Annotated in this window: 74 protein-coding genes and 2 pseudogenes (2 of these 76 cut by a window edge); 49 read left to right on the forward strand and 27 right to left on the reverse strand. The window is 59.6% G+C overall.

What is annotated here, in order from left to right; all coding sequences use genetic code 11:
• On the reverse strand, positions 1-457 hold the 5' portion of the coding sequence (locus B0G74_RS38865) for a LysR substrate-binding domain-containing protein (RefSeq protein WP_132382255.1). It extends 452 nt beyond the left edge of the window; the window shows 457 of its 909 coding nt (coding positions 1-457); the start codon lies at positions 455-457; its stop codon lies off the left edge, out of view.
• Between the two features lie 134 nt (positions 458-591).
• On the opposite strand from B0G74_RS38865, the pseudogene B0G74_RS38870 reads away from it, so the two are divergent.
• Positions 592-1,617 (forward strand): annotated as a pseudogene (locus tag B0G74_RS38870) (amidohydrolase); the annotation flags it as partial.
• Between the two features lie 60 nt (positions 1,618-1,677).
• Here B0G74_RS38870 and B0G74_RS38875 read toward each other — a convergent pair.
• The 21 genes from B0G74_RS38875 to B0G74_RS38970 form a co-directional block, all read right to left on the reverse strand.
• Positions 1,678-2,739 (reverse strand): tyrosine-type recombinase/integrase, encoded by a 1,062-nt coding sequence (locus B0G74_RS38875; RefSeq protein ID WP_132382257.1) that lies wholly within the window; start codon positions 2,737-2,739, stop codon positions 1,678-1,680.
• Positions 2,736-2,966 (reverse strand): DUF4224 domain-containing protein, encoded by a 231-nt coding sequence (locus B0G74_RS38880; protein ID WP_243658526.1) that lies wholly within the window; start codon positions 2,964-2,966, stop codon positions 2,736-2,738. Before B0G74_RS38880 ends, B0G74_RS38875 begins: the two co-directional genes overlap by 4 nt.
• A 67-nt stretch (positions 2,967-3,033) precedes the next feature.
• Positions 3,034-3,393 (reverse strand): hypothetical protein, encoded by a 360-nt coding sequence (locus B0G74_RS38885; RefSeq protein WP_132382260.1) that lies wholly within the window; start codon positions 3,391-3,393, stop codon positions 3,034-3,036.
• 1 nt (position 3,394) lies between these two features.
• Positions 3,395-3,610, reverse strand: a complete 216-nt coding sequence (locus tag B0G74_RS38890) for a helix-turn-helix transcriptional regulator (RefSeq protein WP_132382262.1) — start codon at positions 3,608-3,610, stop codon at positions 3,395-3,397.
• Positions 3,611-3,862, reverse strand: coding sequence for a hypothetical protein (locus B0G74_RS38895; protein WP_132382264.1), 252 nt, complete (start codon positions 3,860-3,862; stop codon positions 3,611-3,613). It abuts the gene before it with no gap.
• Positions 3,862-4,446 (reverse strand): Lar family restriction alleviation protein, encoded by a 585-nt coding sequence (locus B0G74_RS38900; protein WP_132382266.1) that lies wholly within the window; start codon positions 4,444-4,446, stop codon positions 3,862-3,864. Before B0G74_RS38900 ends, B0G74_RS38895 begins: the two co-directional genes overlap by 1 nt.
• 2 nt (positions 4,447-4,448) lie before the next feature.
• The gene (locus B0G74_RS38905; RefSeq protein ID WP_165924015.1) at positions 4,449-4,694 is read right to left on the reverse strand and encodes a helix-turn-helix transcriptional regulator; all 246 of its coding nucleotides are present in this window, start codon (positions 4,692-4,694) and stop codon (positions 4,449-4,451) included.
• The gene (locus B0G74_RS38910; RefSeq protein ID WP_132382269.1) at positions 4,682-5,437 is read right to left on the reverse strand and encodes a DUF4168 domain-containing protein; all 756 of its coding nucleotides are present in this window, start codon (positions 5,435-5,437) and stop codon (positions 4,682-4,684) included. Before B0G74_RS38910 ends, B0G74_RS38905 begins: the two co-directional genes overlap by 13 nt.
• A complete protein-coding gene (locus B0G74_RS38915) occupies positions 5,434-6,168 on the reverse strand; it encodes a hypothetical protein (protein WP_132382271.1) in 735 nt (244 codons plus the stop codon). The genes B0G74_RS38910 and B0G74_RS38915 overlap by 4 nt, the downstream gene beginning before the upstream one ends.
• A 20-nt stretch (positions 6,169-6,188) precedes the next feature.
• Positions 6,189-6,641: a hypothetical protein gene (locus tag B0G74_RS38920; RefSeq protein ID WP_207915782.1), complete on the reverse strand. Its 453-nt coding sequence runs from the start codon at positions 6,639-6,641 to the stop codon at positions 6,189-6,191.
• Between the two features lie 24 nt (positions 6,642-6,665).
• A complete protein-coding gene (locus tag B0G74_RS38925; protein ID WP_132382272.1) occupies positions 6,666-7,067 on the reverse strand; it encodes a recombination protein NinB in 402 nt (133 codons plus the stop codon).
• Positions 7,067-7,657, reverse strand: a complete 591-nt coding sequence (locus B0G74_RS38930; protein ID WP_243658527.1) for a hypothetical protein — start codon at positions 7,655-7,657, stop codon at positions 7,067-7,069. Before B0G74_RS38930 ends, B0G74_RS38925 begins: the two co-directional genes overlap by 1 nt.
• A 35-nt stretch (positions 7,658-7,692) precedes the next feature.
• The gene (locus B0G74_RS38935; protein ID WP_132382276.1) at positions 7,693-8,184 is read right to left on the reverse strand and encodes a hypothetical protein; all 492 of its coding nucleotides are present in this window, start codon (positions 8,182-8,184) and stop codon (positions 7,693-7,695) included.
• 191 nt (positions 8,185-8,375) lie between these two features.
• Positions 8,376-8,549, reverse strand: coding sequence for a hypothetical protein (locus B0G74_RS46045; RefSeq protein ID WP_165924016.1), 174 nt, complete (start codon positions 8,547-8,549; stop codon positions 8,376-8,378).
• Between the two features lies 1 nt (position 8,550).
• On the reverse strand, positions 8,551-8,748 hold the full coding sequence (locus tag B0G74_RS38940) for a hypothetical protein (protein WP_132382277.1): 198 nt from the start codon (positions 8,746-8,748) through the stop codon (positions 8,551-8,553).
• A gap of 1 nt (position 8,749) precedes the next feature.
• Positions 8,750-8,932, reverse strand: coding sequence for a hypothetical protein (locus tag B0G74_RS38945; protein WP_132382279.1), 183 nt, complete (start codon positions 8,930-8,932; stop codon positions 8,750-8,752).
• Positions 8,929-9,117: a hypothetical protein gene (locus B0G74_RS38950; protein ID WP_132382281.1), complete on the reverse strand. Its 189-nt coding sequence runs from the start codon at positions 9,115-9,117 to the stop codon at positions 8,929-8,931. The genes B0G74_RS38945 and B0G74_RS38950 overlap by 4 nt, the downstream gene beginning before the upstream one ends.
• Position 9,118: 1 nt before the next feature.
• Positions 9,119-9,400 carry a hypothetical protein gene (locus B0G74_RS38955; protein ID WP_132382282.1) on the reverse strand — a complete coding sequence of 94 codons (282 nt, stop codon included), beginning with the start codon at positions 9,398-9,400 and terminating at the stop codon, positions 9,119-9,121.
• Position 9,401: 1 nt separating this feature from the next.
• A complete protein-coding gene (locus B0G74_RS38960; protein WP_132382284.1) occupies positions 9,402-9,671 on the reverse strand; it encodes a hypothetical protein in 270 nt (89 codons plus the stop codon).
• A gap of 433 nt (positions 9,672-10,104) precedes the next feature.
• Positions 10,105-10,308, reverse strand: a complete 204-nt coding sequence (locus B0G74_RS38965; protein ID WP_132382286.1) for a hypothetical protein — start codon at positions 10,306-10,308, stop codon at positions 10,105-10,107.
• 436 nt (positions 10,309-10,744) lie between these two features.
• Complete coding sequence (locus B0G74_RS38970) at positions 10,745-11,122, reverse strand: helix-turn-helix domain-containing protein (RefSeq protein WP_132382288.1); 378 nt, start codon at positions 11,120-11,122, stop codon at positions 10,745-10,747.
• A gap of 556 nt (positions 11,123-11,678) precedes the next feature.
• Here B0G74_RS38970 and B0G74_RS38985 point away from each other — a divergent pair.
• The 28 genes from B0G74_RS38985 (at position 11,679) to B0G74_RS39105 (ending at position 31,834) form a co-directional block, all read left to right on the forward strand.
• Complete coding sequence (locus tag B0G74_RS38985) at positions 11,679-11,873, forward strand: hypothetical protein (RefSeq protein ID WP_132382293.1); 195 nt, start codon at positions 11,679-11,681, stop codon at positions 11,871-11,873.
• Positions 11,874-11,947: 74 nt separating this feature from the next.
• The gene (locus B0G74_RS38990; RefSeq protein WP_165924017.1) at positions 11,948-12,460 is read left to right on the forward strand and encodes a YdaU family protein; all 513 of its coding nucleotides are present in this window, start codon (positions 11,948-11,950) and stop codon (positions 12,458-12,460) included.
• On the forward strand, positions 12,457-13,953 hold the full coding sequence (locus B0G74_RS38995) for a DEAD/DEAH box helicase (RefSeq protein ID WP_132382296.1): 1,497 nt from the start codon (positions 12,457-12,459) through the stop codon (positions 13,951-13,953). The genes B0G74_RS38990 and B0G74_RS38995 overlap by 4 nt, the downstream gene beginning before the upstream one ends.
• Entirely contained in the window at positions 13,943-14,860 is a 918-nt protein-coding gene (locus B0G74_RS39000; RefSeq protein ID WP_132382298.1) for a toprim domain-containing protein, read from the forward strand. Before B0G74_RS38995 ends, B0G74_RS39000 begins: the two co-directional genes overlap by 11 nt.
• Positions 14,857-15,138 (forward strand): Ref family recombination enhancement nuclease, encoded by a 282-nt coding sequence (locus B0G74_RS39005; protein ID WP_132382300.1) that lies wholly within the window; start codon positions 14,857-14,859, stop codon positions 15,136-15,138. The genes B0G74_RS39000 and B0G74_RS39005 overlap by 4 nt, the downstream gene beginning before the upstream one ends.
• The gene (locus tag B0G74_RS39010; protein ID WP_132382302.1) at positions 15,135-15,347 is read left to right on the forward strand and encodes a hypothetical protein; all 213 of its coding nucleotides are present in this window, start codon (positions 15,135-15,137) and stop codon (positions 15,345-15,347) included. The genes B0G74_RS39005 and B0G74_RS39010 overlap by 4 nt, the downstream gene beginning before the upstream one ends.
• Positions 15,344-15,517, forward strand: a complete 174-nt coding sequence (locus B0G74_RS46050) for a hypothetical protein (protein WP_165924018.1) — start codon at positions 15,344-15,346, stop codon at positions 15,515-15,517. The genes B0G74_RS39010 and B0G74_RS46050 overlap by 4 nt, the downstream gene beginning before the upstream one ends.
• Positions 15,514-15,807 (forward strand): VRR-NUC domain-containing protein, encoded by a 294-nt coding sequence (locus B0G74_RS39015; RefSeq protein ID WP_132382304.1) that lies wholly within the window; start codon positions 15,514-15,516, stop codon positions 15,805-15,807. The genes B0G74_RS46050 and B0G74_RS39015 overlap by 4 nt, the downstream gene beginning before the upstream one ends.
• 407 nt (positions 15,808-16,214) lie before the next feature.
• Positions 16,215-16,481 (forward strand): hypothetical protein, encoded by a 267-nt coding sequence (locus B0G74_RS39020; RefSeq protein WP_132382306.1) that lies wholly within the window; start codon positions 16,215-16,217, stop codon positions 16,479-16,481.
• A gap of 130 nt (positions 16,482-16,611) precedes the next feature.
• Entirely contained in the window at positions 16,612-16,845 is a 234-nt protein-coding gene (locus tag B0G74_RS39025; RefSeq protein WP_132382308.1) for a hypothetical protein, read from the forward strand.
• Entirely contained in the window at positions 16,842-17,219 is a 378-nt protein-coding gene (locus tag B0G74_RS39030) for a hypothetical protein (RefSeq protein WP_132382310.1), read from the forward strand. The genes B0G74_RS39025 and B0G74_RS39030 overlap by 4 nt, the downstream gene beginning before the upstream one ends.
• 43 nt (positions 17,220-17,262) lie before the next feature.
• Complete coding sequence (locus tag B0G74_RS39035) at positions 17,263-17,484, forward strand: hypothetical protein (RefSeq protein WP_207915783.1); 222 nt, start codon at positions 17,263-17,265, stop codon at positions 17,482-17,484.
• Positions 17,485-17,508: 24 nt separating this feature from the next.
• Positions 17,509-17,991, forward strand: a complete 483-nt coding sequence (locus tag B0G74_RS39040) for a hypothetical protein (protein WP_132382314.1) — start codon at positions 17,509-17,511, stop codon at positions 17,989-17,991.
• Positions 17,988-18,143, forward strand: a complete 156-nt coding sequence (locus B0G74_RS46055; protein ID WP_165924019.1) for a hypothetical protein — start codon at positions 17,988-17,990, stop codon at positions 18,141-18,143. Before B0G74_RS39040 ends, B0G74_RS46055 begins: the two co-directional genes overlap by 4 nt.
• The gene (locus tag B0G74_RS39045) at positions 18,140-18,661 is read left to right on the forward strand and encodes a hypothetical protein (protein WP_132382316.1); all 522 of its coding nucleotides are present in this window, start codon (positions 18,140-18,142) and stop codon (positions 18,659-18,661) included. The genes B0G74_RS46055 and B0G74_RS39045 overlap by 4 nt, the downstream gene beginning before the upstream one ends.
• 2 nt (positions 18,662-18,663) lie before the next feature.
• On the forward strand, positions 18,664-19,167 hold the full coding sequence (locus B0G74_RS39050) for an HNH endonuclease (RefSeq protein WP_132382318.1): 504 nt from the start codon (positions 18,664-18,666) through the stop codon (positions 19,165-19,167).
• A 1-nt stretch (position 19,168) separates the two neighbouring features.
• Positions 19,169-19,381, forward strand: a complete 213-nt coding sequence (locus B0G74_RS39055) for a hypothetical protein (protein WP_132382320.1) — start codon at positions 19,169-19,171, stop codon at positions 19,379-19,381.
• Positions 19,382-19,389: 8 nt separating this feature from the next.
• Positions 19,390-19,620: a hypothetical protein gene (locus tag B0G74_RS39060; RefSeq protein WP_132382322.1), complete on the forward strand. Its 231-nt coding sequence runs from the start codon at positions 19,390-19,392 to the stop codon at positions 19,618-19,620.
• On the forward strand, positions 19,617-19,985 hold the full coding sequence (locus B0G74_RS39065) for a hypothetical protein (RefSeq protein ID WP_132382324.1): 369 nt from the start codon (positions 19,617-19,619) through the stop codon (positions 19,983-19,985). The genes B0G74_RS39060 and B0G74_RS39065 overlap by 4 nt, the downstream gene beginning before the upstream one ends.
• 2 nt (positions 19,986-19,987) lie before the next feature.
• A complete protein-coding gene (locus tag B0G74_RS46060) occupies positions 19,988-20,158 on the forward strand; it encodes a hypothetical protein (protein WP_165924020.1) in 171 nt (56 codons plus the stop codon).
• A complete protein-coding gene (locus tag B0G74_RS39070; protein WP_132382326.1) occupies positions 20,159-21,868 on the forward strand; it encodes a packaged DNA stabilization protein in 1,710 nt (569 codons plus the stop codon).
• A 2-nt stretch (positions 21,869-21,870) separates the two neighbouring features.
• Complete coding sequence (locus tag B0G74_RS39075; protein WP_132382328.1) at positions 21,871-22,284, forward strand: hypothetical protein; 414 nt, start codon at positions 21,871-21,873, stop codon at positions 22,282-22,284.
• Positions 22,285-22,287: 3 nt separating this feature from the next.
• On the forward strand, positions 22,288-22,914 hold the full coding sequence (locus B0G74_RS39080; protein WP_132382330.1) for a hypothetical protein: 627 nt from the start codon (positions 22,288-22,290) through the stop codon (positions 22,912-22,914).
• The gene (locus tag B0G74_RS39085; RefSeq protein ID WP_132382332.1) at positions 22,914-24,266 is read left to right on the forward strand and encodes a hypothetical protein; all 1,353 of its coding nucleotides are present in this window, start codon (positions 22,914-22,916) and stop codon (positions 24,264-24,266) included. The genes B0G74_RS39080 and B0G74_RS39085 overlap by 1 nt, the downstream gene beginning before the upstream one ends.
• Entirely contained in the window at positions 24,263-27,793 is a 3,531-nt protein-coding gene (locus B0G74_RS39090; RefSeq protein ID WP_132382334.1) for a hypothetical protein, read from the forward strand. Before B0G74_RS39085 ends, B0G74_RS39090 begins: the two co-directional genes overlap by 4 nt.
• Positions 27,794-27,801: 8 nt before the next feature.
• Positions 27,802-28,260 (forward strand): GNAT family N-acetyltransferase, encoded by a 459-nt coding sequence (locus B0G74_RS39095; RefSeq protein WP_132382336.1) that lies wholly within the window; start codon positions 27,802-27,804, stop codon positions 28,258-28,260.
• Positions 28,251-30,557 carry a portal protein gene (locus B0G74_RS39100; RefSeq protein ID WP_132382338.1) on the forward strand — a complete coding sequence of 769 codons (2,307 nt, stop codon included), beginning with the start codon at positions 28,251-28,253 and terminating at the stop codon, positions 30,555-30,557. Before B0G74_RS39095 ends, B0G74_RS39100 begins: the two co-directional genes overlap by 10 nt.
• Positions 30,554-31,834 carry a PBSX family phage terminase large subunit gene (locus B0G74_RS39105; protein WP_132382340.1) on the forward strand — a complete coding sequence of 427 codons (1,281 nt, stop codon included), beginning with the start codon at positions 30,554-30,556 and terminating at the stop codon, positions 31,832-31,834. The genes B0G74_RS39100 and B0G74_RS39105 overlap by 4 nt, the downstream gene beginning before the upstream one ends.
• On the opposite strand, the gene B0G74_RS39110 is transcribed toward B0G74_RS39105, so the two are convergent.
• Together B0G74_RS39110 and B0G74_RS39115 are read right to left on the reverse strand one after the other, a co-directional pair.
• A complete protein-coding gene (locus B0G74_RS39110; RefSeq protein ID WP_243658528.1) occupies positions 31,794-32,381 on the reverse strand; it encodes an aspartyl/asparaginyl beta-hydroxylase domain-containing protein in 588 nt (195 codons plus the stop codon). The two genes, B0G74_RS39105 and B0G74_RS39110, sit on opposite strands and share 41 nt — an antisense overlap.
• Before the next feature lie 31 nt (positions 32,382-32,412).
• Positions 32,413-32,682, reverse strand: coding sequence for a hypothetical protein (locus tag B0G74_RS39115; RefSeq protein WP_132382342.1), 270 nt, complete (start codon positions 32,680-32,682; stop codon positions 32,413-32,415).
• Between the two features lie 107 nt (positions 32,683-32,789).
• Here B0G74_RS39115 and B0G74_RS39120 point away from each other — a divergent pair, with 107 nt between their 5' ends.
• Positions 32,790-33,641, forward strand: a complete 852-nt coding sequence (locus B0G74_RS39120; protein WP_132382344.1) for a hypothetical protein — start codon at positions 32,790-32,792, stop codon at positions 33,639-33,641.
• A gap of 218 nt (positions 33,642-33,859) precedes the next feature.
• Positions 33,860-35,176, forward strand: a complete 1,317-nt coding sequence (locus tag B0G74_RS39125) for a P22 phage major capsid protein family protein (protein ID WP_132382346.1) — start codon at positions 33,860-33,862, stop codon at positions 35,174-35,176.
• On the opposite strand, the gene B0G74_RS46065 is transcribed toward B0G74_RS39125, so the two are convergent.
• Positions 35,177-35,503 (reverse strand): HNH endonuclease signature motif containing protein, encoded by a 327-nt coding sequence (locus tag B0G74_RS46065; protein WP_165924021.1) that lies wholly within the window; start codon positions 35,501-35,503, stop codon positions 35,177-35,179.
• Between the two features lie 299 nt (positions 35,504-35,802).
• On the opposite strand from B0G74_RS46065, the gene B0G74_RS39135 reads away from it, so the two are divergent.
• The 10 genes and pseudogenes from B0G74_RS39135 (at position 35,803) to B0G74_RS39180 (ending at position 43,312) form a co-directional block, all read left to right on the forward strand.
• Entirely contained in the window at positions 35,803-36,840 is a 1,038-nt protein-coding gene (locus B0G74_RS39135) for a hypothetical protein (RefSeq protein WP_132382351.1), read from the forward strand.
• Positions 36,837-37,037, forward strand: a complete 201-nt coding sequence (locus B0G74_RS39140; RefSeq protein WP_132382353.1) for a hypothetical protein — start codon at positions 36,837-36,839, stop codon at positions 37,035-37,037. Before B0G74_RS39135 ends, B0G74_RS39140 begins: the two co-directional genes overlap by 4 nt.
• Complete coding sequence (locus B0G74_RS39145) at positions 37,034-38,947, forward strand: glycosyl hydrolase family 28-related protein (RefSeq protein WP_207915785.1); 1,914 nt, start codon at positions 37,034-37,036, stop codon at positions 38,945-38,947. The genes B0G74_RS39140 and B0G74_RS39145 overlap by 4 nt, the downstream gene beginning before the upstream one ends.
• Positions 38,948-38,983: 36 nt before the next feature.
• The gene (locus B0G74_RS39150; protein ID WP_132382355.1) at positions 38,984-39,163 is read left to right on the forward strand and encodes a hypothetical protein; all 180 of its coding nucleotides are present in this window, start codon (positions 38,984-38,986) and stop codon (positions 39,161-39,163) included.
• The gene (locus B0G74_RS39155) at positions 39,160-39,606 is read left to right on the forward strand and encodes a glycoside hydrolase family protein (RefSeq protein WP_132382357.1); all 447 of its coding nucleotides are present in this window, start codon (positions 39,160-39,162) and stop codon (positions 39,604-39,606) included. Before B0G74_RS39150 ends, B0G74_RS39155 begins: the two co-directional genes overlap by 4 nt.
• A 1-nt stretch (position 39,607) precedes the next feature.
• Entirely contained in the window at positions 39,608-40,045 is a 438-nt protein-coding gene (locus tag B0G74_RS39160; RefSeq protein ID WP_132382359.1) for a holin family protein, read from the forward strand.
• Positions 40,042-40,275 (forward strand): hypothetical protein, encoded by a 234-nt coding sequence (locus B0G74_RS39165; RefSeq protein ID WP_132382361.1) that lies wholly within the window; start codon positions 40,042-40,044, stop codon positions 40,273-40,275. Before B0G74_RS39160 ends, B0G74_RS39165 begins: the two co-directional genes overlap by 4 nt.
• Before the next feature lies 1 nt (position 40,276).
• The gene (locus B0G74_RS39170; RefSeq protein WP_132382363.1) at positions 40,277-41,359 is read left to right on the forward strand and encodes a hypothetical protein; all 1,083 of its coding nucleotides are present in this window, start codon (positions 40,277-40,279) and stop codon (positions 41,357-41,359) included.
• A 399-nt stretch (positions 41,360-41,758) separates the two neighbouring features.
• Positions 41,759-41,947 (forward strand): annotated as a pseudogene (locus B0G74_RS39175) (M20/M25/M40 family metallo-hydrolase); the annotation flags it as partial.
• Between the two features lie 63 nt (positions 41,948-42,010).
• Positions 42,011-43,312, forward strand: a complete 1,302-nt coding sequence (locus B0G74_RS39180) for an MFS transporter (protein WP_132382365.1) — start codon at positions 42,011-42,013, stop codon at positions 43,310-43,312.
• A gap of 45 nt (positions 43,313-43,357) precedes the next feature.
• On the opposite strand, the gene B0G74_RS39185 is transcribed toward B0G74_RS39180, so the two are convergent.
• A complete protein-coding gene (locus tag B0G74_RS39185; RefSeq protein ID WP_132382367.1) occupies positions 43,358-44,182 on the reverse strand; it encodes an IclR family transcriptional regulator in 825 nt (274 codons plus the stop codon).
• 205 nt (positions 44,183-44,387) lie between these two features.
• Between B0G74_RS39185 and B0G74_RS39190 the strand changes: the two genes are divergently transcribed.
• The 7 genes from B0G74_RS39190 (at position 44,388) to denD (ending at position 51,296) form a co-directional block, all read left to right on the forward strand.
• The gene (locus B0G74_RS39190) at positions 44,388-45,092 is read left to right on the forward strand and encodes a FadR/GntR family transcriptional regulator (RefSeq protein WP_132382369.1); all 705 of its coding nucleotides are present in this window, start codon (positions 44,388-44,390) and stop codon (positions 45,090-45,092) included.
• A gap of 67 nt (positions 45,093-45,159) precedes the next feature.
• Complete coding sequence (gene ltnD, locus B0G74_RS39195) at positions 45,160-46,050, forward strand: L-threonate dehydrogenase (protein WP_132382371.1); 891 nt, start codon at positions 45,160-45,162, stop codon at positions 46,048-46,050.
• Positions 46,051-46,063: 13 nt separating this feature from the next.
• Positions 46,064-47,374: a 3-oxo-tetronate kinase gene (gene otnK, locus B0G74_RS39200; protein WP_132382373.1), complete on the forward strand. Its 1,311-nt coding sequence runs from the start codon at positions 46,064-46,066 to the stop codon at positions 47,372-47,374.
• A complete protein-coding gene (locus B0G74_RS39205; RefSeq protein ID WP_132382375.1) occupies positions 47,371-48,033 on the forward strand; it encodes an aldolase in 663 nt (220 codons plus the stop codon). Before otnK ends, B0G74_RS39205 begins: the two co-directional genes overlap by 4 nt.
• Positions 48,034-48,103: 70 nt before the next feature.
• A complete protein-coding gene (locus tag B0G74_RS39210) occupies positions 48,104-49,441 on the forward strand; it encodes an MFS transporter (protein ID WP_165924022.1) in 1,338 nt (445 codons plus the stop codon).
• 68 nt (positions 49,442-49,509) lie between these two features.
• Positions 49,510-50,298, forward strand: a complete 789-nt coding sequence (otnI, locus tag B0G74_RS39215; RefSeq protein WP_132382379.1) for a 2-oxo-tetronate isomerase — start codon at positions 49,510-49,512, stop codon at positions 50,296-50,298.
• Between the two features lie 17 nt (positions 50,299-50,315).
• The gene (denD, locus tag B0G74_RS39220; RefSeq protein WP_132382381.1) at positions 50,316-51,296 is read left to right on the forward strand and encodes a D-erythronate dehydrogenase; all 981 of its coding nucleotides are present in this window, start codon (positions 50,316-50,318) and stop codon (positions 51,294-51,296) included.
• A gap of 251 nt (positions 51,297-51,547) precedes the next feature.
• Here the strand turns inward: denD and B0G74_RS47595 are convergent, their stop codons facing one another.
• Positions 51,548-51,673 carry a hypothetical protein gene (locus B0G74_RS47595; RefSeq protein WP_279388644.1) on the reverse strand — a complete coding sequence of 42 codons (126 nt, stop codon included), beginning with the start codon at positions 51,671-51,673 and terminating at the stop codon, positions 51,548-51,550.
• Positions 51,674-51,676: 3 nt separating this feature from the next.
• On the opposite strand from B0G74_RS47595, the gene pcaF reads away from it, so the two are divergent.
• On the forward strand, positions 51,677-52,228 hold the beginning of the coding sequence (gene pcaF, locus B0G74_RS39225; protein WP_132382383.1) for a 3-oxoadipyl-CoA thiolase. Its footprint extends 651 nt past the window's final position; 552 of the gene's 1,203 nt are visible here — the first part of the coding sequence; it begins with the start codon at positions 51,677-51,679; the stop codon falls past the right edge of the window.

Raw genomic sequence — 52,228 nt, forward strand, 5'->3', positions numbered from 1 at the left:
CGAGCGCCTGCACGTGATGGATCGCCGCGATATCCAGCGCGCCGTTGCGCAAACGCGCGACGGCGTCCGGGATCGTCACTTCTTCCAGATGCAGATTGACCAGCGGCATCGCGCGGCGAAACTTCGAGACCGCGTGGGGCAGCGCCGTGAGCGCGATCGACGGCATGGTGCCCACGCTGACCTTGCCGGCCAGTTCTCCCTTCACCTGTTCGACGGCTTCGACCGTGCGCCGCATGTCGCCCAGCAACTGCTCGGCGCGCGGCAGCAGCGCGAGCCCGCACGCCGTCAATTCGATGCCGCGCACGCTGCGCACCATCAATTCGGCATTCAGCGCGCTTTCGAGCTCGCGGATCGTATGCGTGACGGCCGGTTGCGTCACGCCGAGCTCGCGCGCGGCGGCGCGCAGACTGCGGTGATGGGCGGCGGCGACGAACGCCTGCAACTGCTGCGGTTTCATTGGGGTAATCCCGTATATAACGCTTGTTAATCGGGGTGAAAAAAACAGCATCTTATTCGAACAAAACGGCGTGGCTATAGTGCTCGCCTGTTGGCCGCGTTTTGATGCGGCCATGAATCCATGGAGCCCTAGAGATGAGCGAAGCCGCGCGTTTTACCGAAGTGTCCGACCTGGCGCCCGCCGCCGACAGCCTGCGCGAGATTCGCCATCACATTCACCACCACCCGGAACTGGCCTACGAGGAACACCAGACGAGCGCGCTGGTCGCCGAGAAGCTCGAGCAATGGGGCTGGCAGGTCACGCGCGGCGTCGGCCAGACGGGTGTGGTGGGCACGCTGAAGGTGGGCGACGGCAAGCGCAGCATCGGCATTCGCGCCGACATGGACGCGCTGCCGATCGTCGAGCAAACCGGCCTGCCGTATGCGAGCGGCACGCACGGCAAGATGCACGCATGCGGCCACGACGGTCATACGACGATGCTGCTCGGCGCCGCGCAACGGCTCGCGGCCACGCGCAATTTTTCCGGCACGGTGCATCTGTACTTCCAGCCGGCCGAGGAGAGCGGCATCGACAGCGGCGCGCTGAAGATGATCAACGACGGCCTGTTCGAGCGCTTCCCCTGTGATGCCGTGTTCGGCGTGCACAACCATCCGGGCGAAGAGCCGGGCGTGCTGCTGTTCCGCAAAGGGCCGTTCATGTCGGCGGGCGACAAGGCGATCATCACGATTGAAGGCGTCGGCGGCCACGCGGCGCGTCCGCATCTCACGGTCGATCCGGTGGTGGTGGCGGCGAGCATCGTGATGGCGTTGCAGACGATCGTCGCGCGCAACGTCGATCCGTCGCAACCGGCGGTGGTGACAGTCGGCTCGATGCATGCGGGCACCGCGAACAACGTGATTTCGAGCAGCGCGAAGCTGGAGCTGAGCGTGCGCTCGTTCAGCCCGGAAGTACGCGCGTTGTTGAAGAAACGCATTACCGAGCTTGCCGAAAGCCAGGCTGCGAGCTACGGCGGCAAGGCGCTGGTGGAGTACATCGAAGGCTATCCGGTGGTGGTCAATTCGGATGCCGAAACGGACTTCGCGGTGGAGGTGGCGCGCGAACTGGTCGGCGACGACAAGGTGGTCGCGCAGACCGACATCCTGATGGGCAGTCAGGATTTTCGCCCGCAAACCCAATACCATTAAGGGCTTTCTAATATTCCTTGAGCCAGTTTCTAATATTCACGCTGATTTTGGTATCTTCAGCACGATTTTGCTGACCGGAATATTGCGCTGCTTGAAGTACGTCTCAGTCGTCGAAATCTTGGCGTGCGCAGCCGCATCCTTGATCTCTTTCACGTCATAGCCGGCGCGCTCCGCGTCCGTCAGCGCCTTCGCTCGAATGTCCTTGATCGTGTATGACTGCTCGATCTTGACCGCCTTGCAGGCCCGTTTCCACACAGCTAGCGCCGACGTGTCACTCTGGAACTTTCCGTTCTGGTTGTGGATGACCAGATTCGATTTGATCTTGCCGGTGCTGCGCGCGCGCTCAAGCACTGCGTCAATTTCAGGCGTGATCGGCCAGTCGATGGCGAGGCCGCTTGAATCCCGTGTTTTCGATGGCATGAAGTGGATAACGCCATTGTCCCGGTCCACCCAGTTGCAATCGTCGCCATCTTTCTTCCAGAGTAGTGACCGAATCTCGGTCGAGCGCTGGGCGGTCAGGTAGCAGAGATCAACTAGGCATAGGATCATCGGATTCTGTTCTTCGAGGCGCGCGCGGATCAGCGCGAAGTGATCATCCGGGATATACACGTCGCGCGGCTTCGGCTGCTTCAGCTTGATGCCGTTGCATGGGTTCTCACCAGCGTAGTACCGCTTCTCCCGGCACCACTGAAAGAATCCCTTCAGGAAGGCGCGCAAGGCCCGCTGCATCGCCAATTTTCCCTTCCATAGCCCAAGGAAATCGACCACATGGGCGTTATCCACCTGCCTGACGTTCACATCCGAGAACACACGCTTAACATAGTCGCCATAGTAGTGCCAGCCGTCCTCGCGATGCTCGGCACGCTTCTCGCGCACATATTCCGCCACGCGCGCCGGCATGTCGCCCGATCCAGTTTCATCAGATTCGCGCTTGCGCTTCTCCGCTGCGAGCCGCTCCAGCATCTTCGGCTCGCCAGCATCAACCCGGCATAGCTTGATCCATGGGCCATTCTTCGGCACCCAGTACCAACTTCCGCTTTTCTGATAGACCCGATTGGGCAAGCCATCGGGGATCGTGCGGCGACGTGCGGCGTTCATTTCACTGCTCTCAATTTTTCTGGCCTCAGAAGCGGCCGTTGTTCTTCGATCGGCTCGGAAGTCACACCGGCGCGCTTTTTCTGGATGGCGTTGAAGGTTTCCCAGGTGATGACCGGGCTACCATCGCTGCGACGCGCCACGCTGACGCGCAGCTCACGCTTGAACCAATCCACCTGCTTAGAATAGCGCACGAAGCCGGTGACGCTTTCCAAGTCCTCCGTGGTCATCAGTCTCTCGCTCATTTCACACCCCAAGCCGTCTTACTGGTTTCGATTATGCGTTGTGCTGCTTCTGTCACCGCGGCCTCGCCATCATTGCAAGCTCCGCGCGCCGGTTGATCTCGGCAAAGTATCCAGTCATCTCGCCAGTGAGAACCGCATAGGTGCGCGGCTGCGCGATTGTCGCCGGATCGATGACCTGCTTCGGCGCTGGCCTCTTCCGCATATGCACAGATCCCTTTAGGATGAAGCACAGCGTTTTATGTGGCCGTATTGTCGCCAACTTACCCTCATCAACTAGGGCAAAAAGCACTCTCTTGACATCGACAGACTGCGCGCGAAGCTTGCGGCCCAGGTTGTACGGCGCATAAATCTGGCCCGGCTTGATCATTTCCAACAGGACTTCGCGGGTGACTTCTCTTTTTGGGTATGGCATGTCAATTCCCCCTCAAACCGCACAGATAGTCAGTCGATACTCCGAGCCGCGTCGCCAGACCTATCAGCGTCTCATAGCTCGGGTGAGTCTTGCCCTGCAACAGCAGGCATATGACGCTCTTGGTCGTGCCGATAGCGTCGGCGAGTTGCGATTGCGTCAGCCCGCGCGCTTCCTGGGCAAGCATGAGGCGCAAAGCAAAATTCCGGTCGTCTGGCATTCACTCCCCCGATACTGGTTTTTGAGACAGGGCGGCATCGCGAGCCGCTTCGAAGGCGCCGCGTTTGACGCTCACCACGAACACGACGTTTTCCCACTCGCCGGTCGCAATGTCGCGCATCGAAACGCAGTCCGTGCCGAACGAGACATCGACATATCCGCGCCGTTGCTTTGCGCCGGTGACTGAGTCGCTCAAGACTTGAACGCCGACGTTATCCACACCGACACGCTGGATCAGTTCATCGAGTTTCATCACGCCTCCGTCGGGTTTTGAGACAGGGCGCGGATCGCGTCCACTGCTTCGGCGATGCCGTTGTTCCAGTAGATTCGCGCGTCCACTTCATATGTCTTGCCGTGCTGGCACTTGATCGCTGCTTGCGCAGCTTCCTCCAGCACCGCATCCCTGTCCTGCGCTCCACCCTGCGCAGTGGGGGCGGCAAAATAGCGCGCAGGCTCTTTGCCGATGGCATCGCGCAGATCGGCGACCTTGTCTGCATCACTGGTCCATGCACGGATGAAGCGCTCGCCGTCGCTGCCGTACACTGGCTTGGGATCAGCGAACCAAACGTACAAGTCCGGATCCACCGCCCCCACAGTCGCCTGAGCGCTGGCAGCGGCGCGGCGGTTCCATTCGTCTCGCACCTCCTGGTAGGTCTGCGGGCATGGATCGGTCGAGAATCCCGCTCCGCTCGATGCGCGGCATGAGGAGCACTTGATGGACAGAAAGACTCCGCCTGTGTCGCTATCGTGTTCGCTGGCGATTCCTACTTTTGAACTGCCGCAAAACGGGCACGGCTTCAGTTCCTCGCTCACCGATCCGCTGTCTTTTGTGGTCATGGTTATTGTTTCCGCACGTATGGGTTGTTTTCGTGGTCCGTGAGTCCGGCAATGTAGTCAAGGCTCACGCCGAATAGCTTTGCGAGTTCGGCGGCCATCGTCAGGCCAGGCAGGTGCTCGTCTCGCTCCACTTCGCATAGGTAGGTTTGGCTCATGCGTATGCGGTTGGCCGCCTCTGAAGCAGATAGCCGCGCGTCGGTGCGCAATCGCCTGAGTCGGGCACCAATGGTTTCGGTCACATCGTGCATAGTTCCTCTGCTGTAAATAGTCCCTTCTGCGCTGGCGGCGGCCGGCTGTTGATTCGTTCGGTCCATGCTTTAGCCTCCCTCCAGTCGTTTGCATTGCGGCCCTGCTTGCGAGCTGCAAAACTCCATGCCATTGAATCGGCTGTGTACAGCAGGTCTTTCACGATCCACGAAGACAGCGCCGTAGATTTCAGGCCGAAGCCGTGCAGTCGAAGGTCGGGGCGCACCGCCTTGATTGCCATCAGCACGCGCTCGATTGCACGCGGATCGCCGTTGCGCTTGCAAACGGAGCCGACGCCGACCCATGCTCCATGCTTCAGCCGGTCGCCGTACATTTCGATGTGGCGCACATAGTCTTCAGGCGCATAACCCTGCAGCACCGGCATGATGTAGATGCCACCGACATCACACTTCATCAGGGCGTCGTATCTTTCGATGGTCATCTGCTGATGCTCGATGATCGTCTTGCCGGTGATCTTCAACATGTGGGCCTCGCACATGTAGTCCTGCGCAACGGCCGCCAGCAAATTCCCATTCGACGCCCAGCGCTTGATCTGCTCTGCGTATTCTTCAACGCCATTTGGATAGCCGCCATGCTTCAGGATCGTCGTGAAGGCCGCGCTGTCCAGAATCCAGTCGCCGACTTCGAAGCCAGACTTGCGACCCATCAGGCGATTTCGGCTGATGAACGCGGTGTCAAAGTGCTTTGCATCTGACGGCTGGTGCAGACCGGTGAAGAATCTCACTCGAACTGCTCCTTATCCCCCGTCTCTGCCGTCACCGCCGCGTCTGCGACTGGCCGAGTGGCTTGCGGAGCGGCGGATTGCTCGGCGGTGGTGAGAAGGGCGCGGACCTCTTCCTTGAACTCTGATAGGGGGCGCGAATCCTGCGCGATCAGGTAAATCTCGTCTAGTTGTTCGCCCGTCAGCGCTGCTACTGGGCGCGTGGATGTGGCGCGGGCTTCCTTCCAAAGAGCCCACCAGGTATCCAGATCATCATTACCGAACAGCTTTTCATGCGCATCCTCGGGCAAAGCTGCCAACTTCTGACATGCTGCCTCAAACGCCGCCCGCTCTGTCGGCGCTACTGGAGCGGGAGCGGCGGATTTCGCGGCTTGGAAGCCGTTCACATATGCGTCGGCCGCGACTTTTCGAATCACTGCCTCGCCGCTCTCCCAATTGTGGGGAAGGCTCATGTAAAACGAGTGAGCGTGCGAGCGCTGGCTATCGGTTAGCGGCGGCGGAATGTCGTCACCCTCGCTCGCGCTCTGGTCTGCACTGGTGGCGAGAGAGGTTTGCTGTTCCAGACACTCGATGTATCGCGCCACGGCAGATATTTCCTGGCCTTCCATGATGACGGCGCCCATACCGACTCGCGCCTTGAGCATCGAGACATGCTCGTCATCTTTACGGCGCAGAATCTCAGCGTCTGGTCGTTGGTTATCTCGCATTTCCGCTTCGGGTTGGTTGGTTTTCATGGTGGGGATCCTTTAGGCGGTCAAAATGGCAAATCAGAGTCGAGTTCAACATCGCGCATTGATTCCATTGCCTCGGATTGCCTCGGTCGCGGCACGGCCTTAACGCGGATGCGTGTCAAGTCTTTGCCTTTCAGGTCGTAGACGTCGCTCAGGTCGAGGAAGGCCTTGTATCGTGCTTTGCTGCGCGTGCTGGCGGTAACGGTGAAGACGGCTGGGTGATCCCAGTCGTCCCATCGGTCGCGCGGCAACAGGCACTTCCATTCCCGCAACGCCGGCACATCGACGATGTCGCCATACGCGACCTTGTCGGTCGGGTGATAGCGCCGTTCTTGCTCAGACTTGTCGCCGTCAATGACAACTAGGAGGTAATGACCATCAGCGCCGACGATCACGCCGCGCTCGCCGTAGCACGTCACCTGGCGGCCGCGCTCGGCGGGCACGCCGTAGTACTTGGTGATGTAGTCGAAACTCATATTCGTCTCTCTCAGGATGTCAGTTCAAACTTCGATTAGCTCGACGCCGAGCGTTTGGACTGCGTGCACTTCGACTTTGGTCAGGAATTTCGCGAAATCTTTCACTTTCAGATCGGCAGTTGACCAATAGACCTGAATGATTTCGCCGTCGGGCGTCGTGTACTCGTCCTTTAGCAAAAACAGACGGCGGAAATATTCCTTCCAGAATTCCATTGGGTATTGTTTCTTTCCGGCCCACGCGTGTTCGCTGATTTCTTCCAGTAACGCATGCAGTCTTTTGTTCTGCTCAAGCGTGCGCTTTTCCTGATAGGCCTCAACCGTGACCATCAAAGGCTGCTTGATCCTCGCCTGTTCCGCAGCATTTTCCTTGATGAAATTCCAAGCTTCCTTGGCATCTGCGGCTTCGCGGATCGTGAAAACTGGCATCACGCGTGCTCCTCTGCGATGGTTTGAGCGATCTGCTCGAAGTACTCGCGAGCGACATCGACCTTGCGTTTGATCTTGTCTTCGAGCGCCTTGTCTCGGGCATATGGAACGCGTGTAACGCGCAGCATCGGGTCGATGTGATCGACGTAATGGATGGCCTCAGGCTCGTAGCGGATCAGTTCATCTGGCGTGCTGACCATGCAGTAATCGATTTCCGACTCGTCTACGTTCCAGAGCATCATGTACCCGCGCAGCTGCCACTCATAATCCCTGTCCCGGCCAGCAAAGACCGTCGCCGGGAAGGTTGCGAGCGACCAGGGAGCCTTGATGTCGTGGATCTTGCGCCCGGTGAAAATGTCGCATTCTCCGGTAAGCCACTCGTTTTCGCGTCGTTCTGTGTTCTTGGTAAAGCTGGTGAAAAGGACCTCGTTCAGCAGGTCGATACATGCCTGCTCTACGATCAGCCCTTTTTCCATTTCCTTGCTAGTGACTTCCTTGACGTACCCGTAGACGAACTCTTTCGCGAGGTCTTCGATGTACGTCTTCGCACCGACAGACAGGATTTCATCCTTGGATTTCGGCTCGGTCATGATCTTGCCGAGAGACGAGCAACGGATTCTTAGCATTACTCCTCCATCGCGGCCTTGACCGCTTCGTTGACCTTTTCATCCTGCTCTGCCGTCAATTCGAACTGCGCGCGGAGCTTCTCAGTCGTGTACTCGCCGGCCTTGATCGACTTGATAGCGGCCTGAAGGCGGTCATCTGTGATCGGCTTGCGGCGCTTGGCTGGCGCAGTAGGGCGGATGCGCAGGCACTCAACCATGTCGCCGGCGAGCTTCGTCATGCTGGCGTACAGCGTGATCTGCTTGCCCGACCAGTCCTCGATATACGAGCCGTAGAGCTTCGCGATCGACTTGGAGTTGGTCACATTCAGGATCAGCGGCTTCTGGCCGATCAAATGCGCGACCGTGCATTCTTCTTTCTTGCCGCCCGTTCCCGTCACCTGCTCGCGCTGAACGTAGTCAATCGTCACGATCAGATCCTCGTCCGGTTGCAGCGCGTACGCACCGATGTAATCCGGGTTGATCAGTTTCTTCCAATGTGTTTTGGTGTCCATTTCGGCCCCTTCGCCGCAGTTCCGACAGGTTTTGATACCAGGCGATCGTTTCGAGAATTTCCCAAGCGTTTGTGCTTAGGTCGTCTTCCATTACGTCGCGCCCCGAATAACCAGCTCGATCCAGAACGCGACCGCAGAGCCAAGAAGCATCGCGATGAGCGGCCTGGCGTTGAACCATTGAGCGGCGCGCTTCACCGGATGCTCCCGTACGGCGTCACGCGGCGCTGCACTCGGTTCGCCGGCGCCAGCAAATACCGATCACCCAACTGTTCCTTCGCCTGGGCGATGCGGTCCTCGATCGAATCGACGTACTCGGACCATTCGCGCAGTTTTTCTTTTCGTTGCTGTTCGTATGCGTCAAACATGTCACTTCTCCTCGGGGACTTCTTCAACGCTATCAAGCTCAAATTTGTCGAGATCCTGAACTTCGAGTTCTTCGCAAACGAACACTCCATCGCCATTCTCGACAGCTATACGAGCTTCTTCTTCTGTCTCGGCGTCAACGTAATAGGTCTGCGATCCATAGACGCTGGATGCATTCGCTGTGAATGTGTAACGTTTCAAGTTAGCCTCCAAAAAACAGGTTCGCGAACGATTGCCCAAAGATCAGCAGCAGAAGAACGAGCGCCGTACCGATCCCGGCCAGCACGCAGAGGACTGCGACATATTGGTTGCTCATGTGCAGTTCTTCCATCGTGACCGGGCGGCGGTCGCGCCATTGCCTTCTTCTATGCATGGTCGTCATCACGATTGACCTCGGGCACGGAGATAATCGATCGTCGTCTTGGTGAATTCGCTATTGGCGCCGTAACCGAAGTACTCGCATGCAGCAACCACTCCAATAGCGCGTATAGCGTTCTCGAACTCGTCGCACGGGACATTCACCTTCGCCGGTGGCAATGCGCCAGCGCCAACGTCTTTGATCTCGCTCATGTCACGCCTCAATCGCGAGAAGGGACTGGATCTTCGCGTTGATCTCCGTGATGCGAGATTGAACTGCCGCCATCAGTTTTTGCTTCTCTTGCTCAAGCGACTCAACCAAACCAGGCCGTATGTCGAACCCATCGGGTATTTCGAATTCAATGGTGTGCGGCTTAACCATTACTTGCGGATCGCTCGAATACTTCGACGAGTCATATTCTCGGAAGATAAATTCCGGCTCTTCCATCCATTCATCCTGTTTTGCGATGATGAAACCTTCGACGATCACTTTCATTTCAGACTCCCCCCGCCAACCGGCGTTTAACGATCTGTTCTTTCGCCTGATCGAGCAGGCAGTAAATGGCGTGCACGTCCGAGTTATTGCCGTGAGCCAGAGCGGTCATGAACAACTCGCGCTGGGCCAGAGTGAATTCGCAGCACTCTTCCAGCAGATCGCTGAAATCGACAGCCTTCTCGATTTCTTCGCGCCGGTCGTAGGCGGCCAATGCGGCGTTATCTGCGCGCTCCTGTTCGCGATCAAAAAGCCACGATGCATCGCGCAACATGCGGGAGCCGGATACGAGGGATGGGATGGACATGACGACTCCTTAAGGGCAGCAGCGCGGCGATCCGCCGCAATAGTGCTTGTCAAAAGTTTCTATCGGCTCAAGCTCATCAATGCCTACGGGGGATTCGGTCCATTCGTCGCAACAACAGCAGCGGCATTGCAACTGCCCATAAAAAAGCCGGATGTTATCGACGTCTTCTAGGCGATCCTCCAATGCATCCAGTTCGGCCGTGTTGGATCTGTACGGAGCAAACGGACGCTTGAGCCAACTGGCGAAATCCATCTTCAGCCCCAGCAAACGTTGCGGTAATCGACAGTGCGACGGATGACCCAATGGCGCTTGCTTTCAGTCATCCACGGATCGATGCACGTCAATTCCATGTACGCGTTGGCGAGTAGGACGATTACGTTGTGCAGTTTCATCACACACCTCACAGCCGCCAGTTCAGGAATTCTTCGCGCTGCTCATCGGTCCAGCGTGGTTCGTGATTGCCCAACGTGCCGCAGCGACGCGCGCCGATGTTCACGTACGCCTTGTCCTTGTCGCCGTACACGCGGTCGATGATCAGGCCCATGCCCTGGGCGACCTTGGCTGCTGTGTCGAGCTTGCTTGCGCGGATGCGGATCAGGTCCATTTCGCTACCTCGTCGGTGTGTCGTGTTGATGAGGTAATCTTAGGCCGACCTAAACTAGAGGTCAAGAACTATTTTAGGCAGACCTTAATTTGTTGATGAACAAAAGCCCGCGCAAGGCGGGCCTTTGGCTCTACTGGTTTCGCGCTACTTCTCTTGCCAACTCGGCAAGCATCTCCACGCACTGCATCAGGCGTCGCACCGCGGGTGCTTCCTCTTGCAGCGGTTTTTCCCGTGTTCTTTGACGCTGGATTTTTATGATCCGACCTCGCTCGATCGGTGTTACGACTTGGTCACAGCCGGTTTGAGTTCCCACATATGCCCCCGTACTCCTTTAGGTAGGGATTACGCACCGTTGGTATGAACAATCTGGTGCGTTCGGCAATAGTGTCGCCTACGCAAACGTTTAACAAATAGGGTAAACCCGCTATTTGGGTAATTATCCAGCCTTTTGCTGCGACCTATCTTCCTTGCGCAGTAAGCGATTGATGAAATAGACGGCATCTTCTCTTTCACTTCCCTGAATGCGGTCAATTTCTTTTAGTCTTTCAATAATTTCAAGCATTTCATCAGACAATTTGCTTGAAGACGGCCGCATAGCTCCTTCCTTGAACATTAACCATTCGGGCCGGATGTTCAGCAATTTGCAAACGCGCAGCAGGTTCTCGCCAGTGATGTTCTTGGCCGGCTGGATCGTAGCGGCGCCCAGCCACGCTGATACGGAAGGCGTCTTGACGCCTAGAGCCTGGGCGAGCTGGTGAGGTTTGTACTCGCTTTCTGCGAGCGCCTTCGCGAGGCGTGTGTTCCAAGTTTCCATTAGTCGAGCCTAATTTATTTTTGTTTAGGTGCACCTTGCGTAATCGTTTAGGGCGGCCTAAAATGAGAAGGAAGTCACCACTTGAGGTTCCGCAATGGACCAATTTGCAAACACCGTCATCGACCGCCTGGGCGGAACGTCTGCCGTCGCGAGAATCTGCGAGTGCAAGCCTCCTTCGGTTCATCAATGGCGCACAGATGGAATCCCGAAGCCACGTCTTCAGTTCCTTCGTGTGGCGTATCCGAAGGCCTTCGAAGGCCTGGACCATCTGAAGCCGGCTCAGCCAGTCGCTGCCTAATCAACAACAACTCACTAACCCCTGAGGTACAGCCATGCGTCCGCGTGCGGAGTATCGAAACGAAGTCAAAACACGATTGCGCGACGAGGTCTACACGCGTCTTCAAAACTTCAAGCAACTCAACTTCATCGACAGCGACTCAGCAGCTCTCGCTCGCCTCGCTGAAATGCTGTTGTGTGGAATAGTGCCGGCCCAGCGACTTGTGGTCAGTGACGATTCAGACGATCGGTCCCCACTTGGGACGATTAGAGACGCCGCATGAGCGATGAAAAAAAGCAGGTGACGGTCGAACTGACCGCGGGGGAAGTTGAGGGCATAGACCAGAAGGCATCGGAACAGGGCGTTTCGACCCCTGACTTCCTGGCTTATTGCGTCCGTGCGATTTCTTTCGGCATTAGCTACGCCGTCAGCATGCTGCCCAAACAGGGCCAGTCTGGGACGAGTGAGGGATAAGTCATGGATCTGTTCTGCGCGGGTTGGATGATAGGCGTCATTGCGCTGTGCGCAGTCGGCTGCTGGAGGTCGGTGTGAATTTCTACAAGCACTATATCGGCGACTACCAACGCGACACAGGTCACCTGTCGGTCACCGAACACGGTGCTTTTCGTCTGATGCTGGACGTCTACTACGCGACTGAAAAGCCACTGCCACTCGACCGTAAAGCGCTTTACCGGCTTCTGCGTGCTGAGTCGGGCCTTGATCGCTTTGCCATCGATTCGGTCATCAATCAGTTTTGGGTCGAGACGAACGAGGGTTTTATCAATCGTCGCGCCGATGCCGAAGTCGCAAAAGCGGATAAGCAGGCCGAAGTAAATCGTCAGACGGCGATAGCACGAGAAGCAAAAAGACGTGAACGAGTCGCACACGAGGCTGCTACGAAATTAGCACAACTGAACGACGAACAGAGCACGAATCGTGGTACGGATCGTTTGACGATCGGTCAACGTAACCATAGCCATAGCCAGACAGTAAACCTAAACCCTCCCAGCCAAGGGATGGATTCACTTGCGCCTTTGCCGATCCGAAGGGGTATCGCATGACCGAACTCGAACTGCGACCGTACCAGGCCGCGGCAATCCAATCCCTTCGCCTTGGCTTGGGGGAAGGCTATCTTCGCCAGATGCTTTACGGGCCGACCGGATGCGGAAAAACGGCGCTGTCCGTTGGCTTGGTCAAAGGCGCCCGGCTCAAGGGGAAGCGCGTGGCGTTCCTCGCAAACCGGATTCAGCTGGTCGAGCAGGCGTCACGGACGTTTCGGAAGTACGGCATCGACCACGGCGTGATCCAGGGCGAAAACAGCCGGCGCGAATACGAAAACGTGCTGGTGTGCTCGATCCAGACCATCGCCAAGCGCGGCATTCCGGACGTGGATTTCATCATCATCGACGAGGCGCACGGCGTGGCCGGATCGAAGGATTACCGCGGCATCATCGAAACCTTCGCGGGGAAGCCCGTAATCGGCCTCTCGGCGTCTCCGTTCGCCAAAGGGCTTGGGAAGGTCTACGACAACCTGGGCGGCCCGCTGTTCGAGCGCATGGTGATCGCGTCGAGCATTCGCGAACTGATCGACGACGGCTTCCTTGTCGATTGCGACATCTACGCGCCGGGCGAACCGGACATGACCGGGTTCAAGCAGGTGAAAAACCGGTTTGGCGAACTCGATTATTCCGACATGGACGTTGGCGAAGCGACCGACAAGCCGGAACTGATCGGCGATATCGTCACGCACTGGATGCGGCTCGCCAAGGGCACGCCGACGGTTGTTTTCGCATCGAACATCGCCCACAGCAAGCACATCGTCGAGCAGTTTCTGGCGGCCGGAGTCACGGCGGAGCACATCGACTGCTACGACGACACGGACACGCGCCGCGAGACGCTCAAGCGCTTCGAGAACGGGCAGACGACGATCATCAGCAATTCCGCATTGCTCGCTGAGGGATGGGATGCGCCGTTCTGCCAAACGCTGATCCTCGCGCGCCCGACGAAAAGCCTGATCCGCTACCTGCAAATGGCCGGCCGTGTGCTGCGCCCGTCGGAAGGCAAGACGCGCGCGCTGATCCTCGACCATTCCGGCACCGTGAAGCACCTGGGCTTTCCGACGGACGATCTGCCGCTTGAGCTCGACGACGGCAAGCCGAAGAAGTCCGCTCAGGCGAAGAAGAAGGAAAAGCTGCCGACGGCATGCGCGAAATGCGCGTTCATGAAAACGGCGCACAAATGCCCGGCTTGCGGTTTCGCGCCGGAGAAGCAGAACGACGTGCAGATGGCCGACGGCGAGCTCGTCAAGCAGGACCGCACCGCGAAGAAGGTCAAGGCGACCCAAGCCGAAAAGCAGCAATTCTTCTCCGAACTGCTGGGCCTGAAAGCAATGCGCGGCTATTCCGACGGCCGGATCGCGAACATCTTTCGCGAGAAATACGGCGTATGGCCGAACGCGATGGAGAAGCTGGCGTGCGAGCCGTCGAAGGAAACCAGAGCTTATGTCCAGTCCCGGAACATCGCTTACGCCAAGGGGATGAAACATGCAGCGTGAACGCATCGGCGATCTATGCGTCGGCCGCTGGGAGTCGATCCTTGCGTCGTCCGGAATCGCAACCGAATTCCTCTCCAGCAAACACGGACCCTGTCCCATCTGCGCGGCCGGCAAAGACCGCTTCAGGTTCGACAACAAGGGCGGCCGGGGAACCTGGTATTGCAGCCACTGCGGCGCCGGAGACGGTTTCGCACTGTTGCAGAAAATCAACGGCTGGGCATTTCCGCAGGCTGCGCGCGAGGTCGAACGCGTTCTCGGAATGTCCCGGCAGGATGCGCCGCATCACGAATTCACGGACGAGCGTAAGCGCCAGATGCTGCGCCAGGCGTGGAAAGAATCTCGAGTCGTGGAAATGGGCGATCCGGTCTGGAATTACCTCGCGGGTCGTGTCGGAATCAAGACGGTGCCGCTCGCGCTGCGCTATCACCAGTCCCTGCGCTATGACGCCGCCCGATCGTTCCCGGCAATGCTCGGTGTGGTGACGATGCCCTACGGCTCGCCCTCGACGATGCACCGCACATGGCTTGATGGCAATGGCGGGAAGGCTCCTGTCGACGAAGCCAAAAAGGTAATGGCCGGAACCATCAGAACAGGTGCTATCCGTCTCGCGCCGGTTTCGCCGCGTCTCGGTATCGCGGAAGGGATCGAAACGGCGCTCGCGGCCTCGGTGCTATTCGGCGTGCCGACGTGGGCCGCGATCTCCGCGAACGGGATGCAGCAATGGGAGCCGCCGAAAGAAGTCCGCGAGGTGGTGATCTTCGCCGACAACGACGCGAACTACACCGGACAGGATGCCGCTTACGCGCTCGCCAAACGTCTGTCGCTTGCGGGCGTGTCGGTGGCCGTTCAGATTCCAGCATGCGTCGGCAGCGACTGGGCAGACGTGGCGAAAGAGGAATTGTCATGACCCGCGCCGAATCCGCCTATCTCGGCAAAGTCGCGCGCCTCGGCTGCGCATGCTGCCAGCTGCTCGGCGTTGGCGAAGAAGATACGCCGGTCGAGATCCACCACATTCGCGAAGGGCAGGGAATGGCCCAGCGTGCGCCGCACTGGCTTGCCGTGCCGCTTTGTGTGCCGTGCCATCGCGGGGACCGAGGTGTGCATGGGGACCGCTCAATTCTCCGGCAACTCAAGTGCACGGAGCTTGAACTGCTGTCGTGGGTAATTTCGAGGACGCAATCATGAGCGTTAAACCGGGCCAGATATGGCGCGAAGTCGATATGCGGTTTTCCCGCTACGTGAAAATCGTGAGCATTTTCGAAGACGGCAAGCGAGCAGTGATCCATTCCGTGAACCCTCATACGCATGAAAAAGCCGGTCCCATCACAAAAGCAAGCGTGACCAGATTTAACGGGAAGCACGGTGGCTATGAGCTTGTCAAGGAGCCCGCATGATCTCAAGCACGCGCGCGGGAAAGAAGGATAAGCGCCGGAAGCTTTCGCGCTTATGGATGATCTGGCCGACGGGCGCGCTCGAATGGACGATTACCCAGTCGCCAGAACTAGCTAAGCACGCCGCGAAGCAGGGTTGGTCTGTGATCGAGTTCCGTGAGGTGCGGCCATGAAATACGCCCGACGCGCCGACGGCAATCAAGTCGATATCGTGGCCGCTCTACGTGCCAATGATTGCCTCGTCACGCCCACGCACACAATCGGCGGCGGATTCCCTGACCTGGTTGTCATGTACCGGCCAACCAAGCGGATCTGCCTGATCGAAGTGAAAGACCCATCTAAGCCCGCATCCGACCGCAAGCTCACGCCGGCGCAGCAAGAGTTCCACGCCAGTTGGAGCGGCCCGATTTACGTCGTAGAGACGCCCGAGCAGGCCATAGCAGCGGCCACCGCGAACACCTAAACAGCAGCACTGACCCTAGGAGATTTACATGCTTCAGCAAACAAACGCATTCGCCCGAGCCAAATTGATGATGGCGCAGATCGCCGCCGCAATGGCTTTCACCAGCGCTATCCAGCGGCAAGCGGCGCTTGCTCAGATCGGCTCATATGAATCGCATGGAAAGGGAAGCGGAAAGACGTCGCCGTCCCGTCGCTGCGTAGCAATGGACAAGCGAGCAGCACGCAAGGCGCGAGGCGTGAAGCGTCACAAAGCGGCAATGCGCCGCGCCTGAGGAGGCAGCATGACCCCCACCCTAATCGTCCTCGCACTCGCTGCGGGCCTGTGGATTGTTGGAAGACTGCTCGACGGCGGGGGTTCGGATGTGCTTCGGTGACCCTGCCAAATCATTAGCGCTCGCCCGCGCCCGCATGACTCCCGAGCAATGGGATCGCTTCGAGCGCGAGTTTAAGGTGTTCTGCGATATCCACGGCCTGCCGGACAAGTGGGCGTACTGGCCTACGTATGACTGGGCACGGTGGGCGTTCTTCAAGGGTCGCCAGCACGGCGAATCGGCAGCCGATCGGCGCAGCGCGTCCGCCTACTTCGAGAAAATCGCCATCGCCATGATGACGGATGAGCAGGCGCAGGCGAGTCTGGAGCGGTGGATGCAACTCGATTTGGAGAGAGGCGCATGAAACCAATAATCTTTCTGGTATCGACGCTGGCACTTTTGGTCATTGGATCGATTGCCTACGAACGGATGCTATGGAACGAATGCCGCGCTGATCATTCGTGGTTCTACTGCGTACGCGTGCTTGGATCGCGATGACCTACAGCCGCATGGACATCGAAATCGAACGAACGGGAGGTTACGCAATGCCAATCATGACGGAATGTAACAGCGGCGCATGGCTCAAAGAGGTCAGAAAGCGCGTAGACCGGCTACAGGCGGCACTCGTCACTGGCGACAGGGACAGGGCGCAGATTGAGGCGCGTGAACTTGTGGCGGCGTCGCAGATTGCCTACGAGGAAGTGGTGCATGAGGCGAGAAAGGTATGAATTTCTACGTCTACGAGCTTGTCTCCGAGTCCGGCGCTGTTATGTATATCGGCAAGGGGAGCGGTCGTCGTCTAGCGGTCCAACGAAAGGCGTTTCAACTGGACGGTCATGAAGTCGCCAGATTCAAGTCCGAGAAGGACGCCTACCAATTCGAACGACAACGGATTGACGAATTGAAGCCGTTCCTTAATATTCATCCGGGCGGAAATGGTGGCACCGTGCAGAAGAAGCGAAAACCTCGCATTACGGAGTTCGAGAAGGAATGCCTTCGATTGGGATCAAAGGTGGTGGCCGCACGTCTTGCGCTTCGATTCGGAGAGCATCTGGTCGAGCCATCTAAGTTAGACGCAGTTAGAAAGGTGGCGTATGGCTAAGGGATATAAGACCGGTGGACGCGTCAAGGGGTCCGTGAACAGGGTGACAGCAGACATTAAGGCTTTGGCACAGTCTTTCGGAGCCGAGGCCATACAGACGCTTGTATCGATTGCTCAGGCGTCGGAGAGCGATCAAGCCAAGATCAGCGCCGTAAAGGAATTGCTGGACCGTGGCTACGGAAAGGCTGTTCAGGCGATGGAGATTGCTGGGAAGGACGGCGCTCCGGCTGTGCAGATCAAGATCGTGAAGTCGGAGGGGAAATGACCGCCATATAACCGAAAGTCATTGATGCGTCTAGGGAATGCAGTAAAATACGCCGGAATCCTAACCAATTTCGAGGTCGTCATGATGTTAGTGGCTCTTTTCAAGTCCGCACTTGCTACGACCGAGGGTGAATCGGTGTGGGGCAAGCTGCGACAGAAGGTCGTCGAGACGGCTGAAGCTCCGGCGCACGTGGCCGAAGGCTGGTATGAAAGTGCAGCGGAAGCGCTCGAAGCGCACGAACTCGCCGTGATGGAGGCGGAGAATGCGAAGCTTCAGGAGCAGATCGCGGCCGAGCAGACGAAGCTGGACGGCCGCACCAAGGCAGCGCGACAGCTGAAGGCGAAGCTTGATCCGACTGATGCCAATGCTGATGGGATCATTCATGAAGCTCATGCCGGGTTCGTTACGGGAACCGAGACTATTGAATCGCATATGTCCACGGCAGACGGCGGCGGTTCCATTGTTCCGGTGCAGCCGGCGCCTGAAGCGCAAGGAGTTCAATCGTGATGCTCACCGAACAAATGCATGAGCAAGTAATCTATGAGGCGACTCGCACCGCTTCCACGATTGCGATTAATCAAGGTCTAAACCCGGTCGAGGCTGCTGTGGCGGTTGTAACCGCAGCGCTTGCCGCGGCAGAAAAACTCGGTGCATCGTGAAAGCGCCGAAGTCCTACTTCGTTGAGCATGGATTGGGCGAACTCGGTCTGAGCGGAATGGTGTATGACTTTCCGCCCGAGGAAATGGCCCGCGTCTGTGACCGTCTGGACGCCAACCTCGCCGAGCTTGAGACGAAGGGCGCGCGTGTGCGCGGTTGGGTGTATGCGGACACGCCGGGAATCAACAATCCGGCCACGGTAGTCAACGTGCCGACCGGCCTTGTCAACCTGATCATCCTGTCTGCTGCGATTGTCGCGGCTCCGAGTATCGGCAAGAATCTGTCGAGCGTCACGGTGGCCGAGCTTAAGCTGGCGCGCGATAACCTGCTGTTCTTCGGCAAACGCATCCCACAGTACCAGCGACCGAGCAACATGCCAATGGGCAGCGGCGTGCAAGTATGGGCAGATGGAGTCCAGTTCTACCCGCAGCGGCCGCCGCGCGTTGACGCCGGGCCTGACTCGCACATGGAGCCGGATATGGAGTTGTGGTCCGGTGATAACGACATTACGGGGATGTGATCGTGCTGACTCAATCCGAACTTAAAGAGATCGTCCATTACGACCCCGATACAGGCGCGTTCACTTGGGTAAAGAGCAGCGGAAATCGTCGTGCTGGATCTCGTGCTGGTTCGATCAACGGTACGGCGGAAGGAAAGAAATACCGCCGTGTCTCGATCAACAAGACGCTGTATTTGGAACATCGCCTAGCAATCTTCTGGATGACTGGAGAGTGGCCAACTGAACAAGTTGACCACGAGAATCGCATTGAGTGGGATAACCGGTGGCTCAATATCAGACCTGCCATTCCCGAAGAAAACATGTGCAACAGACGCCTGTTCAGTAACAACAAATCGGGCATCAAGGGCGTCCATTGGAGCAAGCAGCAGAAGAAGTGGGCTGCACAGATCAATGTTCGCGGAAAACAACGGTTGCTTGGCCATTTCCGTGATTTGGATGCGGCCACGCAGTTTATCGGGGTAATTCGCGCCATGTTTCACGGCGAATTCGCTTGCCACGGAGGCTGACATGGCGACGATTGGCGACCTTCCGTTTGACGATACCCCGAACCTTTCGGACTCCGTACTGATCTACGTCACATCGGGCGGCGTGACGCAGCGCACGTCGATCAATCTGCTTCTGCAAGTCCTATCGCAGCTTCCAACGGTCCAGCCTGTCGCTGGTTCGGGCGAGTTGTGGATCGATAAAACCGCAGGAAACGTAATCAAAGTAGCCCTCTAGGAGGCGTTATGCCCGCCACAAAGAAGAATCCGCACTGGTCCGAGCTTCCTCCTGGGCCGCCGTCGTTCGTCGATCCGTTCGGTATCCGGCGCGATATCTCGGTCACGCTCTCGCAACTGGCGGCGACGAACAATGTCGTGCAGGCCAAAGCCGTGCGGGACTGGTTCACCGCAGTGGCGAATCAGGCTGATCTGATCGCAGGCGGTACGGGTTCGGCTGTCGCTGGGGGTGCACCGTGAACGTCACAGCAATCAGTTCGCTCAAGCGCTTTCACCTGGTAACGGGCGCATCGACAAACGTCAATTCGCTCGCTGCGGTGCCGACTGGTCTCGATGGCTTCTGCGCCTGGGCGTCGGTCACGTGCTATCTGAAGGTGTTCGACAAGGCCACTGCGCCGGTTCTCGGCACTGACGTTCCGGCGATGACGTTCCAGATCCCGGCCAACGTGCCGCAGCGCATTGATTGGGGCGTTGAAACGCTCGCGCTCAAGTACGGCTTGCAGATCGCCGTGACGCTCAATCCTGCCGACAACGACGCGACCGTGCTTGCCGCGGCGAACACGTCGGGCGTCGAAGTGTTCTATTCGCCTCAGTCTGGAGTCTGATCATGGCCAAGAAGCATCCCGGTTTCGCTGCTGAACAGTCGAAAATCGCCAGCAAGGAGGGCATTCCGATGAAGAACGCGGGTGCGATCCTCGCCAGTGCTGCGCGCAAGGCGTCGCCGGCGGCCAAGCGCTCCAATCCGGCGCTCAAGAAAGTCGCGAAGAAAGGAAAGTAAGTGGCCCAGGTTCCGCTCGCCAACGTCCAGCCGTTTCCGATTCCCTTGATGTCAGGCGGGACAGTGACGACTGACGAAGGCTCAATCCAGGGCGACTTCGCCATAAACCTGAAGCTGCGCCAGATATCGACGGACCAGAAGCCCGGCACGCCGACAGATCACGGCGGCCTGTCGCAATGGATAGCGTCGTCGGCAACGGGCGAATCTGACCGTGGCGGCATCGTCTGGAATGGCGTGATGTATCGCGTGCAGGGCGCATCGGTCTACTCGTACGATACGAGCGGCGCGCGGACGAAGCTCGGGACGGTGGCTAACGATGGTCTGAAGTGTCGTCTGGATTACGGCTTTGACAACCTGATCATCGTTTCCGACAATCTGCTCTACTACTACGCGCCGACCGGCTACAGCAATGTGACGGGCGCTGCGGTGGTGAGCGGTGGCACTGGCTACGCAGTCAATGACACGATCACGATTGGCCCGCTAGGCCAGCAGGCGACGCTGAAGGTGACGAGCGTTGCCAGTGGCGTGATCAACGGCATCAGTGTGCTTACCGCGCCGCAGGTGCTGACGAAGTTCATCCCGGCCAATCCGGTCCCGCAGGTGCTGTCGAGCGGCGGCGGAACAGGTGCGACGTTCAATCTCACGTGGACGTCGCTCGGCAACTTCATTCAGGTCGACATGAGCAAGTCGGCCGGCATCACGCCAATCGTTGACGCGACATTCATCGCTGGTTACGTGATGGTCACGGACGGCGTTGATGTGTGGTGCAGTTCGCTGACTAACCTGACGTTCTTTCCAGGCTACTTCGGCAGCGCGGAATACGATCCAGACGGGATCACCGCGCAATACAAGCTGAACAACCAGCTTTACGTGTTCGGCAAGAACACCACGCAGACGATGGCCAACACGGGCGGCAACAATTTCCCGTTCACGGTTCAGCAGTCGTACACCATCGATATTGGGTGTGTCTCGCGTCAGACGATGTGCTATTTCAATCAGACGCTCGCATGGATTGGCGGCGGCCGGAACATGCCGAATGGTGTGTGGACGCTGAACGGCAATGCGCCAGCGAAGATTAGTTCCGCCGCAGTCGATTACGAACTATCGAAGCTGACGGCCGATCAGGTCGCTGTGGTCACGCTTGAGGCGATCTCGTTTGAGGATTCCGAGCTTCTGTATGTACACCTGCCGACAAAAACGCTTGTATTCGATGCGACCGCGACTGTCGGCGTGGGACTGAAGTTCTGGACGCAACTGAACAGCGGCCCGGAAGATTCGAACTTCTACCGTGCGCGCAACTTCACGCGATTCGATGGCAAGTGGCTGTGCGGCGACCTGGCGGATAACCGCGTTGGGTATCTGGACGCGACGACAGGAGGTCATTACGGCCAACCGGTGCTTCACCGCGTGACTGGTCCGATGGCGCTCCTACCTCTCGCATCTGCCGGGTTGCGCTCGGTCGAACTGAAGTGCATCACCGGCCAGGCGGGTGACACGTCGCGCATTGCCATGCAGTACTCGTCGGATGGGATTCGCTGGTCGCAAGTACGCTTTGCCTCTGCGGCGCCGCGCGGCGGCTATGACCGGCGCATCCGGTGGCTGCCGGCTGGGCTCGCGCGCGACCGGATGCAGGTACGGATTGCGCACGTAACGACAGCCCATGTCACGTGGTTCGGCCTTCTGGTCGAGCTTGAGCCATTGGCGACCTGATCATGGCAAACATGACGCGCGTGCCACAAGGCCAGTTGACCGCAGCCCTCGGCGGCAACGCGGCGGTTGCTGACGCCATTGGAAACGTGGTCAACGGCAGCGCAATGAATGGGTATCAGCCGGTCGCGTCGAGCGGTAGCGCATCGGGCGTGTGGGCCTCGATCGGCACACTAATTTACGTGGAAATAACGCTGACTATTACGGCCAGCGGAAAGCCCACGGTAACACTTCCATTTACTCACCAGCCTTTAAGCGACCAGAGGGGAATCATTCCTGGCGCATCGGCCAACGGTGTCATGGTTTCAGGCGTAGTTGGCCCGGAATCGTCGGTATTGACATTGAGCCGTTACGACGGCGCGGCATTGGATGCAGGAACTTTCTATCTATCTGGCTGTTACGAATCTTCGGTGGGGTGAATCATGGTTGCAGCAGCAGTAGGCGCAGTCGCCGTGGCTGGCGTAGCCAGCTCGGCCATGGCAGCGAATCAGGCCGGCAAAGCGAATGCATCGCAACAGCAAGCCGCTCAGAGCCAGCTTCAACTGGCGCAGCAGCAGTACGACAATCAGCAGCAGCAGATTTCACCGTATCTGGCAGCAGGCCAGACGGGTCTTACCGATTACGGGGATTTGCTCGGGGCAAACGGCAACGATGCGCAGAACGCTGCGATCGGCGGCATCAAGAATGGCGCGCAGTATCAGGGATTGATGCAGACTGGAAACGAAAACATCTTAGCCAACGCATCGGCGACCGGTGGACTGCGCGGATCAAACACGAGCAACACGCTCGCCAACACGTCCATTGGCACTCTTAACGGTCTCATCACGCAGCGCCTCGCTGGTTACGGCCAGTTGATGACGAACGGTCAGAACGCTGTCAATGGGCTACAAGCCGCAAGCAAAGTCTATCAGCAGAACTCCGATCAGGCATGGCAGAACTCGGCGAATGCCTATTCGCAATACGATACGGCGCTTTCGAATTCCTTTAAGTCGGGCCTCGGTTCGATCACGCAGGGGATTAACGCGTTTGCTGGTGGAGGGTCCGTCTAATGTATGACTTCTCAGGCCTCGGTGCAGGCATCGACACTGAAATGGGTCAGAACGCACTGACCGGGCAGCAGATCGGCTACAACCTAGCGACGGCAAAGGATCGGATCGGCGCGACGAATGCGCAGAATCAGGCCGTTCAGTCGAATACTGGCCTCCAGATCAGCAACAATCAGCGCCAGCAGGCTTTCCAAATGGAATCGGCGGCTCTGTCGGGCAATCCGAACGCGACTTCGGCTGACTGGCAAGCGCTCGCGCAGAAGTACCCGGAATTCTCGGCGCAGGTGAATGCCAATACCAACCAGCAGCAGGTGAACTGGCAGAACATCCGGCAGCGCATGTCGTCAGATGCTGTTGCGACCGTCGCAGGAATGCAGGCGCGCTTGCAGGCGAGCGATGTGCCCGGTGCGCTCCAGTTGCTCGAAGCCCGCGCGGTGCGTCAGGAAGGCGCAGGCGATACAGCAGGCGCTGCGCAGACGCGTTCGTTTGAGCAGTTGATCAACCAGAACCCGGAAGGCGCCAAGCAGCTCGCGTCGCAGATTCTGAACGCCGGCAGCGCGAACACCGCTGGAGAACTGTATGCGAATCAGGCGAACCAAGCTGGCGCGGCAGTTGCGCAGAATACAGTCCCGGCAAAGGTCGCAGCGGCAAACGCTGGTGCTTCTCTGGCAGGAACGCAAGCCGCGTATGCCCCGCAGCAAGCCGCGACGGGAATCCAGGCTACTCAGGCAGGAATAGCGCAGACGCAGGCCAATACCGGGCTCATCAATCAGCAGATCACCGCGCCTCCTGCTGCGATCGCCGCCGCGCAGCCTGAATACACGGCAAGCCAGGGCAATCAGCAGTTGGCCGATCAATCTGGCGAACTCGCGCAAGCGTTCAGTTCGATCCAGAACGGCGGAACAAGCGGGCTGCTCGGCGCTACATGGGATCAGGCTGGACGTCGATGGACTGGCGACACGTCGAAGCTTCAGCAGTTGCGTCAGGAAGCATCGAGCCTCGTCACGCAGGCTGAAACCGCAAGCATGGTCAATGGCAACTTCACGGACGCGTCGACGGCGCGCGCGGTCCAGAACGTGCCGCAGATCACTGATAGCCCGCAGGCGTGGGCCTCGTACCTTCAGGCGCGGCAGAAGTTCCTCGCCTCGAAGGCTGCATGGTCGAACGCGCGTGGCGATTGGGCGCGCGGCAACAATGGATCGTTCGGGCCGGCGTACCGCGACATGACCGTGCAGATGCCTAACGGCCAGTCTGCGTTCGTCAAGCAGGGCGACAGCTTCACGCAGTTCAGCAAGAAGGCAGCGCCGAGCTATTACACGGCGCCGGGCGCTCAATCTTTTGATCCGACGCAATGAGCAATTCCACCTTTCCGCAATCGTACAAAGACCCGGTGTATGCGGCTGCCGATCAGGCTGCATCGGATGCGGCCGGTATTCCTCCTGGCCTGCTCACGAGCATTCGTGTTGCCGGCGAGAAGTCGAACGCCAATCAGGTGAGCAGCGCGGATGCTCAAACGCCGTACCAGGTGACGCCGGCCACGCGCGCGGCACTCATCAAGAAATATCAAATCGACCCGTACGCATCGCCTGAAGCGGCCGCACTCGGTGCCGCCTATCTGCTGAAAGAAGGCATTCAGCGCACAGGCAGCGCAGCCGGCGCGGTGACGCAGTACATCGGCGGCACAGATCCTGCAAATTGGGGCGGTCAGACGCGCGCGTACACGAATCGGGTGATGGCGCACTTCACGAAGTCAGGCGGTCAGGATACGCCGCAGCCTGATGCGCAACCGGCCCCCGCCGCGCCTTTGCCGAGCCCCGCATCTTATGGCCTCGATCCAAGCGTGGTGGGCACTGATACGGCGCCGCAGCAGCAACAGCCGACGCAGACTGTCGCACCGAGCGCGCCCGCTCTCGCTCCGGGTGCCGGTGTCAATGCGCAGATCGTGGCTGATTACAACTCAGGACGCCTGTCGCCGGCTGATATGGATGCGGTCGATCAGCGCGTGCAGTCCGGAAAGATCGCGGTCGATCCTTCGCAATTGCAGCGGCCGCAGTCGAACGCCACGCAGGATAGCGGCGCGCCGGCCAGCTTCGAAGCGGCCAAGGGTGCAGTGCCGCAGCCCAAGCCAATCGGCCCGCAGACAATCGCCGCGATGCAGAATGGCACACTCACGGCAGATCAGCAGGCGGTCGTCAAGCAGGGCTTGGCTGACGGCTCGTTAGTCATCCCGCAGAGTGCGCAGCAGCCTCCCGCTGATGGCGGCAATTGGGAAGGCTGGAATCCGTTTGGTGGCGCTCCGACCGGCCAAGGTGCAGCGCCCGCCGGCCCTAGCCAAGTCGTGCCTGCATCGCAAAGCGGTTCGACGCTGTCCGATGTGGCAGAAAAGGGCATCGGCGGCGTCGCGGGCAGTCTGCTCGATATTGCGGCGGCTGGTGGTCGCATGGTCGGCGCTAACGATTTCGCCAACGGTGCGGTCGCGGCGCGCAACCAGATCAATGAGAAGGTCGCGCGCGACACGAGCGGGAGCTTGGCAGGTAAGGTCGCGGGCGTTGTCGGCTCTGCGGCGCCATATGTCGCGGCCGGTGGCGCTTCGTTGCCTACCGCTGTAGCTGGCGGTGCTGTGGCTGGTGCTGTGCCTGCTGTGGCCGACAATAAATCGGCTGCCGAGATCGCGCGGGATGCGGCTGTCGGTGCGGGGGCAGGGGCAGTCGGTCTGGGCGTCGGTAAGGCGGTCGGCAAAGGCATCGCCGCGCTCGCCGAGAATCCGACCATCGCAAAGGGCATCGCCAAGGCGCAAAGCTGGTTTGGCAAAGCGCCGTCTGACGCAACCCAGGTATCTGCGGCTGGAAATGCAACGGACGCGCATGTTGCCGCGGATATTGCGCAGGCATCCGGCAACACGCCTGAGCAGTTGGCGACGAAGCTTGAACAGGCGCCGGCACCGCAGACGCCGGGCTACACACCGACCGCTGCCGAGTTGGCTAACGATGCGAACGTGACGACCGTGCAGAAGGCTGCCACGAACGCCAATCCATCGACGTTCGCCAATGCCAGCGCGGAGAATGACGCAGCGATCGCGCGTGAGCTTGGGCAGCAAGGCACGCCGGCCAACCCTGGCACTCCGGCCAATCCGCAGGCAGCAGAGCAGGCAGCCGAAGCCGCCGCGCAGCACAGCGATGCACTTGCCGCCAAGGGGCAGGCCGAAGTGCAGACGCTCGATCAGGGCATCGCTCAGAAACTCCAGGCGCCGCAATTTGAGGCGCCGGTCAAACTCGCGCAGCGCATGGCTCGCGACGAAGGTTCGACCGTGTTCGACGACTTGCAGAAGGCGCGACAGGCCGACGCTGGCAAGACGCTTGAGCAGGTTATAGGCACGCCCGAGCAGCTAGAATCGTTGAAAGCCGCTCGCAGCGCTCAGGCGTCGCAAGACCTTGAGCAGATATTCCAGAACGCCAAGCCAGCCAATCCGACGCCCGTTCTCAATACGATCGATAGCATTCTCGCGGGGCCGAGCGGCAAGCGGCCGGCCGTCGCTCAGTCGCTGAACAACTTGCGCGGCATCATCGACAACGATGGTGCCCCGATCACCGATGCTCAGACGCTGTATGACTCGGTACGCAAGGGCATCGACGATATGGTAGATCCCAAGATGGCGACAGCGAACCCGGCCGGAGTGCAGGCGTCGCGCGAACTGCTGCGCGTCAAGGAAGTGCTCGACAAGCAACTCGAAAAGTCCGCGCCCGGGTTCCAGAACTACCTGGACAATTTCAAGCAGGCATCCGCGCCTATCGATGCCATGCAGTCGGTTCAGAGTCGCCTGTATAGCGCCGTCGATCCGGTGAGCGGTGAAGTCGATCCGGGCAAGCTGGTCAATGCCATCAATAGCGTGAAGACTGAGCAGATGAAGCCTGGCGCGCGCGCGGCAAACAAGGTGCCTCAAGACACGATCGACGCCCTGACCGAACTCGCACGCCACCTGCAAAACAAGAACGATCTGACGGGCTTGCCGGCGCAGGGGCAGGAATACATCCGGCGCGCTCTGGCATCGAGCGAGAAGCATGCGGCCGCGCAGTCGGAGTTCCAGAAGGTGCTGGACGCTCAGTCGCCGGCGTACAAGGAACTGCACGGCTCGCATGCGCAGACCGTCGCCACGATCGAATCGCAGCGCACGAGTCAGACGGCGCTCGCGCAGGCCCAGGAGGCCATCCAGAACGCTGACTCGCCGGCCGGTCTGCGAAGCATTGAGAAGATGCTGCCCGACATGGAGGCGGCTGACCGCGCGAAGGCCATCGCATTGCGTCAGCAACGTGCGCGTGACCTGGCGATGAGCGAGGTTCAGGAGCGCAATCTCAACAGCGCCGGCAAGACTGAGTTCAACCGCAATCAGTTCCGATCGACGGCCGACAAATACACGCCGTTCATGTCCGCAAACGATGCTAAACAGTTCGCCAATGTCTCCGACGACCTGTTGCGGCAGACGGCCAGCTACGCCAAAACCGGCAAGATCGCAGGCAGCGACACTGCGCAGAACCAGAGCGCGGCTAAGCGTTTCGGCAGCAATCTCGGCTCGGCGCTGAAGGATTCAGCAGTGCAGGGGCTGATTACCGGCGGCGTCGGCTCAGCGTTCGGCCCGGTTGGCGCAATCGGCGGCATGGCGGCCGGCGCATTGACTGGCGCACTCACGCGCACGGTCACGCAGAAAGTTTCAGCGATTACGACGGAAAATGCGGCAAAACTGCTGTCGAACGGTAAACTTCTGGCATCCGCGCTGCGCAATTATCAGTCGCTCGCCGCGCGCCGTCTGTTTGTCGAGCAACTTGCTGCGAAAGCGGGGTTCGTGGCAGGCGCAGCAACCGCCAATCAGTTCAACAGTCGTCGTTAGGAGTCCGTATGTCGCGGCCAGTCTTTGCAGTCGAGCGGTTCCAGGACGTGTATGCGGAGCTCCTGCCGCTGCTGCACGAGCATTACGACGAGATCAGCATCCATAAGCAGATGGGCTATGACCTGAAGCCTAATGTCGCGCTCTATCAGGCGATGCAGGATGCGGATCAACTCTCAATGATGATTGGCCGCCTCGATGGCCGGATCGTTGCCTACTTCGTCGTGTTCGTTCGCCCGAGCATCCATTACGGCGATTGCCTGGAAGGGATTGGGGACATTTTCTTCGTCGAGCAGACCCGGCGCGGCGCGATGTTCGGCAATGCCCTGTTTGATGCGACCGAGAAGGAACTGAAACGCCGCGGCGTGAAGTGTTTCATGGCTGGCGAAAAGCTGGCTTTCTCTGCCGCGCCACTGTTTGAGCGTCGCAAATTCGAACCCATCGAAAGGAAGTGGGCACTATGGCTCTGACCAAAGAAGAACGCCTCGGGAAAGTGTGGGATCGCGCCACGTCGCGCTTCGATCGCGCTTATGGCCCGCAGCAGCAAATCCGGCTCGCCTCGCTGGAGGACCGGCGCTTTGCATTCGTAGACGGTGCCCAATGGGAAGGCGGCCTCGGCGCGCAGTTCAATAACCGGCCGCGCTTCGTCGTCAACAAGACGCAGAAAGCCGTGCGGCGCATTGTGTCCGAATATCGCGCCAATGCGATGACGGTCAATTTCCGGTCGAGCGATGACGGCAGCCGCCAGGACGATCTGGACGCACTGCGCATCGTCTACCGGTCGGACGAACAATACAGCGGCGCGCAGGACGTCTACGTGTCGGCATTCGAAGAAGCTGTGGCGGGCGGCGTCGGCGCATGGCGTCTGACGAACGACTATGATCACCGCGCAGAAGTCGATCTGGACGACGACACGCCGCAGCGCATCCTGTTCGAGCCGATCAACGACGCCGATATCAGTGTTTTCTTTGACCCGGACAGCCGCAAGCTCGATAAGTCGGACGCCAAGTGGTGCGTTGTGCTCAACCCGATTAGTTGGGACACCTACACGGACGAATATCTGAGCAGCGCCGAAGTCAAGATCGAAGAACGGCCGTCGAGCTTCAAAATGGTTCGCTCTCTCAAGCAGTTCGACTGGTTCACGAACGATGCCGTCTACATTGGCGAGTATTACGAGGTCGAGCAGAAGGTCGAACAATATTCGGTGTGGCTTGAGCCGAACTCGAAGCTTGAGCAGAAGGTGTACGCCGGTCTGGATGCCGAGTCGCGCGAGGATGCCGCGGAGCAGGAGGCACACTGGAAGTCGATCGGCTACGCGAAGGTTCGCACCGGCAAGCGCAACCGTAAGCGCGTGCGCAAATACTTCCTCGATGGCTCGGGCGTTCTGAAAGACTGCGGCTATATCGCTGGCAGCGAGATTCCCATTGTCGTCGTATTCGGCATCCGCCAGATCATCGACGGCATCGAGCGGTTTCAAGGTGCCGTTCGGCTCGCCAAGGATTCGCAGCGTCTGTACAACATGCAGATCAGCACGTTGGCCGATATCACGGCATTCACGCCGCGCGAGAAGCCGATTTTCACGCCCGAGCAGATGGCTGGACATGAACTGACATGGGCCGGTGATCTGGTGGCGAACAATCCGTACCTGCTGATCAACCCGATTACGGGCGCTGACGGCTCGTCTACCGTTTCCGGCCCGGTCGGGCAGATCAAGCAGCCTGACGTTCCTCCAGCGCTCGCCGGTCTTGTGCAGATCACCGCAGCCGACATGCTAGACGTTACTGGCGGCGATCTCGCAGCCGATCAGGTGAACTCGAATACGTCGGATGCTCTGGTGAGCCGCGTACAGGCCCATCAGGACATGCAGGTCTATATCTTCATCGACAACATGGCGCGCGCGCTGGAGCGCTGCGGCAAGGTCTACATGTCGATGGCGGCCGACGTCTACGTTGAGGAAAACCGGCCGTTTGCAGCTATTGGTGAGGACAACACCTCGGAGACGACGAAGATCAATGTCCCGTCGCTGAACGCCGATGGCGAGCCGATCATCACGCGCGCGTTCACGCCGGGGCTCGATGTGTTCGTTGACGTGGGGCCTGCGTTCAACAGCCGCAAGGATTCGACGGTCAATACGCTCATCAAATTGCTGCCGGCCGTAGTCGATCCGCAGATGGCGCAGCTCGTCATGAACACGCTCATTCAGAATCTCGACGGTGAGGGAATGCAGGATCTCTCCGCTTACTCGCGCAAACAGCTTGTGCAGGCTGGCGTGGTCAAGCCAACCGACGAGGAGGCGCAGGAATTGGAAGAGGCCCAGCAGGAGGCCGCAAACGCACCGCCAGACGCCGCCACGGTCGCGCTGCTGGCTCAGGCGCGCGAGTCCGACGCCAACGCAAGCAAGAGCCAGGCATCCGCCGTGCAGTCTCTTTCGACCGCCGAACTCAACCAGGCGAAAGCTGCGCAGGCAGTGTCCACCACGAACGCCTCGCAACTTGCGACGATCATACAGATGCTGCAAGGCATGCAAGGCAACGTGCAGAACACCGCCGAGCAGATCAGCGCGAGCCAGCCGCAGCATCCGCTCGATGGCAAGGTGAATGCAGCCATTGCGAGCGGCAACGCGGCGCCGTCGCCGGGTATCAATCCGCTTCACGGCGTGCAGCAGGTTCAGCCCGATCCGACCGCGCAGCAACTGACGTCGGGAAACGGCGCGCCTCCGCCGCAAGCGCCGATTCATGCATCTAACCGGCCGGCGGTCGGCAAATGAGTGATGTATCGCTTCCTGATTGGGCTGAATGTCTGCTGACGCAAGGGCCGCGCTACACCATTTTTCATGGTGGTCGCGGCTCTGGCAAGTCGATGGCGTGCGCGACTGCTCTAGTTATCCGCGCCGCTTCGGAGCCGCTTCGCATCCTGTGTTTCCGTGAAATTCAGGAGTCGATCGACGAATCGGTTAAGGCCATCATTGAGCAGCGCATCAAGGATTGCGGGCTCAGTTCGTTCTTCAATATCACGAAGCGCGATATCACTGGCGCGAACGGCTCGAAGTTCATCTTCCGCGGATTGAGCGACCAGACTGCCGACTCGATCAAATCCCTCAACGATATTGATATCGCTTGGGGCGAAGAAGCGCAGGCACTCTCAAAAGAATCGCTGCAACTTTTCCTGCCGACGATCCGGAAAATCACGTCTGAGATCTGGTTCAGTATGAACCCGGAGTTGGACACGGATTATGTCTACACCGCGTTTATCCAGAAGCGCCCAGCCGATGCCCGAATTGTCGAGGTAAATTGGGACCGCAACCCGTTCTGGAATGCGGCAATGGAAGCAGAGCGGCTGCGGTCGAAGGCAGACGATCCGGAAGATTACGACCATATTTGGGAGGGCATCCCGAAGTCGGCGCTTTCCGGCGCCATCTACCGGCGCGAAATGCATATGCTGACGACGGAAAATCGCATCCGGCCACTCGTAGCCGATCCGACTCTCGGACTTCATGCAATCTTTGACCTTGGGATTAACGACATGATGGCCGTTACGGTCGCACAGGCCGATATCAGTGGCGCGCGACTCGTCGGCTATCATGAGGACAAAAATTACGGCATCGACCATTATTGCGAGTGGCTCAAAGACACAGGCCGGAAAGATGCCACGATCTGGCTGCCGCACGACGGCAACGCCCGGTCCGTGCAGACTGGATTAACGACAAAGAGAATTGTTGAGAACCTTGGCTGGCAGGTCGAGATTGTCCCGCAGATCGGCGTTGAGCCAGGTATCAAGAGGACCAGAGACATGCTGAAAAACGCATTCATCTCTGATGCTCCCGACTGTGCCGTCATGCTGGAACACATGCGTCGTTACACGCGCGCAAAGTCAGGCCACCCGAAGCATGATGAGCATTCCAATTGTGCCGACAGCGTTCGCTATACCGCCGTCGCTATGGATCAGTTCAAGAACGTGTCAGAGAGGAAGCGCCACCAGAAGCAAATGGCGGCGCAGGTTCGGGTTATTCCGACGCAGAACCATTGGGGCAGTGTAAATCGATAACCATGCTGATGCGATCGATGGATGATTCGTTGCGTACCTCGTGCTCAAGGTTGTTCGCAAACCAGAACAATCGACCGGTCAGCATCTGCATTGCCTCGTCCTTGCTGCCGTCGCTTTCCTCGCCGCAGTAGATCACCGCGCCCGGCTGGCCCTGCAGAACCAGGTGAAAGCGGCGCCAGTAGCGCACGTGCTCGGGCGTGTCGGCATGGCGGAAGATGCGGCCGCCGGGCTTGATGCGATTGATCATCACACGACCGATGCGCGTGGCGCGCGTGAACTGCGCGAGGTCGAACACGAAGCCATGCGCCTGCGGGAGTTGATCCCATGCTGGCCAGCATATCGATTCGTGCTGGTCGTAGCCGGGAAGCAGGTTCTGCTTGTAAAGCTCGATCTGCTCATCCGTCAGGCCGGTGGCGATCTCGGGAAAGCGCAGCATGATCGTGTCGGTATCGCCAAAGGGCCCTTGCGGATACTTGCGCAGAAACGTATCGGCGTCCCACCGGGAAGGCTCCATCGCAACAGCCAGGGCGAGCGCGGCGACATCCATACCGTCTTTGATAACACGGAAATTTCGCATATCAGACCAAGCTGCAAAGAAAGGCGATTCCGCACAGGATCGCAATAATCACGCTGTATCCCGCGATTGTTCGCAGGACTTCCATACCGTTTCGGCGGATATCAGCCACGAGTCGCACCGGCGATGTGATGACCTGGGCGGCGGCGTCGATCGCCGAATCCCGCGTCAGATACAGGATGCGGGCGAGCGCCATTGCTATGAACACGGCGAACGTAATCTGTGGCGGCATTGTGATCGCGCACAGGACGAGTAAAAATGCTGCGATAACCATCTTTTTCTCCTTTTCGACTCAAACATGATATGTGCACTACTGACCAATGACAACATTTGTCAAGTATACTTTTCGCACTTAAACGAATCCACCTAAGGGGTGAGAACATGGACCAGACAGACGAACTGCAAACCGAAGTCGAAAATCAGACTGCCGCACCGGCCGCCGTCCTTTTTGACGATGCCGACGAGTTGGAAGCAGGCGGGGAAGGTGAGGGGAATCAGGAGCCGGCAGGCGAGGTCGAGACGCCGGAAGGCGAAGAAGGCCAGCAGCCGCGCGAAAGCCGCACCTTTCAGGAAATCCGCAAGAATTTGAATGGCGCCTTGAAAGACAAGCGCCGCATGGAGCGCGAACTCGAAGATTTGCGCGCCAAACTGCCGAAGCCGGAGCCGACACTCGGCGCCAAGCCGACGCTCGACCAGTACGACTACGACGAAACGCGGTTCTCGGAGGCGTACGACAAGTGGATGGAGCAGAAGGCTGCGATGGACGCCGCCGACCGCCAGAAGCTCGACGACCAGCGCAAACAGCAAGACGAAATCGAGAACTTCAAGAAGTCGTACAAGGCGCGTTCAGAAGCGCTCGGCGTTGCCGACTTCCAGGAATCAGAAGCCGAAGTCGGCGCGATGCTTAACCAGACGCAGAGCGGCTTGCTCATGCGCGGCGCCGACGATCCGGCCGCGCTTGTCTATGCGCTGTCGAAGTCGCCTGCGCGCCTGATCGACCTGTCGAGGATCACTGATCCGGTCAAGTTTACCGTTGCTGTAGCAAAATTGGAGATGAATTTGACCACCCGCAAAACCCCGCGCCCGGCGCCCGAGCCGCGCATTTCGTCCGAACGCAGTGCAACCGGCCATAGCGCTTCCGGCTCGCAACTTGAAAAGCTCCGCGATGAAGCGGCGCGCACTGGCGACTATTCGCGGGTCGTCGCTTACAAGAAACAGATGGGCGCGAAATAGTGCGCCTATTGCTTAGCACTACTTGATTAACATAACCGAAAGTAGTAGTCTTAGCGCAATTGTTGGTCGGATCGCATAAGAGACATTCCTTGCGCGATCCGACAACTAGCTTCACGTATCTCAGCACCATCGACGCCTGAGCGTCAGTCCTGGCTGGATGCGAAATCTGTGGCCTTTGAGGCCATTCATTTTTCGTCTCTTATTTAGGATTGCTCGCTATGTCAAACCCGCCCTCAGCACCTTTTCTCTCGACCGCAAACTCCTTCAGCAAGGAGGAGCGCGTCGCCTTTGAACGCCTGCTGGAAGGCTTCCATGATCAACTGGTCATGTCGAAAGCCGTCACCGTGTTCCAGAACGATCAGACCATGATGGCCCGCGCCGGCGATATCATTCGCCGCCCGATGCCGTACATCGCCCGTTCGTTCTCGGGCCTCGATCAGACCGCCAACTTCGTCGGCAAAACGCAGCTCACGATTCCGGCCGCGATCGATACGATCCGCTCGTCGCCGTGGACGATGGACGCGACCGAACTGCGCGATGCGTTGCAGGAAAACCGTTTGGGCGATGCTGCAAAGCAGAAGATCGCATCGGACATCAACCTCGCGGTGGTGAACGCTGTTTCGACGCTCGGCTCGCTGGTGGTGAAGCGCACTGTTGCGGCGACCGGCTTCGACGATCTGGCGCAGGCCGATTCGCTGATGAACGAGTCGGGCATCGACTACGACGAACGCTATGCCGTGTTCGGCTCGCGTGACTACAACGCAATGGCTGGCAATCTGGCAAGCCGCGCGTATGTGGTGGAAGGTCAGAAGGCCGCCGACGCATACGAAATGGCGACCGTTGGCCGCCGTGTGGCGGGCTTCGAGCGCGTGCTGAAGGCTGACTATCAGGCTCGTCTCGCTGCTGCGGCTGGCGTGACGGTCACGGTCAACGGCGCGAACCAGTACACGGTTCCGAAGGCGCTGGCAGCGAGCCCGACCGGCCCGCTTCAGTCGAACGTGGACAACCGGATTCAGGCGCTGGCGATCACCGTCACGTCCGGTACGGTCAAGGTCGGCGACGCCTTCACGATAGCTGGCGTCAACAACGTCCATCCGATCACGAAGGTCGATACCGGCCAGCTCAAGACGTTCCGCGTCGTCAGCATCGTTTCGGGTGCAGGCGGTACGGGCACGATCCAGATTGCCCCGGCGATCATCAGCGGAACCGGCGGCACGGATGCGGAACTGGCTTACCAGAACTGTACCGCCGCTCCGGCATCGGGCGCGGCCATCACGTGGCTGAACACGGTTACGACCGGCGTGAACTGCTTCTGGAAGAAAGAAGCGGTCGAAATCCTGCCGGGTCGTCTGGCTGTGCCTTCGGATCAGGGTCTCGCAGTGATGCGCGGCACGACCGAGCAAGGCATCGAGATCGTGATGACCAAGCAGGCGCACATCGAGACGTACAAATCGCTGTACCGGGTAGATGCGTTCTATGGGACTTCGGTGACGAACCCTGAGATGTGCGGCATCATTTTGTTCAACCAAACCTGATCAGATGTGTTTCCAGGTCCTGCGTTTCATGATGTCGTAAACAGTCATGTAATGCACACCGTAATGGGCTGCGAGCGTCTTCATGCTGTCTGCGGACGCTCGCATGTCCAACACATCCTTCTCGGTCAGCGAGGTGTTCGAATGAGCGCTCCCAGCCTTCGCGTTGCAGCGATTGCGCAGCACCTTGTCTGCACAATTGTCTTTCTGTGTTCCAAGCTCAAGATGCTCGGGGTTGACGCATGCCGGGTCATCGCATTTGTGACGCACAACGTAGCCGCTAGGTATTTCTCCTTTGTGCATGATGTACGAAGCACGATAAGCGGTCATACGTTCTTTTCTGAACCAAAAACTGCAAGAGCGGAATTTACTGCTCTGCGCGTTCCATACCCAACATCCGCGGTCATTTACCGCGTATTTGGTCGCGAATCTTTTCTCGGCCGGCATTTCAGGCCTTGGATCCAACGCGGGATCCTTTCCCGACCAATGCCGGAGGTAATGCTTTCGGCAAAACCCAAGGGCTTGATGCCTTCCTTCGCATCCATCAATCGAACATTTGCGCATGATAGTTGGCAGTCCGTATTTGTTATACGGAATTGTATCACCACTCCGAAGATGGGGGTGACGTAATGGCGACTACCAGCGAGGCGCGTGCGCTTCCATTTTTCACGGACCTCTACGGCTCGCCGTTGGAGTCCGGTTCCATCTACATCGGCCAGGGCGGTCTTGATCCTGTCGCCTATCCGGCTGTTGTCACTTCCGACGTTGCCGGTTCTGTCGTTCTTCAGCAGCCGATTCGTACCGTGCACGGCCATGCAACGGCGGCCGGTGCGCTCGTGCATATGTTTTGCGCGATTCCCTATTCCATCACGATTCTCGATTCTGCTGGACGTGTCGTTTATGCATCATTGAACGAGACTGACCCGATCGCGTTGGCCATCGGATCATCGAGCGTGCAAAGCGCCGCTGATCTTGCCGAACTCCGATCGCGCTCCAGGTCATCGACGAATCAGGTATGGGTGACTGGTTTCGGCATGTACGTCTATGTGCCGACCGATACCACGAGCCCGGAATCAGTTCCTACGATTGTCGTTGGTAATGACGGTGCACGGTATCACCTGGACGCGTTTTATGTAGAGGCAAAGACTGTTCATGTGTCGGGGACCACAAGCGCCAACGTACCCGGAACATGGCTGACATGGAATGACTTCGGCACAAGTGAATCCGTCATTACCAATAATCAAGGTAGCGGCGCTGGTGGCTTGATTCTTCGCAATGTGAATGCAGGGAATACGGTCGAAACTGGCCGCGTCACGATTACGTCGTCAGGTGGAATTTCAGCGCAATCCGATATCGCAACGTCGCACAACGTTATCGCAGGTGGTGGAATCGTTGCGCTTACCTCGGATGGTTCAAAAGCTATTCAGTGGGATGGAGCGAACTATAACTTTGCCGGTGCGCAACTCAATATCAACGGGTCGCAGGCAGCCAACGACGGCAACCTGCAAGCCAAGATGTCGCCGCGCATGGCGACGATATTCCAGACCAAGACTGTCGGTGGCCTGACGCTGACGACTGGATCTGCGCCGGGCGATCCCGGTACATGGTCTGCGATCGTTACCGGCGTCGGCTCGACGGGCGTCTCCATGTGGGTGAGAACAGCATGACATACGACAGCATTGCCAATCCGGTCTGGTTTGACGCCGCGCACACGATGATCTCCGTCGATATCGTTTTTCATGATCTAGGAACTACGCCGGTGAAATTCAACGCTTCGCCTGAAGACGTCATGGACTACGGCCGCGAAATCTACGCGGACCTCGTAGCGGGGAAATACGGACCAATCGCGGAACACACGGCATGACAACAATCAATGACCTCTCGGTTGCATCGTCGGTAAGTGCTGACGACAAGTTGCCAATCTGGCAGAACGCAAACGGGGTAACGCGTGCGTTACCGATCTCCGTGCTTGACGGTCGCTATCTAACGCAGGACGATATTGCTGAGCTTGCCGCCGATGCCAAGGTCGAGAAATTCATTTCTAGCGTGCTGCCGAACCCGACGGAGCTTCCTACATTTGTCGCCGGCACAACCTCTTCGCTTACTCTCGCCAATCAGTACTACTCAATAGACAACATTCAGGCGATATTTGACGGCACGTATCAGGGGCTGGATGGAGGGTCATTGGTTGGGTATGGGCTGAATTTCCCGGACGCCATCCCGATTGGCACGCAGATGGTCTATATCCGCGGCGGCGCTGCTCGAGTCATCGGCGCGCCGTCTGACGGGACCGTGACGACGCCAAAACTGGCTGACGGCGCTGTAACCATGAGCAAATATGCGGATGGATCGATTGTTGATTCAAAAGTTGCCGCCAATACTGCACTTGCCAATCGACTGGCGGAATACAACGTCAAAGATCCGCAGTTCGGCGCGCTCGGTGACGGCGTAACAGACGACACTGCGGCAATCAATAAGGCGCTAGCCTTTATGACGCAGCATGGCGGGACACTTTATTTCCCGCAAGGCAAATATCTTGTGAGTGGGTCGGGTCTGGTGCTTGATCAAAGCCTGATTACTGACAATCTGCTCACACATTCATCGATCGTCGGATCGGGGATGGGAGCGAGCGAGATTTACTACACCGGCACTGGCTCTGCGCTCACCTATAAAGGCGCACCTCCTCCGTATGCAAATTCGTATTGCTCAATCAAAAATCTGCGTTTTCTTGGAGTTAGTCAGACGGTTGGAACCGGGTTGTCGCTTCAGGATGCATCTCTTCTCACGATGAGAGATATCGTGGTGCAGGTCTTTGGAACTGGCATTAATGGATCCGATATTTTACAAAGTATCTTTGATAACTGCGCCATTGGTGCGTGTGGCAATGGTGCGCTTTTCTCCTATAGCAATTTTACGCAACCCAATGCAATTACGTTCCTTAATTGCCAGTTTATTGACAATCTAAATTTCGGCGTAAATCTGGCTGATCCGGTTACCTGTATATTTATCGGAGGATCAGTGCAAGAAAATGGCATTGGCGGGAGCGCAAGCGATCGCTATGGCGTTGGAGTATTCACGAGCATCAGCGGTGCTGGATTGGCAGGTGCGCAATCTGCAACATTCGTCGGAACCTATTTTGAAGGTAACGCTGGTAACGCCGATATATGGTTCACTGGCGGAAATGGTACAGATGGATCAACTGGAATTCTGGTGAAGGGCTGCACCTTCAACCGGATCGACGCGACAAATTATGTCACCAATAACATTCGTGCAGATATTGGTACTCCGAACAAGGTTCAAATAACAGCCATTGGCAATGGATTTAATGGTTTTGGCGCTTATGTAGCCGATTCATCCCGGAAGTACATTCAGGTAAACCCATCTGGCGCGGCTGTATATGACGTTACCGATTTCGGGAATATGTATGGCTCGAATGTAGAGAAGCCCGTTTTCATCGGGCCAAGCAAGACTGGAAAAGCAATGGCGTCTGCATGGGTCACGTTCGACGGAACTGCCTCATCGCCAACGCCTATCAGCAAATATAACGTTGGCTCGATTACAAAGATCGGGACCGGCGATTACAGCATCACGTTTGAAAAGCAGGGACCGAATACGAACTACCCGGTGACGATCAACGTAAACGGGGCATGTTTTCCAGTGATTTACTCACCTGGCCAGGCAAATGTCCGGATTCAGACTCTCAATCCATCTCAGGCGCTAACAGACTTCGCTCTCGTGTCAGTGACTTGCTACGGGAATAACGACGTTACCTGAATATTCATACGGGGAATGGTAGATAACGGGGATTCCATGGACCAATACAAAGAAGCGGCCATTGCGGCAGCCAAAGCATCGCCTGCATGGCTCGGGGTCTACATCACCCATGCAGCGGAAAACATCACCGTGTCTGGTGTTGCCGCGCTTGCTGCGACGGTCTACAGCATCGTCCAGACCTATATCTCGATCCAGCGTTACCGGAGGGAAAAGTGAACCCAGCCAATGAAGCCCAACTGATCGCGGAGTTGCGGCGCGATGAAGGCGTTCGGTACGTGCCATATCGCGACACAAAGGACATTCCGACTGTCGGAGTAGGTCACAACCTTCAGGCGTCACCGCTGCCCGCTGGCTGGACTTATCCGCTCACGGACGATCAGGTCAATCAGCTTCTGGCGAGCGATCTGGCGAACGTCTTTTCTGATCTCAACCGCGATCTGCCGTGGTGGACCGATCTGAACGATGTGCGCCAACGCGTGATCGCCAACCTCATGTTCAATCTCGGATCAAACAAGCTGCTTGGCTTCAAGAACACGCTTGCCGCGATGCGCCAGGGGCGCTATGACGACGCGGCGGCCGGGATGCTCAATTCCGCGTGGGCATCGCAAGTCGGTGCACGTGCGCAACGTCTCGCGCAGATGATGCGCACAGGAGTTTGAAATGGGACTGCTCGACATTACTGGCATCGGCTCTGTTCTGGATTTCGGTTCGAAGATCATCGATCGGGTTTGGCCAGATCCGACTCAAGCCGCAGCGGCCAAGTTGGAATTGTTCAAGGCCCAGCAGGCCGGCGAGTTCAAGGAAATGGACCAGGCCTTTGAGATTGCAAAGGCACAGATCGGCGTCAACCAGACTGAAGCAGGCAACAACAGCACTTTTGTTGCCGGCTGGCGCCCCTTCATTGGCTGGGTATGCGGCTTCGCGCTTGCTTATCAGTATCTCTTGCGTCCGCTTGTGAGCTGGGGCGTTCTCGCGGCCGGTCATCAGCTTCCGTCAATGCCGGGGCTTGATGACAACCTGTGGCAACTCATGATGGGGATGCTTGGCATGGGTGGTTTGCGGTCTTACGAGAAGATTAAGGGAGTGGCTTCGAAATGAATCCGATCCTGCGCTATCTTCTGAACCTGCTGATTCTGCTCGACCAGGCTGGCAACACGCTTGCTGGCGGATCGCCGAATGAAACCATCAGCGAGCGCGCGGCGAAGGCCCGCAACGAAGGCAAGGAATGGGGCTGCGTGCTTTGCAAGGTGCTGAACTGGATCAACCCAGGCCACTGCGATAACGCTTTGACATCGACCATCGGCGATGACGCCGTGATCAAGGACTGAAATGAAACGACTTCTCACACTGTTGGTGCTGACGTTCTCGGCCGCAGCGTCATTCGGCGCGACGCTCAATCCGATCCAGTTGCTGAACCCGGCAGGATCGACTGCCGGGCAGGCGATCGTATCGACCGGCCCGACGACAGCTCCGGTATGGTCGCCAGTCACTGCAACGGCTCTTGCGGCACAAGCAGCAAATACCGTCGTGGCGAATGTCACGGCGGCCAGCGCATCACCTACGGCCGTCGCGCTGCCGAGTTGCAGTACGGCGAACAGCGCTCTCAAGTACACGACTTCGACCGGATTTTCCTGCGGCACTACATATGCATTGACGACTGGCACACTCGCGCAGTTCGCCGCCACCACTTCGGCACAGTTGGCTGGTGTGATTTCTGATGAAACTGGCAGTGGTGCACTGGTATTCGGCACCAGCGCGACCATCGGGACGGCGACACTCAACACGCCGACGATCTCGGGCGGAACAATCAACAATGCGCCGATCAGCGGTAGCACTGGCTCATTCACAACTCTCGCAGCAAGTAGCACTGTCAGTGGGGCCGGGTTCAGTACATACCTTGCTAGCCCGCCTGCGATCGGTACAACGACTGCCGCTGCTGCTAAGTTCACGACGCTTCAGGCGACTAGCGCAATCACGCCATCAAGCACGGCGGGCATCGTTGGCACCACGACGAACGACAGCGCTAACGCGGGTAGCTTTGGCGAATACGTCACGAACACGACAAGCGGCACGTCACTGACGAACGCGACAGCGGCGAATTGCACGAGCGTCAGCCTGACTGCCGGAGATTGGGATGTGAGCGGATCGATTCGCTACATACCGGCCGCCAGCACGGTGACCTCGAACCTTCAGAGCGGCATCACTTCAACTTCGGCCACTCTCGCGGGCCTCGGCACGCAGAACACGTTGCAAGTCTCCTACCTAACCGGCGTGGCATTTCAGGAGCAGTCAACGCCAGTCGTTCGCATGTCCCTGGCATCGACTACGACCGTCTATCTTGCCGGCATCGCCGGCTTCACAACGAGCACCATGACCTGTAACGGCTTCATTCGCGCCCGGCGGGTGCGATAAAGCCAAAGCGCTTCATTTCACTGATCGGCATCGGAGCATGGCACGGCGTCTCGCTCCGATGCTTTTTCGATGCCGCGTTTTCCGCATGAATCCTGGGATGATCCTGGGTAAGCCGCTCAATCTCAGCATCCAGGTCGATTTCGTTGCGCTTTGCTCTTGGCATGTGATACCCCGGTTCGAATATTGGATATATCTATCAGACGAATATAGCGGTGGTGCGCAGTCTACAACAAGATTGGGTGAGGGCTGTTCAAAGCCCTGAGCAAGGGGTTTCCCGTTTCTAATATTTCCTGCCGACTCCCGTTAAATGCCCGCGAATTCGAGATACCCGCCTCGTAAAAATATTAGAAACGATTTCCCGCAAAGCCTTGTCCAGCAACGTCCTGACATATATTCGCCGTGCTGATGGGCAGCGAAGACTTCGCCTTCATGCTGCAGAAGCGGCCGGGCACGTTCCTGCGCATCGGCAACGGCGCGGGCGAGGACGGCTGCATGGTGCACAACCCGCACTACGACTTCAACGACCGCAATTTGCCGGTCGGCGCGGCGTTCTGGACGCGGCTGGTGGAGCGCTATCTCGGCCAGTGATCCGGTGCGGCGAGCCGCGCCTGAATCGAGTCCCACAACCATAACGACGAGGAAGACCACGCGATGAGTACCACGACCAATGCGAGCCACGCCGTTCAGGCGAGCCGGCCCGCCAGCCGCGGCGCGATCGCCGCCGCGGTGATCGGCAACTGGCTCGAGTTCTTCGACTTCACCGTGTACGGGTTTTTTGCCGTGATCATCGGCAAGCTGTATTTCCCGTCGGCGGATCCGACTACGTCGTTGCTGCTGTCGGTCGCGACCTTCGCGGCGGGCTTCATCACGCGGCCGCTCGGCAGCGTCATGCTCGGCGTGTACGCGGACCGCAAGGGCCGCAAAGCCGCGCTCAATCTGACCATCATGCTGATGGCGGTGAGCACCGGCCTGATCGCGATCGCGCCGACCTATGCGCAGATCGGTCTCGCCGCGCCTTTGCTCATCGTGCTGGCGCGTCTCGTGCAAGGCTTCTCGCAAGGCGGCGAGTTCGGCGCGGCCACGTCCACGCTGCTCGAACAGGGCGGCGGCACGCGGCGCGGCTTTCGCGCGAGCTGGCAACTCGCCACGCAAGGCGGCGCCGCGCTGATGGGCTCGGGCATCGCGGCGGCATTGTCCGGCGCGTTGCCGAAAGAGTCGCTGGAAAGCTGGGGTTGGCGCATTCCGTTCCTGCTCGGCGTGCTGATCGCGCCGGTCGGCATGTACCTGCGCCGCCGCTTGGCCGACGACGCCGCCAGCGCGCACAGCCACGCCATCGAACGCGGCGTGCTGCATGAACTCTTCACTAGCCATTTGCGTCCGCTCATCCTGATCACGCTGACGGTGATGGGCGGCACGGTCTCGACCTACATCCTGACCTTCTACATGCCGACCTACGCGATCCACACGCTCGGCCTGCCGATGTCGCTGTCGATGCTGGTGGGCGTCGCCTCGGGCTTCGTGATGCTGATCACGTGTCCGCTCTTCGGCATGCTGTCGGATCGCATTGGCAGCCGTAAGCGGCCGATCCTGTTCGGGCGCGGCGTGCTGGTGTTGCTGCTGTTTCCGGCTTTCATGCTGATCAACCGCTTTCCGCAGTTGCCCGTCATCATGTCGCTGACCGCGCTGATGCTGCTGTTCTACTCGATGGGCTCGGCGTCGGAATTCGCCTTGATGTGCGAGTCGTTTCCGCGGCGCGTGCGCGCCACCGGCATTTCGATCGCGTATGCGTTGAGCGTGTGCGTGTTCGGCGGGACCGCGCAGCTCGTCGCGACGTGGCTGATCAAGCTGACCGGCAGCAAGCTCGCGCCGGCCGGTTATGTGGCGGCGTGTGTCGTGGTGTCGTTGATCGCGGTCTCGATGCTGAAGGAAACGGCGGACCAGCCGATCGATTGATTGCTCGAACAGGGCGCCGTCATGACGCGGCGCCCGCCAACGGAATTACCCGCGTCGTGCCACCATCTCCGAGACGGTTTGCGCGGCGTGCTGCAACGGCTCCAGAAACGCCTTCACCATCTGCTTGGCCGAATTGCGCTGCGCATTGCCGCTGATATTCATCGCGGCGATCACGCGTCCCTGGCGATTGCGGATCGGCGCGGACAGCGAAATCAGCCCGCCTTCCAGTTCCTGATCGACGATCGCCCAGCCCTGGCGGCGCACCTGCGCGATCAGCTTCTTCAACTCTTCCTTGTCGGTGACCGTGCGCGGCGTGTGCGCGTAGAGCGGCGCCGAATTCAGGGTCGTCTCGAGCGTTTCCTCGTCGAGCGCGGCGAGTAGCACGCGGCCCATCGACGTGCAATAGGCCGGCAGCCGGCTGCCGATCGACAGGTTGATCGTCATGATCTTGTGAGTCGGCACGCGCAGCACGTAGACGATCTCGGTGCGGTCGAGCACGGCCGCCGAGCAGCTCTCGTGGACCTGCGCCGACAGTTGTTCCATCACCGGCTCGGCGAGGTTCCAGAACGGCATGGAGGTCAGATACGCGAAGCCGAGGTCGAGAATCTTCGGCGTGAGGCGGAACAGGCGCCCTTCGGCCTCCACATAGCCGAGCGTTTGCAGGGTCAGCAAAATGCGGCGTGCGCCGGCGCGTGTGAGGCCGGTGGCGGCGGCGACGTCTGTGAGCGTCTGTTCGGGGCGCGTGGCGTCGAACGCGCGGATCACCGCGAGGCCGCGCGCGAACGACTGCACATATGAGTCGCCCGGTTTGTCCGGGGCCGGTTCGGCGCTGACGGGAACGGCGGAAGACGGCGGCAGGGCTTTGCTCATGGGCCTTGAAGGATGCATTCGAGGAAGGGCGGACCCGCGCCACGCTTGAATCCCCCGCGCGGCGCGCTAAAGGCGTGACGATAGCTTAAGCCTTCTGTTTCGCCAACTTTGCCGCCCGATGCACAAAAATCCCAGGGTTTGCATGGATGCAACCGGCATCTAAAATTTGTATGATGACCCGATAACATGATCAATCGAGGCATTGATGTTCGACAAGATTCCTGCGAGAGCGTTGAGCGACACCGTCGCGCAGCAGCTTCTCAAGCAGATCGACAAAGGCACCTTCGAGCGCGGCGGCAAGCTGCCGACCGAGGCCGTGCTCGCCCAGCAGTTCGGGGTGAGCCGCACGGTGATCCGCGAGGCGATCTCGCGGCTGAAGAACGAAGGCGTGGTCGAGCCGCGCCAGGGCAGCGGCGTGTTCGTCGCCGCGCACGGCACGGTCCGGCCGCTGCGGATCGACTACGCGGAAGCGGTCGAACCCGGCTCGGTGGTGCAGATTCTCGCGTTGCGGCGCGCGATCGAAGCGGAAGTCGCGTCGGAAGCCGCCATGCGCCGCAGCGACGCCGACATGATGTCGATCGACGCGGCGCTCGCGAAGATCGACGCGGCGGTGGCCGAAGGCGAGGACGGCGTGGCTGAAGACGTCGCGTTTCATCGCGCGATCGCGGCGGCCACCGGCAATCCGTATTTCCTCAAAACCCTCACCTTCCTGAATCAGTACCTCGAAGCCGGCACGGTCGTCACGCGCCGCAACGAGGCGCTGCGCGAGGACTTTTCGCGTCAGGTGCGCGAAGAGCATGCGGCGATCGCTGCCGCGATTCGCGCAGGCGATCCGATGGCGGCGCGCAATGCGGCGCGAACTCATATGTACAACGCGGCACGGCGTCTCGCGGAAGCGGGGATTTGCTGAGCTTCACGGCTGAGCTTGAACGCCCAGCTTCAGGCGCGAGCGCCCAACGAATTCATAGAGGTCAAGCATGTCCAGAAATGTCGGTGTCATCGGTCTTGGTGCAATGGGCCTGGGTGTCGCGCGCTCGCTGCTGCGCGCGGGTCTGCGGGTCCATGCGTGCGATCTGCGGAGCGAGATCCTGAATGCGTTCGTCGCGGAAGGCGGCGTGGGTTGTGCGACGCCCGCCGAACTCGGCGCGCAGTGCGAGGTGGTCGTCACGCTGGTGGTTAATGCCGCGCAAACGGAGGCCGTGCTGTTCGGCGAGCAGGGCGCGGTCGCAGCGATGAAAAAGGGCGGCGTGGTGATCGCCAGCGCGACCGTGGCGCCGGACTTCGCGATCGAACTCGGCAAGCGGATCGAGGCGGCCGGTTTGCAGATGCTCGACGCGCCGGTCTCGGGCGGCGCGGCGCGCGCGGCCTCCGGCGAGATGACCATGATGACGTCCGGTCCTGCTGCGGCCTATGCCGCGTGCGAGGACGTGCTGGCCGCGATGGCCGGCAAGGTGTACCGCCTCGGCTCCGAGCACGGTGCCGGGTCGAAGGTGAAGATCATCAATCAGTTGCTGGCCGGCGTGCATATCGCGGTGGCCGCCGAGGCGATGGCGCTCGGCTTGCGCGAAGGCGTCGATCCGGATGCGTTGTACGAGGTCATCACGCACAGCGCGGGCAATTCGTGGATGTTCGAGAATCGTGTGCCGCACATTCTGAACGGCGACTACACGCCGCTGTCGGCCGTCGATATTTTCGTCAAGGATCTCGGCCTCGTGCTCGATACCGCGCGTCGCTCCAAATTCCCGCTGCCGTTGTCGGCGGCGGCGCATCAGATGTTCATGATGGCGTCCACGGCCGGTCACGGTGGTGAAGACGATTCCGCGGTGATCAAGATTTTCCCCGGCATCGACGTGCCGGCGGCGAAGTAAGCAGGAGACCGTCATGACGGCAAACACGAAACGCGCGCTACTCGGCTGCATCGCCGACGACTTCACTGGCGCCACCGATCTCGCCAACATGCTGGTGCGCGGCGGCATGCGCACCGTGCAAAACATCGGCGTGCCCGCATCGAGCGAAACGCTCGAAGCCGACGCACTGGTGGTCGCGCTGAAATCGCGCACCATTCCCGCCGCCGATGCGGTCGCGCAATCGCTCGCCGCGCTCGACTGGCTGCGTGCGCAAGGCTGCCGGCAGTTCTTCTTCAAATACTGCTCGACATTCGATTCGACCGACGCGGGCAACATCGGCCCGGTCACGGATGCGCTGCTCGACGCGTTATCCGCGAACGGCAACGTCAATGCGTTCACGATCGCCTGTCCGGCATTTCCCGAGAACGGCCGCACGATCTTTCGCGGCCATCTGTTTGTCGGCGATACGTTGCTCAACGCGTCGGGCATGGAAAACCATCCGCTCACACCGATGCGCGATGCCAACCTCGTGAGCGTGCTGCAACGGCAGACCCGATCGAAAGTCGGTCTCGTGCGTTATGACGCTGTAGCGCGAGGCGTGTCGGCCGTGCGCGAATCGTTCGATACGTTGCGCGATGAAGGCGTGCGCATGGCGATTGCCGACGCGGTGTCCGATGCCGACCTCTACGTACTCGGCGAAGCTTGCGCCGACCTCACGCTGATTACCGGAGGTTCCGGCGTCGCGTTGGGTTTGCCGGCCAACTTTCGCCGCGCGGGTTTGCTCGAAGAACAGGGCGACGCCGCGCAGTTGCCGCCGGTGGACGGACTGCCGGCGGTGCTGGCCGGTAGCGCATCGAAAGCGACCAACGCCCAGGTCGCGGAGTGGCGCGCCACACGGCCTGCATTTCGCATCGATCCGCTCGCCGCGGCGCGTGGTGAGAACGTCGTCGAACAGGCACTGGCTTTTGCGCAGCCGTACCTCGACAAAGCCGAGCCCATGCTGATCTATGCCACTGCCACGCCCGACGAAGTCAAGGCGGTGCAACGCGAACTCGGTGTGAATGAGGCAGGACATCTGGTCGAATCCACGTTGGCTGCGATTGCTCGCGGTCTGCGCGAGCGCGGCGTGCGCAAGTTCGTGGTAGCGGGCGGCGAGACCTCGGGCGCCGTCGTGCAGGCGCTCGACGTGCACACGCTGCGGATCGGCGCGCAGATCGATCCCGGCGTGCCCGCCACCGCCACGACCGGCGCCGAGCCGCTCGCGCTCGCCCTGAAATCCGGCAACTTCGGCACGACCGACTTCTTCGAAAAAGCGCTGCGTCATCTGAGCGGAGCCGCGCAATGACCGGCACGCCCGCACTCCATACGACTGACGAAGCGCGCGTTCGCGAAGAAATCTGCGTGACCGGCGCGAGTCTTTATCAACGCGGCTACACGGTGGGCACCGCCGGCAACATCAGCACGCGGCTCGACGACGGCTGGCTGATCACGCCGACCGATGCCTGTCTCGGCCGGCTCGATCCCGCCGATATCGCCAAGGTCGATCTCGACGGCAAGGCGGTGTCTGGCGGCCGGCCGTCGAAAACGCTGGCGCTGCATCGCGGCATCTATGCGCGCAACGGCGAGGCACGCGGAATCGTCCACACCCATTCGACGCATCTGGTCGCGCTGACGCTCGCGGGCGTCTGGCGCGAGACAGACGTGCTGCCGCCTATCACGCCGTACTACGTGATGAAAGTGGGCCACGTCCCCCTGATTCGCTACAAGCGGCCCGGCGATCCGCAGGTCGCGGAACAGATCGCCGCGCTCGCCGACAGCGTTCGCGCCGTGCTGCTCGAACGTCTCGGTCCGGTGGTGTGGGAGCGGTCAGTGGCGCAAGCCGCGTATGCGCTCGAAGAACTCGAAGAGACCGCGCGTTTATGGTTGATGACGACCCCGCGGCCCGCACCGCTCGACGAAGCCGCACTCGAAGAACTGCGCACCGTGTTCGGCGCGCGCTGGTAGGGAAACCGACATAACAAAGCCCGGCTGCGCTCGTTGCGCCGCATCGGGCCATTCATCAAGGAGACAATGCATGAGTTCGTATCAGGCCACACCCAGCCAACCGATTGCAGCCGACGCCGCCGGACAACCCGGCGCCGCCGAAGTCGAGCGCACGTATAAGAAAGTGTTCTGGCGCATCGTGCCGTTTCTGATGCTGTGCTATGTGGTCGCCTATCTGGACCGCGTGAATGTCGGTTTCGCGAAACTGCAGATGTCGCAGGACCTGGCGTTCAGCGAAACGGTGTTCGGCCTCGGTGCCGGTGTGTTCTTCATCGGCTATTTCCTGTTCGAGTTGCCGAGCAACATTCTGATGCACAAGCTCGGCGCGCGGATCTGGATCGCACGGATCATGATCACGTGGGGCTTGCTCTCGGCAGTGTTCGTGTTCGTGAAGACGCCGATGCAGTTCTACATCTTGCGCTTCTTTCTTGGCCTCGCCGAAGCCGGGTTCTATCCCGGCGTGATCCTGTACCTGACCTACTGGTTCCCGTCGCATCGGCGCGCGAAGATCATCGCGGTGTTCATGTCGGCGATTCCGGTGTCGGGCATCTTCGGCAATCCGCTGTCCGGCTGGATCATGCAGACGTTCCACAACAGCTCGGGTTTCGCGGGCTGGCAATGGATGTTCCTGATCGAAGCGATCCCCGCCATCGTGATCGGCATCGCTACGATCCTGTATCTCGACAACGGCATCTCCGCCGCGAAGTGGCTGAGCGAACGCGAAAAGCGCCTGCTCACCGATGAAATCGCCGCCGCGCAGCCGAAGGAGCAAACCCAGAAGCATTCGCTCGGCGCGGTGTTCCGCGATCCGCGCACGTGGTGGATGTCGCTGATCTATTTCGCGTTCGTCACCGGGCAATACGGCCTGACGTTCTGGATGCCGACGCTCGTCAAATCGACGGGTGTGACGGGCGCGTTCAATATCGGCCTGCTGAGCGCGATTCCGTTTCTGTGCGCGATCGTCGTGATGAATCTGATGGGGCACAGCGCCGACAAGCGCCGTGAGCGCCGCTGGCATCTGATCGTGCCGGCGTTGTTCGGCGCGGTCGGCTTCACGGTGGCGGCGTCGTTTGCGGATAACACGGTGGTGTCGATCGCGTTTCTCTCGCTCGCCGCCGCCGGCGTGCTGACCTGCGCGCCGCTCTTCTGGTCGCTGCCCACCGCGTTCATGTCGGGCGCGACCGCCGCGGCCGGCATCGCGATCATCAATTCGATCGGCAATCTCGCGGGTTTCGCGAGCCCGTACATGATCGGCTATCTGAAGGACCTCACGCATAGCACGCAGACCGGTATGTACGTGCTGGCCGGCATGCTGGTGATCGGCGCGATCGCCACGTGGCTCACGCCGGCCAAACTGGTCAACCGATAAATCGACTTTACGCGCGGCATGGGTCGCTGCCGCGCGCCGCATCAAACCGTTTTCAAGGAGTCGCCGCCATGCCTCGCTTCGCCGCCAACCTCTCGATGATGTACAACGAGCACGCTTTCCTCGACCGTTTCGCCGCCGCGGCGCAAGACGGTTTCGAAGCGGTCGAGTTTCTGTTCCCCTACGATTTCCGCGCCGACGAGATCAAGGCGCGCCTGGACGCGAGCGGTCTCACACAAGCACTCTTTAATGCGCCGCCCGGCGACTGGGCCGGTGGCGAGCGCGGCATTGCCTCGCTGCCGGGCCGCGAAGACGAATTCCGGCGCGGCGTCCAGACCGCGCTCGACTACGCGCGCGTGATCGGCAATCGCAAGCTGCATGTGATGGCTGGCCTGATTGGCGCGGATCAGCCGCGCGCGAAACATCGCGAGGTGTATCTGAGCAATCTCGCGTATGCCGCCAAGGCCGCGCAAGCCGAAGGCATCACGGTCGTGATCGAGCCGATCAATACGCGCGACATGCCAGGCTTCTTTCTGACCCGTCAGGACGAGGCGCAAGCGATCTGCGCGGAAGTCGGCGCGCCGAATCTGAAAGTGCAGTTCGACTGCTACCACTGCCAGATCGTCGAAGGCGATCTCGCAGTGAAACTCAAACGCGATATGGCCGGCATCGGCCACATTCAGATCGCGGGTGTGCCTGAACGGCATGAACCCGATACGGGCGAGCTGAACTACCCGTATCTGCTCGAGCTGATCGACTCGCTCGGCTACGACGGCTACATCGGCTGCGAATACCGGCCGCGCGCGGGTACTTCGGCCGGCCTCGGCTGGTTCAAACCGTATCTGAACGCGACCCGCTAACAAGGACGAAACTCATCATGAAAGTACTGATTACCGGCGGCGTGGGTTTTCTCGGCCAGCGTCTCGCGCGTGAACTGCTCGCGCGCGGCTCCCTGAAGGACACGCAAGGTACGCCGCAAGCGATCACCGAACTGGTGTTGCTCGACGTGGTGCAAGCCAACGATTTCGGCGACAGCCGCGTACGCACGGAAGTGGGCGACATCGCCGAGCGCAGCGTGATCGAGCGCGTGATCGACGACAGGACTTCGGCGATCTTCCATCTGGCCGCGATCGTGAGCGGCCAGGCCGAAGCGGATTTCGATCTCGGCATGCGTATCAATCTGGATGCGTCGCGGCTGCTGCTGGAAACCTGCCGGCAGCGTGGCCACCGGCCGCGCGTACTCTTCACGAGTTCCGTGGCGGTCTATGGCGGCGAGCTGCCCGCGGTCGTGCAGAACGATACCGCGTTGAATCCGCAGTCCTCGTATGGCGCGCAGAAGGCGATCGCCGAGTTGCTGCTGAACGATTACGCACGGCGCGGTTTCGTCGACGGCCGCGTGTTGCGCCTGCCCACCATCAGCGTGCGGCCGGGCAAGCCGAATGCGGCGGCGTCGTCGTTCGCGAGCGGCATCATTCGCGAGCCGTTGAACGGCGAACCGGCGGTGTGCCCGGTCGCGGGCTCGACGCGGCTGTGGCTGCTGTCGCCGCGCAAGGCGATCGAGAGTCTGATCGCCGGACTCGAACTCGATTCCGCCGCGCTCGGTAACCAGCGTGTGCTGAACTTGCCGGGTATTTCGGTAAGCGTCGACGAAATGGTCGCCGCGCTGCGCGAGGTGGCGGGCGACGCGGTTGCCGGGCGGATCGTGTGGGAACCGGATGCGCGCGTCGAAAAGATCGTGGGTAGCTGGCCGGGACGGTGGGATACGTCGCGCGCCGAAGGGCTGGGGTTGAGCGGCGAGCGCAATTTTGCCGACGTGATCCGCAGCTATATCGAGGACGAGCACATCCAGCTCCGCTAGAAACACCCCCACGCAGTCTCCAGCCCCGTGCCGGCGCCTTGAAAACAGGGCAGCGGGCACGGGCGCGTCATTCGTCTGATCCTTGGCAAGAACGGCCGCGGCCTGCACGTATTCCCTGGTGCGGGCCTGGCCGCGCTTGACATGGTTTCGGCCACACGCCTATTATCGTGTCTAGTTGTTCGATATATGACCGTATGTTCGTATCAAGAACAAATTGCGGAATTCTCGAGCCCATCGTTCATCGTCCTGCGCTAAGCTGAATCGATGCGACGGCTGCCTTGCAGCCGCTTCCCGTCGCGCTTGCCGGTGCGTCCGGTGCGCGCCACGCCGGCAATCCGGCCGCGGCGCAGCGCATGCAGCACATCAACTGGAGACATCACATGACCGAAGCATTCCTGTGCGACGCGATTCGCACCCCCATCGGCCGCTATGCGGGTTCGCTGTCGTCGGTGCGCGCCGACGATCTGGGCGCCGTGCCGCTCAAGGCGCTGATGGAGCGCAACAAGGACGTCGACTGGAACGCAATCGACGACGTGATCTACGGCTGCGCGAATCAGGCCGGCGAGGACAACCGCAATGTCGCGCGCATGTCGCTGTTGCTGGCCGGTTTGCCGCAAGGCGTGCCGGGCTCGACGGTGAACCGCCTGTGCGGTTCGGGCATGGACGCGGTCGGCATTGCGGCGCGCGCCATCAAATCGGGCGAGGCCGCATTGATGGTGGCCGGCGGCGTGGAAAGCATGAGCCGCGCGCCGTTCGTGATGGGCAAGGCGCCCACCGCGTTTTCGCGTCAGGCGGACATCTACGACACGACCATCGGCTGGCGTTTCGTGAACCCGCTGATGAAGAAAATGTACGGCGTCGATTCGATGCCGGAAACGGGCGAGAACGTTGCGACCGACTACAACATCAGCCGCGCCGATCAGGACGCTTTT

It is taken from the genome of Paraburkholderia sp. BL9I2N2, from assembly GCF_004339745.1.
Classification (GTDB): domain Bacteria; phylum Pseudomonadota; class Gammaproteobacteria; order Burkholderiales; family Burkholderiaceae; genus Paraburkholderia.

What these genes read in the sequence shown, in the direction of transcription:
- B0G74_RS38875 (WP_132382257.1), bottom strand. Translation starts at nt 2,739, where the DNA reads ATGAACGCCGCACGTCGCCGCACGATCCCCGATGGCTTGCCCAATCGG.
- B0G74_RS38880 (WP_243658526.1), bottom strand. Translation starts at nt 2,966, where the DNA reads ATGACCACGGAGGACTTGGAAAGCGTCACCGGCTTCGTGCGCTATTCT.
- B0G74_RS38885 (WP_132382260.1), bottom strand. Translation starts at nt 3,393, where the DNA reads ATGCCATACCCAAAAAGAGAAGTCACCCGCGAAGTCCTGTTGGAAATG.
- B0G74_RS38890 (WP_132382262.1), bottom strand. Translation starts at nt 3,610, where the DNA reads ATGCCAGACGACCGGAATTTTGCTTTGCGCCTCATGCTTGCCCAGGAA.
- B0G74_RS38895 (WP_132382264.1), bottom strand. Translation starts at nt 3,862, where the DNA reads ATGAAACTCGATGAACTGATCCAGCGTGTCGGTGTGGATAACGTCGGC.
- B0G74_RS38900 (WP_132382266.1), bottom strand. Translation starts at nt 4,446, where the DNA reads ATGACCACAAAAGACAGCGGATCGGTGAGCGAGGAACTGAAGCCGTGC.
- B0G74_RS38905 (WP_165924015.1), bottom strand. Translation starts at nt 4,694, where the DNA reads ATGCACGATGTGACCGAAACCATTGGTGCCCGACTCAGGCGATTGCGC.
- B0G74_RS38915 (WP_132382271.1), bottom strand. Translation starts at nt 6,168, where the DNA reads ATGAAAACCAACCAACCCGAAGCGGAAATGCGAGATAACCAACGACCA.
- B0G74_RS38920 (WP_207915782.1), bottom strand. Translation starts at nt 6,641, where the DNA reads ATGAGTTTCGACTACATCACCAAGTACTACGGCGTGCCCGCCGAGCGC.
- B0G74_RS38925 (WP_132382272.1), bottom strand. Translation starts at nt 7,067, where the DNA reads ATGCCAGTTTTCACGATCCGCGAAGCCGCAGATGCCAAGGAAGCTTGG.
- B0G74_RS38930 (WP_243658527.1), bottom strand. Translation starts at nt 7,657, where the DNA reads ATGACCGAGCCGAAATCCAAGGATGAAATCCTGTCTGTCGGTGCGAAG.
- B0G74_RS38935 (WP_132382276.1), bottom strand. Translation starts at nt 8,184, where the DNA reads ATGGACACCAAAACACATTGGAAGAAACTGATCAACCCGGATTACATC.
- B0G74_RS46045 (WP_165924016.1), bottom strand. Translation starts at nt 8,549, where the DNA reads ATGTTTGACGCATACGAACAGCAACGAAAAGAAAAACTGCGCGAATGG.
- B0G74_RS38950 (WP_132382281.1), bottom strand. Translation starts at nt 9,117, where the DNA reads ATGAGCGAGATCAAAGACGTTGGCGCTGGCGCATTGCCACCGGCGAAG.
- B0G74_RS38955 (WP_132382282.1), bottom strand. Translation starts at nt 9,400, where the DNA reads ATGAAAGTGATCGTCGAAGGTTTCATCATCGCAAAACAGGATGAATGG.
- B0G74_RS38960 (WP_132382284.1), bottom strand. Translation starts at nt 9,671, where the DNA reads ATGTTGCGCGATGCATCGTGGCTTTTTGATCGCGAACAGGAGCGCGCA.
- B0G74_RS38965 (WP_132382286.1), bottom strand. Translation starts at nt 10,308, where the DNA reads ATGGACCTGATCCGCATCCGCGCAAGCAAGCTCGACACAGCAGCCAAG.
- B0G74_RS38970 (WP_132382288.1), bottom strand. Translation starts at nt 11,122, where the DNA reads ATGGAAACTTGGAACACACGCCTCGCGAAGGCGCTCGCAGAAAGCGAG.
- B0G74_RS38985 (WP_132382293.1), top strand. Translation starts at nt 11,679, where the DNA reads ATGAGCGATGAAAAAAAGCAGGTGACGGTCGAACTGACCGCGGGGGAA.
- B0G74_RS38995 (WP_132382296.1), top strand. Translation starts at nt 12,457, where the DNA reads ATGACCGAACTCGAACTGCGACCGTACCAGGCCGCGGCAATCCAATCC.
- B0G74_RS39000 (WP_132382298.1), top strand. Translation starts at nt 13,943, where the DNA reads ATGCAGCGTGAACGCATCGGCGATCTATGCGTCGGCCGCTGGGAGTCG.
- B0G74_RS39005 (WP_132382300.1), top strand. Translation starts at nt 14,857, where the DNA reads ATGACCCGCGCCGAATCCGCCTATCTCGGCAAAGTCGCGCGCCTCGGC.
- B0G74_RS39010 (WP_132382302.1), top strand. Translation starts at nt 15,135, where the DNA reads ATGAGCGTTAAACCGGGCCAGATATGGCGCGAAGTCGATATGCGGTTT.
- B0G74_RS46050 (WP_165924018.1), top strand. Translation starts at nt 15,344, where the DNA reads ATGATCTCAAGCACGCGCGCGGGAAAGAAGGATAAGCGCCGGAAGCTT.
- B0G74_RS39015 (WP_132382304.1), top strand. Translation starts at nt 15,514, where the DNA reads ATGAAATACGCCCGACGCGCCGACGGCAATCAAGTCGATATCGTGGCC.
- B0G74_RS39020 (WP_132382306.1), top strand. Translation starts at nt 16,215, where the DNA reads ATGACTCCCGAGCAATGGGATCGCTTCGAGCGCGAGTTTAAGGTGTTC.
- B0G74_RS39025 (WP_132382308.1), top strand. Translation starts at nt 16,612, where the DNA reads ATGACCTACAGCCGCATGGACATCGAAATCGAACGAACGGGAGGTTAC.
- B0G74_RS39030 (WP_132382310.1), top strand. Translation starts at nt 16,842, where the DNA reads ATGAATTTCTACGTCTACGAGCTTGTCTCCGAGTCCGGCGCTGTTATG.
- B0G74_RS39040 (WP_132382314.1), top strand. Translation starts at nt 17,509, where the DNA reads ATGCGTCTAGGGAATGCAGTAAAATACGCCGGAATCCTAACCAATTTC.
- B0G74_RS39055 (WP_132382320.1), top strand. Translation starts at nt 19,169, where the DNA reads ATGGCGACGATTGGCGACCTTCCGTTTGACGATACCCCGAACCTTTCG.
- B0G74_RS39060 (WP_132382322.1), top strand. Translation starts at nt 19,390, where the DNA reads ATGCCCGCCACAAAGAAGAATCCGCACTGGTCCGAGCTTCCTCCTGGG.
- B0G74_RS46060 (WP_165924020.1), top strand. Translation starts at nt 19,988, where the DNA reads ATGGCCAAGAAGCATCCCGGTTTCGCTGCTGAACAGTCGAAAATCGCC.
- B0G74_RS39075 (WP_132382328.1), top strand. Translation starts at nt 21,871, where the DNA reads ATGGCAAACATGACGCGCGTGCCACAAGGCCAGTTGACCGCAGCCCTC.
- B0G74_RS39080 (WP_132382330.1), top strand. Translation starts at nt 22,288, where the DNA reads ATGGTTGCAGCAGCAGTAGGCGCAGTCGCCGTGGCTGGCGTAGCCAGC.
- B0G74_RS39085 (WP_132382332.1), top strand. Translation starts at nt 22,914, where the DNA reads ATGTATGACTTCTCAGGCCTCGGTGCAGGCATCGACACTGAAATGGGT.
- B0G74_RS39090 (WP_132382334.1), top strand. Translation starts at nt 24,263, where the DNA reads ATGAGCAATTCCACCTTTCCGCAATCGTACAAAGACCCGGTGTATGCG.
- B0G74_RS39095 (WP_132382336.1), top strand. Translation starts at nt 27,802, where the DNA reads ATGTCGCGGCCAGTCTTTGCAGTCGAGCGGTTCCAGGACGTGTATGCG.
- B0G74_RS39100 (WP_132382338.1), top strand. Translation starts at nt 28,251, where the DNA reads ATGGCTCTGACCAAAGAAGAACGCCTCGGGAAAGTGTGGGATCGCGCC.
- B0G74_RS39105 (WP_132382340.1), top strand. Translation starts at nt 30,554, where the DNA reads ATGAGTGATGTATCGCTTCCTGATTGGGCTGAATGTCTGCTGACGCAA.
- B0G74_RS39110 (WP_243658528.1), bottom strand. Translation starts at nt 32,381, where the DNA reads ATGGATGTCGCCGCGCTCGCCCTGGCTGTTGCGATGGAGCCTTCCCGG.
- B0G74_RS39115 (WP_132382342.1), bottom strand. Translation starts at nt 32,682, where the DNA reads ATGGTTATCGCAGCATTTTTACTCGTCCTGTGCGCGATCACAATGCCG.
- B0G74_RS39120 (WP_132382344.1), top strand. Translation starts at nt 32,790, where the DNA reads ATGGACCAGACAGACGAACTGCAAACCGAAGTCGAAAATCAGACTGCC.
- B0G74_RS39125 (WP_132382346.1), top strand. Translation starts at nt 33,860, where the DNA reads ATGTCAAACCCGCCCTCAGCACCTTTTCTCTCGACCGCAAACTCCTTC.
- B0G74_RS46065 (WP_165924021.1), bottom strand. Translation starts at nt 35,503, where the DNA reads ATGACCGCTTATCGTGCTTCGTACATCATGCACAAAGGAGAAATACCT.
- B0G74_RS39135 (WP_132382351.1), top strand. Translation starts at nt 35,803, where the DNA reads ATGGCGACTACCAGCGAGGCGCGTGCGCTTCCATTTTTCACGGACCTC.
- B0G74_RS39140 (WP_132382353.1), top strand. Translation starts at nt 36,837, where the DNA reads ATGACATACGACAGCATTGCCAATCCGGTCTGGTTTGACGCCGCGCAC.
- B0G74_RS39145 (WP_207915785.1), top strand. Translation starts at nt 37,034, where the DNA reads ATGACAACAATCAATGACCTCTCGGTTGCATCGTCGGTAAGTGCTGAC.
- B0G74_RS39150 (WP_132382355.1), top strand. Translation starts at nt 38,984, where the DNA reads ATGGACCAATACAAAGAAGCGGCCATTGCGGCAGCCAAAGCATCGCCT.
- B0G74_RS39160 (WP_132382359.1), top strand. Translation starts at nt 39,608, where the DNA reads ATGGGACTGCTCGACATTACTGGCATCGGCTCTGTTCTGGATTTCGGT.
- B0G74_RS39165 (WP_132382361.1), top strand. Translation starts at nt 40,042, where the DNA reads ATGAATCCGATCCTGCGCTATCTTCTGAACCTGCTGATTCTGCTCGAC.
- B0G74_RS39170 (WP_132382363.1), top strand. Translation starts at nt 40,277, where the DNA reads ATGAAACGACTTCTCACACTGTTGGTGCTGACGTTCTCGGCCGCAGCG.
- B0G74_RS39180 (WP_132382365.1), top strand. Translation starts at nt 42,011, where the DNA reads ATGAGTACCACGACCAATGCGAGCCACGCCGTTCAGGCGAGCCGGCCC.
- B0G74_RS39185 (WP_132382367.1), bottom strand. Translation starts at nt 44,182, where the DNA reads ATGAGCAAAGCCCTGCCGCCGTCTTCCGCCGTTCCCGTCAGCGCCGAA.
- B0G74_RS39190 (WP_132382369.1), top strand. Translation starts at nt 44,388, where the DNA reads ATGTTCGACAAGATTCCTGCGAGAGCGTTGAGCGACACCGTCGCGCAG.
- ltnD (WP_132382371.1), top strand. Translation starts at nt 45,160, where the DNA reads ATGTCCAGAAATGTCGGTGTCATCGGTCTTGGTGCAATGGGCCTGGGT.
- otnK (WP_132382373.1), top strand. Translation starts at nt 46,064, where the DNA reads ATGACGGCAAACACGAAACGCGCGCTACTCGGCTGCATCGCCGACGAC.
- B0G74_RS39205 (WP_132382375.1), top strand. Translation starts at nt 47,371, where the DNA reads ATGACCGGCACGCCCGCACTCCATACGACTGACGAAGCGCGCGTTCGC.
- B0G74_RS39210 (WP_165924022.1), top strand. Translation starts at nt 48,104, where the DNA reads ATGAGTTCGTATCAGGCCACACCCAGCCAACCGATTGCAGCCGACGCC.
- otnI (WP_132382379.1), top strand. Translation starts at nt 49,510, where the DNA reads ATGCCTCGCTTCGCCGCCAACCTCTCGATGATGTACAACGAGCACGCT.
- denD (WP_132382381.1), top strand. Translation starts at nt 50,316, where the DNA reads ATGAAAGTACTGATTACCGGCGGCGTGGGTTTTCTCGGCCAGCGTCTC.
- B0G74_RS47595 (WP_279388644.1), bottom strand. Translation starts at nt 51,673, where the DNA reads ATGTCTCCAGTTGATGTGCTGCATGCGCTGCGCCGCGGCCGGATTGCC.